The organism is Bacillus norwichensis, from assembly GCF_014836955.1.
In the GTDB taxonomy this organism is placed as follows: Bacteria; Bacillota; Bacilli; order Bacillales; family Bacillaceae_C; genus Siminovitchia; species Siminovitchia norwichensis.
On sequence record NZ_JACSPV010000031.1, the window covers coordinates 1 to 50,722 of the forward strand.

At 41.1% G+C, this 50,722-nt stretch carries 42 protein-coding genes, 1 tRNA gene and 1 pseudogene; 12 read left to right on the forward strand and 32 right to left on the reverse strand.

Annotation, left to right across the window (positions count from 1 at the left end; genetic code table 11):
* Window positions 1-126 precede the first annotated feature (126 nt).
* The 5 genes and pseudogenes from aspA to H9631_RS15410 all read right to left on the reverse strand — a co-directional run bounded on the left by aspA (window position 127) and on the right by H9631_RS15410 (window position 7,009).
* Window positions 127-1,539, reverse strand: coding sequence for an aspartate ammonia-lyase (gene aspA / locus H9631_RS15390; RefSeq protein ID WP_225221082.1), 1,413 nt, complete (start codon window positions 1,537-1,539; stop codon window positions 127-129).
* Between the two features lie 509 nt (window positions 1,540-2,048).
* Window positions 2,049-3,392: pseudogene (locus H9631_RS15395) on the reverse strand (MATE family efflux transporter).
* A gap of 313 nt (window positions 3,393-3,705) precedes the next feature.
* Window positions 3,706-5,460 carry a sensor histidine kinase gene (locus H9631_RS15400; protein ID WP_191814328.1) on the reverse strand — a complete coding sequence of 585 codons (1,755 nt, stop codon included), beginning with the start codon at window positions 5,458-5,460 and terminating at the stop codon, window positions 3,706-3,708.
* Window positions 5,457-6,170, reverse strand: coding sequence for a response regulator transcription factor (locus H9631_RS15405; protein ID WP_191814331.1), 714 nt, complete (start codon window positions 6,168-6,170; stop codon window positions 5,457-5,459). The genes H9631_RS15400 and H9631_RS15405 overlap by 4 nt, the downstream gene beginning before the upstream one ends.
* A 74-nt stretch (window positions 6,171-6,244) precedes the next feature.
* Complete coding sequence (locus H9631_RS15410; protein WP_191814333.1) at window positions 6,245-7,009, reverse strand: YqeB family protein; 765 nt, start codon at window positions 7,007-7,009, stop codon at window positions 6,245-6,247.
* 186 nt (window positions 7,010-7,195) lie between these two features.
* Between H9631_RS15410 and H9631_RS15415 the strand changes: the two genes are divergently transcribed.
* The gene (locus H9631_RS15415; protein ID WP_191814334.1) at window positions 7,196-8,392 is read left to right on the forward strand and encodes a DUF418 domain-containing protein; all 1,197 of its coding nucleotides are present in this window, start codon (window positions 7,196-7,198) and stop codon (window positions 8,390-8,392) included.
* 206 nt (window positions 8,393-8,598) lie between these two features.
* On the opposite strand, the gene H9631_RS15420 is transcribed toward H9631_RS15415, so the two are convergent.
* Entirely contained in the window at window positions 8,599-9,147 is a 549-nt protein-coding gene (locus H9631_RS15420) for a superoxide dismutase family protein (protein WP_449727656.1), read from the reverse strand.
* 195 nt (window positions 9,148-9,342) lie between these two features.
* Here H9631_RS15420 and H9631_RS15425 point away from each other — a divergent pair, with 195 nt between their 5' ends.
* Window positions 9,343-10,188, forward strand: coding sequence for a lipoate--protein ligase family protein (locus H9631_RS15425; protein WP_191814337.1), 846 nt, complete (start codon window positions 9,343-9,345; stop codon window positions 10,186-10,188).
* Window positions 10,175-11,119, forward strand: coding sequence for a lipoyl synthase (gene lipA, locus H9631_RS15430; RefSeq protein WP_191814339.1), 945 nt, complete (start codon window positions 10,175-10,177; stop codon window positions 11,117-11,119). The genes H9631_RS15425 and lipA overlap by 14 nt, the downstream gene beginning before the upstream one ends.
* A 202-nt stretch (window positions 11,120-11,321) precedes the next feature.
* Here the strand turns inward: lipA and H9631_RS15435 are convergent, their stop codons facing one another.
* The 17 genes from H9631_RS15435 to H9631_RS15515 form a co-directional block, all read right to left on the reverse strand.
* Window positions 11,322-11,927 (reverse strand): hypothetical protein, encoded by a 606-nt coding sequence (locus tag H9631_RS15435; RefSeq protein ID WP_191814341.1) that lies wholly within the window; start codon window positions 11,925-11,927, stop codon window positions 11,322-11,324.
* Window position 11,928: 1 nt separating this feature from the next.
* Window positions 11,929-12,552 carry a phosphate starvation-inducible protein PhoH gene (locus tag H9631_RS15440; protein WP_191814343.1) on the reverse strand — a complete coding sequence of 208 codons (624 nt, stop codon included), beginning with the start codon at window positions 12,550-12,552 and terminating at the stop codon, window positions 11,929-11,931.
* 6 nt (window positions 12,553-12,558) lie between these two features.
* Window positions 12,559-13,308, reverse strand: coding sequence for an ABC transporter ATP-binding protein (locus H9631_RS15445; protein ID WP_191814345.1), 750 nt, complete (start codon window positions 13,306-13,308; stop codon window positions 12,559-12,561).
* A gap of 25 nt (window positions 13,309-13,333) precedes the next feature.
* A complete protein-coding gene (locus H9631_RS15450; protein ID WP_191814347.1) occupies window positions 13,334-14,863 on the reverse strand; it encodes an ABC transporter permease subunit in 1,530 nt (509 codons plus the stop codon).
* Entirely contained in the window at window positions 14,860-15,840 is a 981-nt protein-coding gene (locus H9631_RS15455; protein WP_191814349.1) for an ABC transporter permease, read from the reverse strand. The genes H9631_RS15450 and H9631_RS15455 overlap by 4 nt, the downstream gene beginning before the upstream one ends.
* The gene (locus H9631_RS15460) at window positions 15,830-17,443 is read right to left on the reverse strand and encodes an ABC transporter substrate-binding protein (protein WP_191814351.1); all 1,614 of its coding nucleotides are present in this window, start codon (window positions 17,441-17,443) and stop codon (window positions 15,830-15,832) included. The genes H9631_RS15455 and H9631_RS15460 overlap by 11 nt, the downstream gene beginning before the upstream one ends.
* 236 nt (window positions 17,444-17,679) lie before the next feature.
* The gene (locus H9631_RS15465; protein ID WP_191814353.1) at window positions 17,680-18,573 is read right to left on the reverse strand and encodes a LysR family transcriptional regulator; all 894 of its coding nucleotides are present in this window, start codon (window positions 18,571-18,573) and stop codon (window positions 17,680-17,682) included.
* Window positions 18,574-18,893: 320 nt separating this feature from the next.
* A complete protein-coding gene (locus H9631_RS15470; protein WP_191814355.1) occupies window positions 18,894-20,099 on the reverse strand; it encodes a cytochrome P450 in 1,206 nt (401 codons plus the stop codon).
* 45 nt (window positions 20,100-20,144) lie between these two features.
* On the reverse strand, window positions 20,145-20,840 hold the full coding sequence (bioD, locus tag H9631_RS15475; RefSeq protein ID WP_191814357.1) for a dethiobiotin synthase: 696 nt from the start codon (window positions 20,838-20,840) through the stop codon (window positions 20,145-20,147).
* Window positions 20,837-21,991: an 8-amino-7-oxononanoate synthase gene (gene bioF / locus H9631_RS15480; RefSeq protein WP_191814359.1), complete on the reverse strand. Its 1,155-nt coding sequence runs from the start codon at window positions 21,989-21,991 to the stop codon at window positions 20,837-20,839. Before bioF ends, bioD begins: the two co-directional genes overlap by 4 nt.
* Window positions 21,978-23,324, reverse strand: a complete 1,347-nt coding sequence (gene bioA, locus H9631_RS15485; protein ID WP_191814361.1) for an adenosylmethionine--8-amino-7-oxononanoate transaminase — start codon at window positions 23,322-23,324, stop codon at window positions 21,978-21,980. Before bioA ends, bioF begins: the two co-directional genes overlap by 14 nt.
* A complete protein-coding gene (gene bioW, locus H9631_RS15490) occupies window positions 23,321-24,088 on the reverse strand; it encodes a 6-carboxyhexanoate--CoA ligase (RefSeq protein ID WP_318246819.1) in 768 nt (255 codons plus the stop codon). Before bioW ends, bioA begins: the two co-directional genes overlap by 4 nt.
* A 273-nt stretch (window positions 24,089-24,361) precedes the next feature.
* Window positions 24,362-24,913, reverse strand: a complete 552-nt coding sequence (locus H9631_RS15495; protein WP_191814363.1) for a GNAT family N-acetyltransferase — start codon at window positions 24,911-24,913, stop codon at window positions 24,362-24,364.
* Window positions 24,914-25,093: 180 nt separating this feature from the next.
* Window positions 25,094-26,431, reverse strand: coding sequence for an APC family permease (locus H9631_RS15500; RefSeq protein ID WP_191814365.1), 1,338 nt, complete (start codon window positions 26,429-26,431; stop codon window positions 25,094-25,096).
* A gap of 106 nt (window positions 26,432-26,537) precedes the next feature.
* Complete coding sequence (locus H9631_RS15505) at window positions 26,538-28,019, reverse strand: aldehyde dehydrogenase family protein (RefSeq protein ID WP_191814367.1); 1,482 nt, start codon at window positions 28,017-28,019, stop codon at window positions 26,538-26,540.
* A 909-nt stretch (window positions 28,020-28,928) separates the two neighbouring features.
* The gene (locus tag H9631_RS15510) at window positions 28,929-30,299 is read right to left on the reverse strand and encodes an aminotransferase family protein (RefSeq protein WP_191814368.1); all 1,371 of its coding nucleotides are present in this window, start codon (window positions 30,297-30,299) and stop codon (window positions 28,929-28,931) included.
* Window positions 30,300-30,330: 31 nt separating this feature from the next.
* Window positions 30,331-31,569, reverse strand: coding sequence for a M20 family metallo-hydrolase (locus H9631_RS15515; RefSeq protein ID WP_191814370.1), 1,239 nt, complete (start codon window positions 31,567-31,569; stop codon window positions 30,331-30,333).
* Window positions 31,570-31,740: 171 nt separating this feature from the next.
* On the opposite strand from H9631_RS15515, the gene H9631_RS15520 reads away from it, so the two are divergent.
* From H9631_RS15520 to H9631_RS15530, 3 genes are all read left to right on the forward strand, one after another.
* Window positions 31,741-33,129 (forward strand): sigma-54 interaction domain-containing protein, encoded by a 1,389-nt coding sequence (locus H9631_RS15520; protein WP_191814372.1) that lies wholly within the window; start codon window positions 31,741-31,743, stop codon window positions 33,127-33,129.
* Window positions 33,130-33,217: 88 nt separating this feature from the next.
* Window positions 33,218-34,315 carry an agmatine deiminase gene (aguA, locus tag H9631_RS15525; protein WP_191814374.1) on the forward strand — a complete coding sequence of 366 codons (1,098 nt, stop codon included), beginning with the start codon at window positions 33,218-33,220 and terminating at the stop codon, window positions 34,313-34,315.
* A 198-nt stretch (window positions 34,316-34,513) separates the two neighbouring features.
* A tRNA-Pro gene (locus H9631_RS15530) sits at window positions 34,514-34,587 on the forward strand.
* 545 nt (window positions 34,588-35,132) lie between these two features.
* On the opposite strand, the gene H9631_RS15535 is transcribed toward H9631_RS15530, so the two are convergent.
* Window positions 35,133-35,840, reverse strand: coding sequence for a ZIP family metal transporter (locus H9631_RS15535; RefSeq protein ID WP_191814376.1), 708 nt, complete (start codon window positions 35,838-35,840; stop codon window positions 35,133-35,135).
* Between the two features lie 740 nt (window positions 35,841-36,580).
* Here H9631_RS15535 and H9631_RS15540 point away from each other — a divergent pair.
* A complete protein-coding gene (locus H9631_RS15540) occupies window positions 36,581-37,213 on the forward strand; it encodes a LysE family translocator (protein WP_191814378.1) in 633 nt (210 codons plus the stop codon).
* A 157-nt stretch (window positions 37,214-37,370) separates the two neighbouring features.
* On the opposite strand, the gene pdxR (H9631_RS15545) is transcribed toward H9631_RS15540, so the two are convergent.
* A complete protein-coding gene (pdxR, locus tag H9631_RS15545; protein ID WP_191814380.1) occupies window positions 37,371-38,801 on the reverse strand; it encodes a MocR-like pyridoxine biosynthesis transcription factor PdxR in 1,431 nt (476 codons plus the stop codon).
* 558 nt (window positions 38,802-39,359) lie between these two features.
* Between pdxR (H9631_RS15545) and H9631_RS15550 the strand changes: the two genes are divergently transcribed.
* Complete coding sequence (locus tag H9631_RS15550) at window positions 39,360-40,601, forward strand: benzoate/H(+) symporter BenE family transporter (protein ID WP_191814381.1); 1,242 nt, start codon at window positions 39,360-39,362, stop codon at window positions 40,599-40,601.
* A gap of 151 nt (window positions 40,602-40,752) precedes the next feature.
* Complete coding sequence (locus tag H9631_RS15555) at window positions 40,753-41,541, forward strand: TIGR00266 family protein (protein ID WP_191814383.1); 789 nt, start codon at window positions 40,753-40,755, stop codon at window positions 41,539-41,541.
* Between the two features lie 711 nt (window positions 41,542-42,252).
* Here the strand turns inward: H9631_RS15555 and H9631_RS15560 are convergent.
* The 6 genes from H9631_RS15560 to H9631_RS22900 all read right to left on the reverse strand — a co-directional run bounded on the left by H9631_RS15560 (window position 42,253) and on the right by H9631_RS22900 (window position 47,025).
* Window positions 42,253-42,552 carry a helix-turn-helix domain-containing protein gene (locus H9631_RS15560; protein ID WP_225221084.1) on the reverse strand — a complete coding sequence of 100 codons (300 nt, stop codon included), beginning with the start codon at window positions 42,550-42,552 and terminating at the stop codon, window positions 42,253-42,255.
* 589 nt (window positions 42,553-43,141) lie between these two features.
* Window positions 43,142-43,900 carry a class I SAM-dependent methyltransferase gene (locus tag H9631_RS15565; protein WP_191814388.1) on the reverse strand — a complete coding sequence of 253 codons (759 nt, stop codon included), beginning with the start codon at window positions 43,898-43,900 and terminating at the stop codon, window positions 43,142-43,144.
* Window positions 43,901-44,270: 370 nt separating this feature from the next.
* Complete coding sequence (locus tag H9631_RS15570; protein ID WP_191814390.1) at window positions 44,271-44,915, reverse strand: TetR/AcrR family transcriptional regulator; 645 nt, start codon at window positions 44,913-44,915, stop codon at window positions 44,271-44,273.
* A gap of 13 nt (window positions 44,916-44,928) precedes the next feature.
* Window positions 44,929-45,957 (reverse strand): ABC transporter permease, encoded by a 1,029-nt coding sequence (locus H9631_RS15575; protein WP_191814392.1) that lies wholly within the window; start codon window positions 45,955-45,957, stop codon window positions 44,929-44,931.
* The gene (locus tag H9631_RS15580; RefSeq protein ID WP_191814394.1) at window positions 45,954-46,679 is read right to left on the reverse strand and encodes an ABC transporter ATP-binding protein; all 726 of its coding nucleotides are present in this window, start codon (window positions 46,677-46,679) and stop codon (window positions 45,954-45,956) included. The genes H9631_RS15575 and H9631_RS15580 overlap by 4 nt, the downstream gene beginning before the upstream one ends.
* 265 nt (window positions 46,680-46,944) lie before the next feature.
* Window positions 46,945-47,025 (reverse strand): putative holin-like toxin, encoded by an 81-nt coding sequence (locus H9631_RS22900; protein WP_225221086.1) that lies wholly within the window; start codon window positions 47,023-47,025, stop codon window positions 46,945-46,947.
* Window positions 47,026-47,158: 133 nt separating this feature from the next.
* On the opposite strand from H9631_RS22900, the gene H9631_RS15585 reads away from it, so the two are divergent.
* A complete protein-coding gene (locus H9631_RS15585; RefSeq protein WP_318246820.1) occupies window positions 47,159-47,719 on the forward strand; it encodes a short-chain dehydrogenase in 561 nt (186 codons plus the stop codon).
* Between the two features lie 31 nt (window positions 47,720-47,750).
* Here the strand turns inward: H9631_RS15585 and H9631_RS15590 are convergent, their stop codons facing one another.
* Window positions 47,751-48,194, reverse strand: a complete 444-nt coding sequence (locus tag H9631_RS15590) for a GNAT family N-acetyltransferase (protein WP_191814398.1) — start codon at window positions 48,192-48,194, stop codon at window positions 47,751-47,753.
* A 108-nt stretch (window positions 48,195-48,302) separates the two neighbouring features.
* On the opposite strand from H9631_RS15590, the gene pdxR (H9631_RS15595) reads away from it, so the two are divergent.
* Entirely contained in the window at window positions 48,303-49,739 is a 1,437-nt protein-coding gene (pdxR, locus tag H9631_RS15595) for a MocR-like pyridoxine biosynthesis transcription factor PdxR (RefSeq protein ID WP_191814399.1), read from the forward strand.
* A 28-nt stretch (window positions 49,740-49,767) separates the two neighbouring features.
* Window positions 49,768-50,544 (forward strand): MerR family transcriptional regulator, encoded by a 777-nt coding sequence (locus H9631_RS15600; RefSeq protein ID WP_191814403.1) that lies wholly within the window; start codon window positions 49,768-49,770, stop codon window positions 50,542-50,544.
* The last annotated feature ends 178 nt before the right edge of the window (window positions 50,545-50,722 follow it).

A 50,722-nucleotide genomic window follows, 5' to 3' on the forward strand; every position in this document is an offset into this window, starting at 1 on the left:
AAGTATAAAAGAATTGGATGTTTGCGTGTGTTTTTTTGTGCAAATTGTGTGGTAACCCCAACATTTAGTATAGAGCCAATAAAAAAAAGAACCTCACAGCCAAAACTGGAGGTTCCCATTTCTTCATTATTTTTTCAATAAAGCCGCACCGGCGATTCCCGGGTTGGTCATTTCAAATGGATCTAAAATTTGATCCAGCTCTTCCGCAGTCAATACACCGAGTTCAAGGCAAAGCTCTCGGACAGAACGCCCGGTTTCGATAGCTTCCCGTGCGATAGCCGCTGCAGCCTCATAGCCAATATGTGGGTTAACCGCAGTAATGATACCTACACTTGATTCTACGTAATGTTTCATTCTTTCTTCGTTGGCAGTAATGCCCGATACGCAGTATTCAGTGAACACTCTGAAACCGTTGGTCATTACCGTGATGGAGTCCATCAAATTATAGACTAGAACCGGACCCATAACATTCAATTCAAATTGACCTGCTTCTGATGCAAGGCTTACAGTTTGATCATTTCCAATGACTTGGAAAGCGATTTGATTGATAAGTTCAGCCATGACCGGATTCACTTTTCCAGGCATGATGGAAGAACCCGGTTGTCTTGCAGGAAGATTTAGTTCCGCAAGTCCCGCTCTCGGCCCTGACGCCATAAATCTGAGATCATTTGCAATTTTGGACATGTTTGTCATGCAGATTTTCAATGCTGCAGATACCTCTGTATAGGCATCTGTATTTTGCGTTGCATCGACCAGATTCTCCGCTGCCTGCATTGGCAATCCGCTAATATCTCCAAGATACTCAACAGCCAGTTTGATATACTTGGGATCAGCGTTTAAACCTGACCCAACCGCAGTTGCTCCTAGGTTCACTTCATAAAGTCCCTCTTTTGAGCGACGAATACGTTTGATATCTCTTCCTATGACCCGGCTGTATGCACCGAATTCCTGGCCAAGGCGGATAGGAACAGCATCCTGAAGATGTGTTCTTCCCATTTTTACAACATGGTCAAATTCTTTCTGTTTCGCTTCAAAGGTGGTCTGCATGTTTTCCATGACTGAAAGTAATCCGTCAAGAACATTCAGCACTGCCACATGGATAGCTGTTGGAACACTATCATTTGTTGATTGAGCCATATTCACATGAGAGTTAGGGCTGATAGAGGCATAGTCGCCTTTCTTTTTACCCAGCAATTCAAGTGCCCTGTTGGCGATTACTTCGTTGGCGTTCATATTCATCGATGTACCGGCTCCGCCTTGAATCGGATCCACAATAAATTGATCGTGCAGCTTCCCTTCAATGATCTCCTGAGAAGCCTCAACAATTACCTGCCCGATTTCACCTGACAGCAACCCTACTTCAGTATTTGCCATGGCTGCAGCTTTTTTAACGACGGCCAATGCTTTAATCAGCTCTTCATGAAGCTTGTTGCCCGTAATTGGAAAGTTTTCTACAGCCCTGAGCGTTTGAATCCCGTAATAAGCATCGACGGGTACCTCTTTTGTTCCTAAAAAGTCTTTTTCCTCTCGCGTTTCCATGACTGACGCTCCCATTCTTTTCCGTCCCCCATCTGGTATCCTTTTTTAACTGCATTAAAAGTTTACCCGGATCAGTTTTTCAAAATCCGGGCTTTCATAGAATATTTATAGTTCCATATTACATCGTTATACAGCATTTGGAAACAGTAAGTTTTCAAAATTTAATTTTCGTCTAAATTTTCTGCCATATAAACAAAAGCGCCGGCGCCGCTTCAACGACGTACAGACTGGGCTAAAATGTGGCGAGCGACAAGTGCTGGCCGCCGAGTGTTACCAGTCCTTTGCGTCGGAACCAATGTTAACTTTTCTGAAGAGGATCTGCTAGTTGATAGGCTCTGGAGCTGGACACAGCACAATCTGATAAAAAAGTTACGCGCAAACATTAAGAACGGGGGAATAAAAGCCTTTACATTCAGCTTATGAAAACAATCAACATAAATACAGGAAGGGTGACAAAATCGACGAAGTTTTAGCTCAGAATGCCTGGAACAATCGTTCCCAGAAAAAATTCATGAGGTCGTTTCGTTAAATAATTCTCTTTCTCGCCATTTACCAAATCGGTAATAGGTAAACGCAAGAATACTACTGATGACAAAGCTTGCGGCAATGCCGACGCCAATGCCTTTCTCACCTATTAATTGCGCGAAAATAAACGTAAGCGGATAACGCAGGACCCAGAAAGAAATAATATTAAGCACAAGCACCTGGAACATGGCACCTGATGCCCGAACGACTCCGTTCCATACGAAGTTAAGACCAAGGAACGGATAGAAAAAAGCGATGATTCTCACGTAATTTGTACCAAAGGCAACCGCTCCTTCATCTGAAATAAACATGCGGATACCCCATCTGGCAAAAATAAAAATGAACATTGCTGCCAAAAACATTGCCGCCAGGTTCAAAAGTAAGGCATACACTGTGATCTGCCTTACCCGATCCCATTGTTTGACGGCAATATTCTGACCTGCCATACTATTAACCGCCGTCCCAAGTGCATGTGCTGGTAGCATGATAATGCTGTCCAGACGCTGTGCTACTCCGAAACCAGCCACTGCATCAGAACCGAATGAAGTGACAACACTCATAATCGCTGCAAGTCCCGCAGAAATTACCATCATTTGAAGACCCGAAGGAATCCCCTGCTTCAAAATAATGGATGCTTCTTCTCTTTTCGGAAATTTGGGAATGGAAAAGGGGATCTGCTTGAATCGAATGCTCACGATCAAACCGTAAAAGAAAGCTACTCCCTGCGCGACAATTGTTGCATAAGCCGCTCCTTAGATTCCCCAATCAAAGACATAAATAAACAAAGGGTCGAGAACCCCATTTAAAATAACGGCTATCAAAACAAATCGGACAGGTGTTTTACTGTTTCCAAGCGCTCTGAAAACAGTTGAGATAAAGTTATAACCGAACAAAAATGCTATTCCAAGAAAGTTGATCTGCAAATAACTAACAGCCTCCGCAATCATTGAGGAAGGAGTGCCTAAGAACTCAAGAATATCCTTTGCAAAAATAATCCCTGCAATACCAAGAGCGATAGCCATACCGCTTAAAATCGCAACAAATGCATTGACAAAACTTCTCAGCCTGGCCTCGTCGTCCTTTCCTTTAAGCTGAGAAAGAACTGTCAGCGTCGCATTATTTACCCCAATGATAAAAGAAAGAACAGTAAAAATAACCGTGCTCGAAATCGCTACAGCCCCAAGAGCATTGGCTCCAAGCAAATTCCCAACCCATAGACTGTCAATAAATTGATAAGAAGTCTGAAGAAGATTAGTAATTAAAATAGGGAGCGAAAAAGCAAGGAGCTGCTTTCCAATCGGCCCGGCGGTAAAATCCTGCTGTTTCATTGTAGATATCCTTTCTATGAACAAAGGTACTCCTCACATTATATATGCAGAGTGAAAGAGAAAGCATGAATTTGACTTATTGTTTCTAATCAAACGTTTGATGGAAAAATTGTCTGGAACAAAGGGATGGAGGCCGGAAGCCATCCACTCCCATCGGGGAGCGGCTTTCCCGGAATCGGCAGGCTTTAATCAAATGATTGATGAAGGAGCAAAACACTACAGCTTATTGACACGAACAGAATTGAAAGCGTCAGATTGTAGCATTCCTACACTAGCCTCACCTTCATAAATGATCCGACAAGAGCACTGCCAGTCATGCAGTGCTCCCCTCCTTTGCCAATCCGTCATCCAAAGGGAGTACAATCGTTATGCTCGTCCCTTTCCCAACCTCGGATGCCACTGCTATATCTCCATCATGTAACTCGACAATCGCTTTGGCTATACTCATCCCTAAGCCGAGCCCATCTGTCTTTTCACTCGTATTTGTGCCGCGATAATAACGATTGAATAGGTTTTGAACAGCTTCTTCATCCATACCAATTCCGTTATCTTCAATCTGGATATTCACTGCTTCGTCCGTTCCGAGAATCCTCACGACAATGTCCGTATTCGGCGGGTTATGCTTGATGGCATTATTCATCAGATTATCCAGTACTCTCGTAAACCATTTTGTATCCAAAGTTATATAGAGAGGTTCCGCAAACCCGAAAAACTCAAAGGAATAAGCTGAAAGCGTATAGTCTTCCTTAAATTTACCTATCGCTTTCTGTACAAAGTGATTGACCTCAATAGTGTTCTTCTTCAAGGTAACGCCTCTATTCTTAAGCTGAAAAACCAAAGAAAAGTCATTGACCAGCTGCAACATGTACTCACCTTTTGTCCTGATTACTTTTCCAATTTCCTCAAGTTCTGCAGCCGAAAAATTGTATTTACTACTTTCCAGCATATGACCGTACCCTTGGATCGATGAAAGCGGTGTGCGCAAATCATGGGAAATTCCCGCCATCCACTCTGCTCGGCTTCGTTCAAGTATCTCTCTCTCCCGTTCAGCGTGATCCAATTTTTCAGCCATCAAGTAAAAGGATTGAAATACTTCTTGATATAAACGATAACGATGCCGGGTGTTCCCCTGTTTCTTAAACACTTTTTTCTTCTCTTTTTCTGTGAAAACTTCACCATAGTTCCCTTTACCCATCCGCTCTAGCCAATTGGCAAACAACAACAAAGGGCGACCGTAACGATAACCATTCCATACTGAGATGAGAACCGTAAAGAATAAGCTTGTCAGAATCGCAATCAACAGCATCTGTGTTCCCTTAGAAAAAGGCCAGGCAAGTGACCGACTTTCTTTTTTGGGCAAATAAAGCAGCCAGGAGCTGTCGGTTTCAGAATCATTATAGACTTTCACTTCGGTCGGATACTTACCCGGCTCATAAATCCGCTCGATGATATCCAGTTGTCTGACGTTTTCCTCGTGTTCTGTACCAATCGTTTGGACTAGCTCACCCTTTTTATAAATCTGGACATAGCCGTCTAGTTCCTGTAATTTTTTTTCGAGGCCAGGCAAGCGGTTTTTATCTGCAAGCCCTTGATGATGATATGACTCAAACCACTCCTTCAACATGTGAGCATCATGATCCTGAATGCCGAAAAGAAAGTAATATTTTCCGTTAAACCATGAATCATATTCAGGATAGATACGGTAATCTCCTAATTCCCTCGTTTCCTCGATCCGCAAAAGCTCATTAAGCGTATAGGATTGCTTCAACGATTTCGGCACATGTTCATTGTAAATCACATCGCCATTCTGATTGATGACTTGCATCCACATTTTATTTTCAGCCATCAATTTAGACCATTTCTTATCAAGCTCCATTTCATCATCCTCAATTACACTGACCGTTGGAATCGTTTCGACGAGGCCGGTAACCGTATTCGTATCTAATTCTTCCCGGATCAGCAAATTGGTGACAACAAAAAATAAGAAGAGAAAAAAGAAAAAGGCAAACACGAATAAAATGACCAACTGTATGAAAAAATGGAAAGTGATTCTTCTTTGTAGTTTCATGCTTGTTTGTCCTTCACCATTTTATAGCCCAGACCCCGAACAGTGCAGAGAAAAACCGGCTGCCCAGGATCAGGCTCAATTCGCTCACGGATTCGGCGTATATGGACCATTACTGTATTATCATCAGCCATATGATCATATCCCCACACTGCCGTAAACAGCTGTTCTTTTGACAGAACCTGGTTCGGATGTTTGCAAAAGTAAAGCAATAGTAAAAACACCTGGGCTGGACAAGGCACTAATGCTCCTTCAACAAACAGTTCTCCTGTTTCTTCATCCAAAACAAATCGTCCAAAGTCATACCTTTTTTTATTTTTAATGAGTGGCTTTTGCCGTTCATTACGGTTTCTTCGCAGCTGTGCTTTCAATCTCGCAACAATTTCCAACGGGTTAAAAGGTTTCGTTACATAATCATCCCCACCTTGTTCAAACCCTGTTAAAATATCAAAATCTGTTACTTTCGCTGTTAAAAATAAAATAAAGGCATCCGTATATTCACGAATCTTCTTACATAGCTCAAAGCCGTTACTGTCAGGCAGCATGACATCCAATATAATAAAATCAATCGCTTCCTGCCGAATGATTTCCATGGCCTCCCTGCCATTTTCCGCTTTAAAAATATGCAGAAATCCTTCTTTCCTCAAAACCATTTCAACCATTTGCAAAATGGCATATTCATCGTCGACCAATAAAATTTGGCATTGTTCCATAAAATCACCCTTATAAAAACAATAAAAGATTGTTCACTAGTTTCTTAATCCAATATCTATTGTATCCTCCTCTTTCAATGTGTCACAACCCTATCATTTATGCAGGCTCCAAGCCTATTTTCTGCCAGCTGTCCATCATTTCCCACGACAAAGCGCCAATATTGTTTTGTCCCTTTTGTCCGGACAATGATGTTCAAATCTGCCAGCTCTTTCCGCAGCTTCGCAGCCTCCTCCTCATCCTTATCTTCTAAAGCTTTTTTACGCACATTCAAAAGCGCATGAGCGGCTTTGGAAATATCTTTTTCACCAGGAGTCCAGAGCTGAAATTGTACCTCAAACGGATCTCCACCCTGCTCCCACGGGTATTGATGGAAAACAAAAGCATCTTCCACAATGTTTTCCTTAAGATGATGAGGCTCACGCAATAATTCATGTCCATTGCAGGCTAAGATGACCAATTCATCCCCATCCAAAAAAACATGTTGCACGTCCGCTTTTGATATTTTATACGTTCGCTTGTCTTTGTATAGAACGATTTCCTGATCGGAAATGTCGGCACATAAAACCTTATCGATTAATAGAAAAGCGATCAAAAGCCCAATGCCAGCTCCAGCCCCTGCCAATACGATGGTCATCCATTCTCCTAATAGTGGTTGGATTTTAAGGAGGTGCTTATGCAGGACTTCTAGCAAACGTTGATATGGAATCCAGGAAAGCCCCAATACCCATTCCGACATGCCAACAGCAAAATAACCACAAATAAAACCGATTAACGCAAAGCCGGAAAATAGGATCGCTTTTACTTTTTTCGTAGGCCCCAAGAAAGTAGAAGACTCCATAGGATCACTCCTTCTTTAAGCTTTATAACATTCCGATTGATATGCTTATAAGCTAACACTGTAACCTTACAGGCTGTTGAACGGAATACGCTAAGAATTAAGGTTCCCGTAAGGTTTTAATTTCAGTGACGTTAAGCTTCCCGCTCTATGCTGATTCATAAGCATAAAGTAAAGGAGTTTCCAATCATGAAAAACAGGACAAATCGTGTACATGCAATTGATGGAATAAGGGGTTTCAGCCTCTTAGGGATTTTACTGGCCAATATGCTGATTTTCCAATACGGATTATGGGGGAAAGATGAATTGGAAGCTTTCTCTGTGTCTGCAGCAGATTCTTTTTTTTACGATTTTCTTAAAATTTTTGTTGAAGAAAGTTTTATCCCCATTTTCACCTTTCTGTTCGGCTATTCTATGATAATGATGAAAGAAAGCTTAGAAGGCAAAGGTTTAAAAGTAAAACGGCATTTTGTACGCAGATCGATTTTTTTACTCGTAATCGGCTGGGTGCATAGTAGCTATTTATGGGAAGGGGATATTTTATTCTTTTACGGCCTGATGGGATTCTTTCTTTTATTTTTCTTAAAACGGAAGGCAACGACCATTCTGGTCTGGGGGGTGCTATTATCAGCACTATGGGCTTTACTTTTAATAATTGGTACCATTGTCAATACAGACAGTGCTGATTTAGTCGATCCCAAGAAGCTTGATACTTATATTGAAGAAACTAAGGTAGTTTATGGAAGCGGCACTTATCTGGACATCATGCATCACCGGAATCATGAAGATCCCTTGGAGGAAGAAGCCTACGTCCTATATGCCGGTTTATTGGTCCCCTTCTTTACAGCCCCCATGTTTTTGTTCGGTATGTATGCGGCCAAGAAAAAAGTCTTCCTCGACCCATTGCGAGAACAAAGACGCAACCGGCTGTGGGCTACATGTTTCATTCCATTAGGGCTTGGGTTCAAATCAATCGGACAAATTATACCAGCAAGTGACTGGGCGGAGGTGTTCAGCCTTTTGGGCGGTCCCCTTCTTTCACTAGGTTATATATTTGCGATGGCTTATGTCTATGGACAAACAGTAGGCAGTCCTCTGCTCAGACTGTTTGAAAATGTTGGTAAATTATCAATGACAAACTACTTATTACAGACCGTCATTTGCACAACGATCTTTTATGGTTATGGACTTGGACAATTCGGAAAGATGGGTGTAGGAGCTGGAATCATTTTAGCACTCGCCATTTATGGCCTGCAGCTGTGCCTAAGCCATTATTACTTAAAACATTACCGTTTTGGTCCAATAGAAAAATTAAATCGAATCTGGATGTACTTATCCCTAAATGGACGGCCAAAAGGAAAAAAAACGGAAGCCAAAACTGCTTGAATGAACAATGACTGAAGCAGTCAATTTTTTAGACCTCGTATCCGGCAGGTAGATAGCTACAAAAACAAGGCGGTCTATAGAGGCCGATTGAGGGAAGCTGCACAATAATTTAAAACCCAAGAATGTTAAATTCACACCATTCTTGGGTTCTAATTTACTTTTCAAGCTATGCTATTTTCGGGCAGTCTATATCAACAAAACATGGATTAATTTCCCTTTTTCACAATCTCCCCGCACACAATCCTGTCGCCCGCATTTCCCGCTGGATCTGTCACATAATCGTCCTCACCGGCGTGAATGACGAGGGCACTTCCGTCCTTGTCCAGCAGGGAGTTTGGCTTACCGCGTTCCAAGGTGACGTCAGCAGTCTTGATTACCGCATCTACCTTTCCTTCAGCCGTTACTTCCAGATTCGGCAGATCTCCAGCATGATACCCCTTAGGATTATGGAATCCATGTTCCTTGTGACCTGGGTTAAAATGCGCACCTGCAGACTGAAAGTCAGGCGGTGTACATTTTCCGATTTCATGAAGATGGATTGCCATCTTCCCCGGCTCCAGTCCTTCTGCTCTCACATGAATAGCCACACCTTTTGAGTTCTCAGAGAGCTCCGCTTCTCCAACTTTTTCACCTTCAGCATTAATCAAAGGAATATTGATCGGTGTTTCCGCGTTGACCGGTGCCGCCTCCTTCTGTTTCCCTGGTTCGACAATGTCTTTATTACTACTGCATGCACCTACAATAAACAGCAACATAATAGTTGGACCAATTAATTTCTTCAATATAGCTACCTCCATTTAAAAAGTTATTACCTGTATTTACCACCCTCCCTTGATTTATACTTTTTCCCCGTATCCTTTCTATCCTTCAAGCCTGTCGGCTTTACTTATATACCAGGGTTCGTTAAGATAAAATCAATATTTCATTGTATTCCTGTAGGAGTTGGTCAAATGATTGATACATGGGGTTTATTGCATTCAGGCCACGATGATGCCGCAGTCAATATGGCCATGGACGAAGCATTACTGAACTGGCACAGTGAAGGGAAGATTCCTCCTATTCTCCGTTTTTACGGATGGTCTACCCCAACACTTTCCATTGGACATTTTCAAAAAGTCGACCGGACGATTGACTTTGGAGGAGTAAAGAAGCATGGTTGCCAATTTGTCCGACGCCAGACAGGCGGAAGCGCTGTCTTGCATGACGATGAACTGACTTACAGTGTAATTGTTTCAGAATCCAAGTCTTATATTTCCCAATCAATACGGGAAGCGTACTTTGAATTGTCAAAAGGGATTATGGAAGGCTTCAAACAATTGGAAATTGAAGCAGACTACTCCATCCCCAAAGAGCGATTCACGGATCGGACAGCTGTCTGCTTTGAAAGGCCATCAGACTATGAGATGCTGGTAGATGGCAAGAAAATTTCAGGACATGCCCAAACAAGGAAAAAGGGTGTTCTGTTACAGCACGGCTCCATTCCTTTCACCATGAATAAACAGATGCTTTTTGACCTTTTCTTTTTCTCAGATGAAGAGACAAGGGAAAAGAAGCGTTCTGCTTTTTCAAAAAAAGCGATAACTATCAACGAGACATCCAATCAGCCTGTCACTTACGAAATGGCTGAAAAAGCTTTTCAAAAAGGGTTTGAAAAGGGTTTAAATCTTGAGCTGGTTCCATTTAAGCTGTCAGAGGAACAGTGGAACGAAGTACACGAACTGGCCGAAACAAAATACCGTTCAGATGATTGGAATTTATATTATCGAAAGAGAGTGTTAGCTGATGGCAAAAAATGATGAATACATAAGAAAACCCGATTGGCTGAAAATCAAGATTAACACGAATGAATCATACACTGGCTTGAAAAAATTGATGCGTAACAAGAGTCTAAATACGGTTTGTGAGGAAGCTCGCTGCCCGAATATCCATGAATGCTGGAGCGAGCGAAAAACAGCCACCTTCATGATCTTGGGAGATACTTGTACAAGAGGCTGTCGTTTTTGCGCTGTCAAAACGGGACTTCCAACGGAGCTGGATTGGGGAGAGCCTGCACGTGTAGCGGAATCAGTTGAAATCATGGGATTGAAGCATGTTGTGGTCACCGCTGTAGCTAGGGATGATTTAAAAGATGGGGGAGCTGCCGTTTTTGCGGAAACAGTAAGACGAATCCGCGAGGGAAATCCGGGTTGTACGATCGAAATCCTTCCATCCGATATGAAAGGTGATTACGAGAGCCTCTCTACACTAATGTCTAGTGCTCCTGATATTTTCAACCACAACATCGAAACAGTCAGGCGCCTGACCCGTCGGGTTCGCGCACGTGCCATGTACGACCGTTCTTTGACACTGCTGAAGAGGGTAAAAGAAATTTCTCCAAATACACCGACGAAATCGAGTATCATGGTTGGACTCGGGGAAACGAAAGAAGAAATCATTGAAACAATGGATGATTTGCTTGCACACGACGTAGACATCATGACAATTGGCCAGTATCTACAGCCTACGAAAAAACATTTAAAAGTTGAGCGCTATTATCACCCAGACGAGTTTGAAGAACTAAAACAAATCGCTTTGTCCAAAGGCTTCAGTCACTGTGAGGCCGGCCCCCTTGTCCGCTCATCTTATCACGCTGACGAACAGGTCAACGCCACCTCAGCCCAAAAAAGAATCAATTATATGAAGGGCTACGAAGAGCAGGAGAAAAAAGAAGTCGACTTTACCTTTTAAATCAAACCGCATTCCCATTGGTGGGAATGCGGTTTTTTCAACTATCTCTAATTTAATGCGCCTTAACGTATTTACTCCCAAATTGTATCTAGCCCTGCTCAATAAATTTCCGCTGAAAATCTGTGGCCTCTATTCAGCAGGGTTTAACCCCTAATGGCTGGAATACAAATATACATTCAGCTCACTACTAACAGAGGTAAAGTTAAATTTCCCCGAACGCTAGCCAAGGTAAGAATCCTTTTAAAAATCTTTCTGTTGCAGGCATAAAATACGATCCATAATGATAATCGGGATCCAACGTAGTCACAATGAATGTCCCTTTGGTACTTACCTTATCAATATAAAATATAGACCCGCCATCCTCCATAGAAATGAGCGTTTCCGTATTTTCAGGCGGCCAAAAGACCCCGTGCTGATGCCAAGTCGCGTCTTTCAATGTAATATAATCGAATAAACTAGCATCCGGTTTCTCCAACACTAGACCACTCTTCGCGTCTTTATCTAACCACCACCAAAAATTCGTTTCACGATATTCCCAATTTTGATTTGGTAGCCATTGTACAGGCTGTGGACCAAAAGCGACCACAATACCACCGTCATTTGCGAAATCTATGATTTTTTCTTTGTTTTTCTCCAAAAGCTTCAAATGAAGTTGAGATGGAACAAGTAAAACGTCAATCTGCTCCAATGACGCCTGATGGAATTGAGGCAAGTAAAAATAGTCTATAAAAAATTGGCTGAATTCTGATTCAATATATGTCCGGTGATGGTGTGAGCTTCCTCCATTCAATACAGCAATTCGTCTCATTTTACTTATGCCCCTCCTGAAGTGATACGTATTCCCTCTCAACCCATTCCATCAATTGAGGTTTAATTCTTCCTGTCGTACAGTCTGGATCATTGTACTTAAATAAATCATTCCCAGCATGAACTAAAATCGTTCCTTTTGTGCTCACACGATCAATATAAGTAATGGGAATATCACCGCGAAGTGTCAGAATGACTTCTGCCCCATCCGGAACAGGATGATGGCCTCTTGCAAAAAAGCCTGATACTCCTCTTTTATATGTCATATGATCCGGTTCAACTCCGGAAAAAATGGGATGTTGCAGTTTATTTTCAACCTCATAATCACGATGTGTCTGAACCTTTCTGGCAACAAAATTAGAAACTCCTGGCAGCCAAGACAAATATAGATTCCCGCTGAAAATTACAATTTTCCTTTGATTTAGAAATTGCTCAATGATGTTTCGATGCTCCATCAAATAGCGTTGATCAACAAAACTATCAATCGCCACAGACTTATATGGAGATAAATCAATATCCTTTAAATCGTATACATCAATTTCTGATACCGTATGTTGTAATTCTTCTCTCGTCAATCGATGCTCACCAAAAACAGCTCCCGATTGAATAAACAGTACAGTCTTCATACCTATTCAAACTCCCTTTTGAAAGTTCCTATAATCACACGCCTGTATTAGTTGCCTTGTATACTCTGTTTGCGGTGCAGATAAAACTTGCTTTGCTGCTCCCTGTTCGACTACTTGTCCTTTTCTGAGGACCAGTATTTTGCTTGCAAAGTCTTTGATTGTTTGAATTCGGTGCGTTATATACAAGATGGAGAACTTTGTTTCACGTTTTATTTCCTTCAATAGTTCGATCATATTTTCTTCCGTTCTCGGGTCCAAAGATGCAGTAATTTCATCCGCGATTAAAAGCTTAGGCTGTAAAGCTAATGTTCGGGCAATGGCAATACGCTGTTTCTGACCTCCAGAACATTCCCTTGTTGTACTAGATAACAAACGATCTGGTAGATAAACCAGCTCTAAATTACGCTGAACTATTTTTCTTGCTTCATCTTTCGGCACCTTTTTTATTCGCAGCGGCTCCATTAATAATTGTTCAACTGTCCACAAAGGGTTGAGAGATCGATCTGGATTTTGAAAAATATATTGGATTTGTTGGCGGTGATGTTTTGACAGCTTCTTGTCTTCCCAAAACATTTCACCGCCAGTAGCCTGCTGTAATCCAACAATCAGTTCTGCAATCGTTGATTTTCCGGAACCTGATTCTCCAATCAATGCCATAATATCGTTAGCTGGAATGATAAAGGAAACTTCATCCACTGCATGAACTTCTGACCTTTTTGAACAATATGTTTTTGATAATTTATCAACCCTTAGCATAACAACGACCTTCCTTTATGAACGATCACGCAAATACCTCATGTCTGACTATTTGTCCATCCTCTAATTCAACGAGCTCATCCGAAATGTACATAGCAATATCAACATCATGTGTAATAAATAATAAGGTACTATCATTTTCACGTGCTTTCGCCACCATCAACTCGATCATTTCCCGTTTAATGATCGGATCCAGTCCACTTGTTGATTCATCTGCAATGACCAACCTAGGCCGATGGATAAAAGCAAGAGCGATCATGACACGGTTCAACATTCCCCCGCTGCATTCATGTGGCAGTTTATGTATGATGGTCCTAGGAAGCTGTACTTCCTCCAGTGCTTTTACAACTAATTCTTTCTTTTGCTTCGTAGATAATGATGAATCCAGTACCTCAAAAAACTGATGCCCAATAGATAAAACCGGATTAAGCGCCGTGCTAGGGTCTTGATAGATAAACGCCAGATCTTTCCAATAAGTAAGCGTAGCTTGTTCTGCTGGATTATATAGCTGTATTTGTTGAACGAATGCTAATCCTGTCACCTGTTCACGATCCATTAATCCATAAATCGTTTTTCCGAGAGTCGTTTTGCCAGAACCGGACTGGCCAATAATCGTAACGATTTTGTTATAGCCCACCGATAAATCTATATCTCGTAAAATCATATTTTCACCATAATGAACTGAGAGCTGATGTAATTCAATGATATGTTGCTGGGAAGGCTGAACTGCTGCTATTACCCCACTGCCTTCCTTCTTCTTTATCCGTGCTCCAAGCGGCTTGACCTCTCCAATTAAAACCACTGCAATGGTCAAGAAAATAAGCAGGACAATTGGCGGTACGAGAACCCACTGCCAAGCATTCGTAAAAAACACTGTATTTTTGCTAAATCCTTCATGTAGCATTTTTCCCCACGTAATTACGTTGGGGTCGCCAAGCCCTAAGAAAGACAGCCCCGCTTCTGTTAAAATGGCTGATCGAAAACTAAGGATAAATTTAGTTTTAATTAACGGCTTTAAATGCGGAATGATATGTTTTCGCAAAACATATAATGAGCTTCCTCCATAAAGACGTGAAGCTTTGACAAACTCCCTTTCTTTTAATGTTAAAGTAGAGGCCCGAATAATCCGCATATATGGCGCCCAGGTTAGTAATCCTAAGACAATAATTAATTGCGGCAAACTGCTGCTAGTAAATGATGTAATAATAATGATTAATAATAATGAAGGCAAAACGATCAATATATTGCCTAGACCATTAATGAATGGATCCAAAGTACGACTGTAGCCCGCTATTACACCTAGTGAAGCACTCAAAAATGTGCTTAATAGCGCAACGGCAAAACCAATTAATAATGTCGTTCTCGCGCCGTAAATTAATTGTGTAAAAACATCTTGACCTAAATGATTCGTTCCAAGGAGATGGGTAAACGATGGTACAGCATATACCTCTTGGTCGAATGAAAAAGGTGAATACGGTAAAAATGGTGGGATCAGTAATGCGCCCAGTGAAAAAATAGCAATATATAAATAACCAATCTTTGCTGAACGCGTCATTCCTCTGCCCCACTCTTCATTCTAGGATCTAATCTGACATACATAACATCCGCGATAGCATTAAACAATAAAACGATAATCGTGAACACGAAAAATAGGCCATGCATTAAGGGATAATCTCTTGCCATGATGGCTTCTTGTAATAACCTGCCAATCCCAGGATAAGAAAAAACGGTCTCCACAAATACAGCACCGGTGAATAATGTCGAAAGGCGAATCATTATAAGCGTGAAAACCGGCAGGATAGCTGCTTTCCCTAGATGAGTCAATAAGATTCTTTTTCGGGAAATTCCTTTTACTTTAGCAAATTCAATAAAAGGCTCTCTTAATATTTCAATGGCTGAATTTCTCATCATTAGATAGACGCTCGCAATATTAACCACAACTAATGTAATAATGGGTAAAGTTGCATGATACATACGGTCTATTACCATATGCCACCAAGTAGCATCCCTTAAAAACGGTGTTTGAGCCCCGCTTAGTGGAAACCACTGAACTTGCACAGCAAGTAATAATAGTAATACCAAACCTATTAAAAATTCTGGTATAGCACTAATGGTGAGTACTGCATATAAAAGAGATTGTTCCATTTTTCTACCATTCCACCAGCCAGCTAGCAGCCCGGCAATGATTCCGATAATCGTTGAAATAACCGATGCGATACCAACGATTAAGAGAGTATTTGGTAAATAGGAGATGAGGAGATCCCGCACTGGAGCTTTATAAATAAACGAAATACCAAAGTCGAAAGTAAAAACACCTTTCACATAATGAAGAAATTGTACTGTTGTAGACTCATTTAATTGGTAATATTCCAAAATAGCATTGCGTTGCGCTTCCGTCACAATTGCCCCGCTATCACTACCCTCGATATAATCTAATGGCCCCCCAGGCAAAAGCCTGGGGAGCAAAAAGTTCAAACAAATCACAATGACTAATACTGCACCATATGTTCGTATAGAGGATTTAGTCAGCATTGATGAAAGCCGCCTTATTTTCCCAAAGCGGAATACCGTCTGCAATTCCGCCAGCTGTATTAAACCAGCCATCGAATTGCTGTGCATCATAAATGAAATAGAATGGACGGTGATATAAAACTAAAGTCGGAAGCTCGTCAGCTAAAATATCTTGCATTTGATCGATGACTACTTTTCTGTCCTTTTCATCTAAAATCCCGAGTTGCTTATCTGCTAACTTATGGAACTCTTTATTTTTAAAGCTTTTTCCTCTAGCAGCATATGCATTGCTTGCTTCACCAGTAAACCATAAACGTAAGAAATCAGGGTCACCACTTAATCCGATATGACCTGTAATAGCCATATCATAATTATTTTCCCCTAGTGCTGTTGTAAACGTTGCTTGGTCTACTTGTTGAATATTCAGCTCCACACCAATCTTTTTCAACATTTCCTGCATTAATTGAGACTCAGATGAGGTGTCAGAGACCATGACATTTAACTTCAAATCTTCACGAATTCCCTTGGAATTTTTCTTATAGCCCAGCTCATCTAACATACGTTCAGCTTTTTCAAGATTATAATCATACTGTTTTACATCTTTGTTATACCATGCAGAATCTGGAGGAACGATACCCGCACTACCGACAATTGGCTCACCGCCACCTGTCGCTTTCTCTGCCAAAGTCTCACGATCTAAAGCGTAAGCAAGTGCTTGACGTAATCGTTTATCACCTAATTGATCATGCTCCAAGTTAAAGACAATCCGAACCGCACTTCCTGTCGGTTCACTTTTAATCACATCAAAACCTTTTTCTTTCATTTCTTCTACATCAGAATACATGAATGTCATCCCCGCATTAATCTCATCGTTTTGTAATGAAAGCACACGGTTCTCAACATTTAAGTACTGGACTTCTTTGACAGCAACTGTACCTTTGAAAAAGTTCTCATTTGGTAAGAACAGATAGTTTCCGTCTTTTTCGTCATAATGGTCTAACACAAATGGCCCAGATCCAATCACCGCATCTTTTTCAGTGTACTCAAGCGGCTGATCGACTTTTTCCCAAATATGCTTTGGTAGAATCGGTAAAATACCCGCTACTTCTGTAATGAACGGCGAATATGCCTCTTTCAACGTAACTTCTACTGAGTAATCATCCAGTTTCTTTACAGACTTAACGTAACTGATATCGGCATTCCACGGAAATGGATTCTTTGCAAAATAATCAAATGTAAATACAACATCATCTGCTGTCAGTGGCTTTCCATCATGAAAAGAAACATCTTTTTCCAATTGGAACTCATATGTTAAACCATCATCAGAAACGTTCCACTCTTTCGCTAACCAGGGAATGATGCCTGTATCGTCCTTCCACGTCAATGTGTCGAATAAGAAGTTATTATGTAAGAATCCACCTGGTCCTGCTGATGAAAATGTGAAAGGTGATGGATATCCATTATTACTCCATCCAATTTTAATCGTTGGCAATTCATCGCCAGTCTCTTTCACTTCATTGCTTGCCTTCTTTTTATTTGCGCCAGCCGTTTCACTTGAATTCACCCCACATCCAGTGATAATCAGCAAAATACTTATAAATAAAAACATAAGTGTTTTTTTCATTCTTAGCTCTCCTTATCATGTTTTACATTCATTGCTGTAAAAAAGATTACCACAATTGATAATGACTTTCATTATCACCTAAATTCCCAAATTGTAAAAAATGCTTTGAACACAACACTTTTTTAAGTTTATAAAATTTATTAAGTGATCTATTCAATTTATTAATAAAAAGCTATCTCGTTTTTCCAACGATAAAAAAGCTTCTCTTTGGTGGAGAGAAGGCTTCAAACAATAGTTTAAATTGTATCTGCTGCCAGGCTGGTCATTATATTTTGGCAAAATAAATGTTCACTTTTCGTTAAATCAACGTTATTTTGAATAACAAGCCCATTTTGACGTTTAATATTGATTGAAGAAACTGGTAGTGTACAAAGTTCGCCTTTTCTGATCTCTTGAGCCACAGCGGTATAAGGTAAAAAGGCAATTCCAAGGCCTGCTTTGACCGACATTTTAATCATTTCAAAATCGCCCATTTGTGAATAACGAAGTTGAATATTCTTCTCATATAACGATTGAATAATCAATCTCTTTAAAAACAAGCTTTGTGGCACTAGTAACGTTTCACTTTGTAAATCACGAGGATATATGATTTTACGGCTGTGCCAGTCATGGCTTGGCGGAAACACTAAAACAAACTCATCTTCAAATAAATAAGATATGGAACATTGCTGAACTATTTCTTTATCTTCAGGATAAATTGGCATAATTGCAAAGTTTGCTTTTTTTTCTTGGAAAGACCGCTTCAATTCACTATAACAACAAATATTTATATTCAACTTGCTAGAAGGACTCAGATGATGCAATTGCGTATACTGATTCGAAAAATAATATCGAGCAATATAATTGCTCATATAAATAGAAAGAACATCCCCCTCTTCAAGCTGTCTAATATGATGCTCTGCCTTCTCAATCAATCCGTTCATTTCTTTGGCATACTGTAAAAGGGCTTCTCCTTGTTTCGTAAGTTTTACAGCTTTTCCTGTCCGATTGATTAAAGTTGTTTTAAAATGTTGTTCCAATTGATGTATATGATTACTGATTGTCGGCTGAGAGCAATACAACCTTTTAGCTGCTTCTGTAAAAGATTCACTCTCTGAAAGCACGACAAAGGATTTCAATTTCTCTAACATATGAGACACCTCGATCATTGCAATGATAAAGTTTTTTGATAGTGATAATCATTATCAATTATATCATATTACTACTAGAGAAACTGGTCCATTTACTTCCAAATTGGTGGTCCTCTTTCAGTTTTATTTGGGCCTTCTGACTTAAAAAGGCTTCTCCCCTGCACTTTTGACAAATAGCAGGAGAGAAGGCCTTCAATCATTTGTTTTATATTAAATTCGCCTTGGCGTATTTACGCCCTATTGAGCTTAAGCCCGATAAAATCTGTGGCATCCGGAGACTTCCACTTTATTCAGCCGGGTTTAAACCCCACTGAATGAAGTTAAAAAATAATGGGGAGTTTCTTTAATGACCTAAATCCTACAAGTTTTCGCCATTGCAACTCATCCAGAGCTATTTTAAAATCTGGGATACGCTGTATTAGTACGGAAATGGCCATTTGAGCTTCTATTCTTGCCAGTGAGGCCCCTAGACAAAAGTGAACGCCATAACCAAAGGAAAGATGCGGATTCGGATTCCGTGTAACATCCAGTACATGGGCGCGATCAAACCTGCTCGGATCCCGATTGGCAGCCCCCAGAAAGATATATACATGTTCACCCTTCTTAATCGTTGCTCCATTAATCTGCAAGTCTTCTGAAGCTATCCGTGCTGTCATCTGGGTCGGGCTTTCATAACGGAGAAATTCCTCGACCGCTGTTTCAATCAGCTCCGGATTTTCCTTCAGCATGATGAATTGCTCCGGATGGTTCTCCAAAGCCAGTATTGCATTGCTAATCAGATTTACAGTGGTTTCATGCCCCGCAATGACTAATAAAATGCAGGTGGCCAATAGTTCCTCTTCGGTCAATTTGTCTCCCTGCTGTTCTTCCTTGATTAACAGGCTAATGAGATCATTTTGAGGAAGGCTTTTCCTTTCTTTGATCAATCTCTTAAAATAAGCAAGCAGCTTGACAGTCCATTCATTACCACTTTCCAAAACACGTCTTGTTCGAGTGAAATCAATAGTTTGCAGTAAGCCAGCGGACCATTCTCTAAATTGATACCGCTCCGCAGCTGGAACTCCCAATATTTTGGCAATGATCAGGCTGGTCAAAGGAAAAGCAAAATCTGAAACGATGTCCATTTCTCTCTTTGCCTCTGCCTGAAGAATCAAATCATTGACCGTTTCAACGATAAATGGTCTATATTCTTCCATCTTTTTCGGTGTAAAGGCCTTGCCAACTATCCCCCGAATACGCCGATGGTCCACTTGATTTTTAAAAAGCAGCATATTATTTTGAATGTCTTTCAGGTGACCATATTTCTTTGTAGCAAAAGGCAACGGGATTCTGTTTTGAAATCTCGTGTCCAGAAGAATCTCTTTTGCTTCTTCATATCCAGTGACATACCATCCAGGATATTTGAAGGATTTGACCTGATAGACTGGATGAACGGAACGCATCCTATCATAAAAAGGATAAGGATCTTCCAAAAACTCGTTAGAGGTGAGTGAGATTGACATAGACTGATTTGATTGCATAACCATATTTTCCTTCCTTTTCAATATATGTTTGTTAAAGTGAAAGACCTGCTAGACTCTTAATCTGTCTAACAAAAATGTGATGTCAACATGATCCTCTACCGCTTTTTGTACACTTTCTTTCTCCACATCCTTCAGCTTGGGAACAATGCCTAAAACTGGAACACCACAATATTCCTCGATTAACTCCGGATTGGATTTTTCAGCCGTACTTGGATGATCACTGATTCCGTTGATGATGATCCCCACAATATATATTCCTTGGCTCTTTGCATATTGAACAGTTAAAAAAGTATGGTTGAAAGTGCCCAGATCAGGCCGAGCAACGATGATAGCAGGAAGATGCAGAGCTTTTATTAAGTCGCTGACCAAAAATCCTTCTCCAAGCGGGACGGAAATTCCACCAGCCCCCTCTACAATGAAATATTCATGTCTGTTTTTCACTTGATCCCAATGATCCAGTACTTCTTCCACTTTGATATTTCTGGATTCAAGCTTTCCGGCAACATAAGGGGCGAGCGGCTCTTTAAATTCAAAAGGGGTAATGTCTTCATGTGACAGAGATGTTTGAGACATTTGCTTCAACAAGCTCGTATCACTGCTTGGATCATCGCGGGAAATACCACTTAACAGCGGTTTAAACACCCCAATATTTTTCCCTCTTTCCTTTAAAACTGCTGCTAGACCACAGGATATGATCGTTTTTCCGACATCAGTATCTGTTCCTGTTACAAAAAAACCTTTCAAATCATGTTCAACTCTTTTCCGATTACATTAAATGATTCCAGCAAGTGATTTATATCTTCCGATGAATGACCAGCTGTAACAGTTAAGCGAATACGACTTTCCCCCTCCGGTACGGTCGGAGGACGGATGGCGGGAGCGTAAATGCCATTTTCCTGGAGCTTTTGTGAAAACAGTACCGCTTTTTCCGCCTCCCCAATTAGGATAGGGATAATTGATGTTGCGCCCCCTTTTACTTGGTAGCCCATATCGTTTAACGCAGACTTGACCTTCTTTACTTTTGAAAAAAGCCCTCTCCGCTTTTCTTTGCCAGCTTCAATTAATTCCAGGGCAGCATATGAAGCCGCACAGCTGGATGGGGGAATGGCTGTTTGAAATATGAATGTCCTTGCATGGTTCAAGAGAAAATCAATCAAATGATGGGATCCAGCAATAAACCCGCCTTCCGTACCAACAGCCTTACTTAATGTACCAATCACCACGTCAGGAAAGACATGAAAGTACTCGCTTGTCCCCCTGCCATTCTCACCCAAAACACCTGTTGCATGTGCGTCATCAACAATCACATAAGCCCGATATTGGCTTGCAAGCTTCATGAGCAAGTCAAGAGGAGCAATCGTTCCGTCCATACTGAATACTCCATCCGTCACAATAAAGCGGCGATGATAGGATTGAGTTTGTCTTAACTTTTCCTCCAAATCATCCATATCCACATGTTTATACACAATTGTCCTGGCCCTTGAGAGCCTGCACCCATCGATTATGCTCGCATGGTTCAATTCATCACTTAAAATAACATCCCCCTGTTCAGGTAAGGAGGACAGCACGCCGATATTAGCTAAATAACCATTTGAAAATAAAAGGGCGGCTTCCGTCTGTTTAAAAGCTGCAATTCTTTTTTCAAGCTTTTCGTGCCAGATGCTATTGCCGGTAGTTAACCGTGAGCCGCTGCTTCCCACTCCGCAATCATGCAAGACGGCTTCAGCCTGGCGAATCAACTGGATATCGTTTGCCAGACCAAGATAATCATTTGATGAAAAGACGATCTCCCTTTTCCCGCCCGCAGCGGTATCTATCGTTTTCAGCTTTCTATACAAACCAGCAGCTTTTGTCTCGTTCAAGCGTTGATTTAAATCTTTATCAAACGAGTGCATGTGTTACCTCGTGAATGGCTTCTTTTATAATCGCAGCCATTGCTTCAAGATCTTCTATTGTGCTTACAAGCGGAGGCATGAATACGATTGTATCGCCCAGTGGTCTTGTCAGCATTCCCAGCTCCCTCATTTTAAGGGAAACCTCGTATCCCACTCGTTTTTCAGCTGGAAACGGCTTTTTTGTTTCCTTTGACTCGACAAGCTCAATTCCGCACATGAAACCCAGCTGTCTAATTTCTCCAACATGGCGGAGCTTTTGCAGCTCTTCAAGGATTGACTTTAGTTCAGCTGCTTTATGGGCCACGCTGTCGACGATTTTTTCAGATTCAAAAAGACGCAGATTTTCCAGTGCTACTGCACAGCCAAGCTGGTTGCCTGTATAGGAATGTCCATGGAAAAAGGTCTTCATATGATGATAATCATCATAAAATTCTTGATAGACTGCTTCCGTTGTTAGAGTGGCGGCAATCGGCAAATATCCTCCGGTGATGCCCTTACCAACCGCCATAATATCCGGCTGCACCCCTTCATGTTCACAGGCAAACATTTTTCCTGTTCGCCCAAAACCTGTCGCCACTTCATCGACAATCATCAGTACATCATATTTCGTACAGAGCTTACGTACTCCGGACAAAAATCCTTCCGGCATCACAATCATACCCGCGGCTCCCTGAACCATGGATTCTATAGAAAGAGCCGCAATCTCCTTATGCTTTTTGGCAAGCAACTGTTCCAGTTCATTCAGGCACTCTTCACGGCATACATCAGGATCGCTGCTTTCGGACCGGTATACGTATGGAACCGGCGCCTTGAAACCTTTAAACATTAGTGGTCCGTAAACCCGGTGAAAAAGTTCAATCGCCCCGACACTAACAGCCCCAATCGTGTCACCATGATAACCATTTATCATGGAAACAAATTTTTGCTTTTCCTGCCTTCCTTTGTTCGCCCAATATTGAAAAGCCATTTTCAGAGCAATTTCCATCGCTGTTGCTCCACTATCCGAATAAAAGACCCTCGTTAAGTTTTCTGGACTTATCTCAATGAGCTTTTCAGCCAGTTTCGTAGCCGGAACATTTGTCATGCCAAGTAATGTTGAATGTGCAATTTTATCAAGCTGTTTTTTGATAGCTTCATCTAATTCCTTTTTGCGATGCCCATGCACATTGAGCCAAACGGAAGAAAATCCGTCATAATATTCCTTGCCATCAATGTCCCTGACCTTGATTCCCTCTCCACTTTCAATGATTAATGGGTCCTCCTCATAGTCTTTCATTTGTGTAAAAGGCAGCCAAAGACAGGCTTTGCTTTTTTCAATCAAGTTTTGTGTCATTCTGCTTCCTCCCATCGGATAAAAATAGGCTGTTTTTTTAAATAATGTATGTAAGATTCTATATCTTCCCTGCCATTCACAAAGAAGATGCGGCAGCCCTGTTCATCCCCAAATTTTTTTAGTTTGTTAATGCGTTGATATCCAAGGCGTTTGCTCGCCACATATCCTGTAATATAATCCGGATCGTCTGACCAGCATAACTCTGCTACTGCAGCGGGGTGACTGGTCACTTTTGTTGCAAGGACCAGCGCCTCTTTCATTCTGAGATTTCGGGGCACCCCATGATATGCCGCCCACTGTTCATAGTTATCCGGTTGCCAATCCATCCTGGACACCCGAATACCTCTTTCGTCTATTGGACGGTCTGAATGAATATCGAATAATACAGCACCACCTTGTCTCGAATAACTGGGCAAAAGTTGATCTAGGGTCTCAATGCTGCTTTTTGGAACCCCAGCCTGCCTTAATAATTGTCTCGCTAATGCTTGCCCTTTCTCGACGGACTCTATTTGATGCGATTGAACGTCCAAAGGCTTTAGCAATCGGACAGAATCGTGAATGCACTCAAATTGGATTTGCATAAAATCCGGACTTCCTTTGGAATGGGTCAGTCCTTTTTCCAATAAAAAGTTCACTGCATGCGTGATCCCTTCAAAGGTGGAAATCTGTTCTCCACCAGAAATATGCTTTCCGCCTTGTTCATGTGCTCCACCCTTGGCAGCTCTCATTCTCACGCTGTAGTATGTTTGCGATTTATTTGTCACTATCCTCCTCACCCCTATTGTTAACTATTAATTTAAAATGGTTGACAATAGAATTGTAGAACTCCCTTTTCCATCTGTCAAATGGTTGAAGTGAATATAAGACAAAAGAACGATCTCCTTTCATCATAAAAAAGAGATCGTTCACCACCACAAGGAATGTGAGCTACCTGCACAATTACCAAAAGGTTTTCGCTTCCGCTGTAGGTATGTTTTGGAAAACTAGTAATGCTCCTCAGGAGCCTTGATTCCTCATACTGTATTTTTAGCATTTATTTAAAATCTAAAGCCCTTCCATTCTCTGGAAAGCATCCCATAAACCGCATGGTCAACAAAGTGGTCATACAGCCATTCCGCCTCCCTAATGAAGCCTTCCAGTTGAAAGCCCAGTCTCTCTGCAACCGCCCTGCTTTTTACATTTTCCTTAGCTGCTCTAATTTCCACACGATTCATTTTTAGCTCGGTAAAAGCAAAGTTGGTCAGTGCCCCTGCGGAACGAACGATAATTCCTCTGCCTGTATAATGTTGATCTAGCCAATATCCAATAGATCCAGTTCGATTATTCCAGTCAAATTCATTGAACCCTGCCACCCCAACTATCTCATCTCTATAGATAATGGCCGTATTCATACTCTTGTGCTTGGCAAAGCTGTCCCGGCTTTCTTTAATATATTGCATTGTATTGTTCACACTGTTGGTATCATTAAGCCACGGCAGCCATTTCTTCAAGTGACTTCTTGAGCGGTCTGTCAGCTCAAAAAGCCGCACCGCATCATTTTGATCAACGAGCTTCAGATAAATCTCTTCATCTACTACATGAACGAACATCATGCTCACCCCCTTGAGTGACTTTGAAAAAATCTATGCATTGAGATGAAAAATATCCACAAAATTGCAATAAATAATATGTTATCATGCTTAGATTCAGCAAAACAACCAGTTTCTAATAAGTCCAAGACAAAATAATAGACAGGAATTTAAAATAACTCCTGTCTATCCATATAATCATTAAGCTTCTAATTCATCAAAGGCAATCTGCGGCGGTTCTTTTTTGAAGAAATCGGTCGAAATCGCAAGGTACACTGTTCCCAACAGGGCCCAGACAAGTCCTGCAACAATCGCAAAAACGTCAAGACTGGCCCATAAATAAACAACGAACGCCAATCCGATGGCTGGAAAAATAAAGCTCCCAACGATGAAACGAAACGAACGCGGACCCTTTTGTTTGAAAAAGTTAAAGAGCACACAAAGGTTTACGAATGAAAAAGCGGTAAACGCTCCCACATTGATAAGCGAAGTAGCTTCCTCAAGGCTTAGGAAAATAGCCGAAAGCGACAAGACACCAATTAACAGGATGTTCGCTACCGGAGAGTTATATTTCGGATGCAAATATCCAAAGAAACGTTTCGGCAACACTCCATCTCTTCCCATCGCGTATAGAAGCCTGGAAGCACTGACCTGTGCGGCCAAACCAGATGCAAAAACAGAGAATAAGGCACCCGCAAGGAAAAAGGAAAGAAATAGATTCCCACCAATAATTACTGCAATTTCCGGGGAGGCTCCTTCAATATCATTAAAGATGGACACGTCTGGAAAAAGAGATTGCATAAAATAGGTAACCCCGAAAAAGAAAACACCGCCAATTCCTGCTACGAGCAGAATAGCTCTTGGTATCGTTTTCTTTGGATTAATTGTGTCCTCTGAAAGTGTAGTAATCGCATCAAATCCAATAAACGACAGAGCCAGCAGAGCAGCTGCCCCAAACAGACTGGATACTTCGTCACCTGAAGGAATAATCTCACCAATAGTAATGAAGCTTTCAGGGCCTTTGACAATAGAACGGATAGTAAGGTAGGTAAAAATAATCCCGACTAATGCCTGGAATACAACAAGCAGCAAGTTAAGTGAAGCTGCCAATTTCACACCAAAAATGTTCAAAAAGCTGATAATCACAAGCAAGCCCGCAATCCAAACCCAGCCCGGAACCTCAGGAAACCCCGCGGAAAGATAAATATCCGCTAGTAAGGCGTTAATCATTGGAAGCGCTATATAAGCTATGAAGGTTACCCAACCGACGATGACTCCCAAGTAAGGATTGATAATATTTCTTGTATACGTATAAACAGATCCTGCCGTCGGAAATTGCCGGACAAGCTTTCCATAACTCAATGCCGTGAACAGGATAGCTATAAAAACAACTATATATGCAGCTGGCACATGGCCGGACGAAACATCTGAGGCGATACCAAAAGTATCAAACACCGCCATTGGAGACATATATGCCAACCCAACAGCAACAACGTGGATCAACTTTAGCTTTCTTTCAATATGATTGCTTTGTTCCATCAAATCAGACCTCTCAGGTTAAATCTTGAATACGTTTTCAGCATGCAGTCAACTTCCTACTTTCAACAGGGAGGTATGCCCGGCTTTTTACCGGGCTTGCCCCTTATTAATCCAAGTTAACCCATACACTTTTAACTTCTGTATAATTTTCCAAAGCATAGGAGCCCATTTCACGTCCGATTCCGGATTGTTTATATCCACCAAATGGAACTGCAGCGTTTGTTAGGTTGTAGCAGTTAACCCATACGGACCCAGCTTTTAACTTACTAGCCACAACGTGGGCGTTCTTTAGGTTCTCAGTCCAAAGTCCCGCTCCAAGTCCATAAGGACTGTTATTTGCACGATCAATCACTTCGTCGATTGTTTTATAAGACATTGCAGCAACAACCGGGCCAAAAATTTCTTCCCTCGCAATCGTCATATGATCTTCTGCGGAAAAGACAGTAGGCTGAACAAAATACCCTTTATCAAGGCTTTCTCCACCAGCTAATAGTTTTGCTCCCTCATCAATTCCTTTTTGAATATAGGAAGTGACGATGTCTTGCTGCCTCTGGGAAACAAGTGGCCCCATTTGAGTACCTTCCGCCAAACCATTGCCAAGCTTTACTTTTTTCGCGTGATCCGCAAGCCTTTCCATGACCTCATCATAAATTTGCTCAGGAATATAAGCCCTTGACCCTGCACAACATACCTCTCCCTGATTGGCCATGATGCCGTTAAATACGCCAGGAATCGCTTTATCCAAATCCGCGTCAGGCAAAATGATGTTTGGTGATTTTCCACCAAGCTCAAGCGTTACACGTTTCATCGTGTCTGCTGCTGTTTTCATGATGGACTTTCCAACAGGTGTAGAACCGGTAAATGCAATCTTGTTCACCTTTGGATGTTCAACAAGTGCGTTACCTGCTGACTTTCCAAAGCCAGGAACAATATTGACAACTCCATTCGGGAAGCCTGCTTCTTCAATTAATTTACCAAGGTAAAGCGCTGAAAGAGGTGTCTGCTCTGCCGGCTTCAAAATGATAGTGCAGCCTGTAGCAAGTGCCGGAGCAATTTTCCACAATGCCATCATAATTGGGAAGTTCCAAGGAATAATCTGTCCAACTACCCCCACAGCTTCGTGACGAGTATAGTTAAGAAATGAATTGGAGATCGGAATAGTTTGTCCAGTCATTTTTGTTGTCCAGCCAGCAAAATACCTAAGCTGTTCAATCGCACCAGGCAAATCGGCCTTTCTCATTTCTTGGATTGGCTTACCATTGTCCAATGTATCCAACTGAGCTAGGGCCTCAAAATCTCTTTCCATCAAATCAGCTAACTTGTGCATCAGCTTGGAGCGGTCAGATGCGCTAATCTTCGACCAAAGTCCTTCTTCAAAAGCTTTTGACGCAGCTTCAACCGCTTTATCAATATCATTTTCGCGAGCTTCATAAACATGAGCCAATACTTCACCCGTAGCAGGGTTGATCGTTTCAAAAGTTTGGCCATCGACAGATTCATGCCAGCCGCCATCTATGAATAATTTTTTTGGACCGTTTAAAAACTCGCTTACTTTCGGATGAAGCGCCAAAGTTTCACTAGTAGTCATCATTCCATCCCCTTTTTTAAAAAGTGAACTGGCTGAGTCGTTCAGCCAGTCATTTATGCAGGCTTCGACAAAATGGATTCTTGTGCGGTGATATGTTAGAACTGGGATTCGCACTGGAATTGCGTGTCCATAATCGATAATTGTGCGATATTCTGGATAATCGTGCGATATTTAAAATTATCGTGCGAAATCTCCATTTATTGTGCGAAAAACAGATTTATTGTGCGAAATAAGCAATTATCGTGCGAACGCCCTTTTTAAAAGTGATTCTCCCGCATCCATTTTATCGGTGTACTTCCTTTATATCGGCAGGAATTGCATAGTCTGTACTCCGTTTAACGAGCGTTTGCGCTTTTTTTGTCCAGCTCCGGTGCCTAGCCCCTCGAGGTCATAAGCCCATCGCTTTTGAAGGCAAACTACGCCTTCTTCAGCGCTTGTCTTATGCTTGTCGGGGCTAATCGAGGCACCTCCGCTTTTTTCCTGTCCAGCTCTAGGAGCCAGCGACTAGCAGACTTCGCTCCTTCTCCTACGATAAGTCAACATCGGTTCGCCTTTGGCTTCACCGTGTTTCCTTTATCTCGTCGAAGGCAACTCCAGTCTGTACGTCGCTTAACGTCGCCCTCCGCTTTTCTCCTGTCCAGTTCCGGACGGCAGGGGCTCGAGGTCGCTTCAGAAAAACTTCGAAGGCAAACTTACGCCTTCGCTGTTTTTCTTCCAGCGCTTGTCGCCCCTAGCAGCCGCCCTCCGCTTTTCTCCTGTCCAGCTCTGGGCACCAGCGACTAGCAGACTTCGCTCCTTCTCCTACGATAAGTCAACATCGGTTCGCCTTTGGCTTCACCGTGTTTCCTTTATCTCGTCGAAGGCAACTCCAGTCTGTACGTCGCTTAACGTCGCCCTCCGCTTTTCTTCTTACAACGTTTTCGCAAATGCTCCCAGTGCATCGTCCACGATTGCGATGATTTTTTCCACTTCGTCTTTTTGTACGATGAGCGGCGGGGCAATCGCTACGATGTTCATTCCTGGAGTGAAGTCAAATGGTCTGATTAGCAGTTCACGCTTATAGGATTCTTCTACAACTGTAGCGGCAGCTTTGATCGTTTCAAATGGTTTGCCCGCTGCTGGATCTTCCATCAAGTCAAATCCGGCAAGAAGTCCTCTGCTTCGAGTGTTTCCAACAAATGAATATTTGTCTTCCAAGTAATTCAAACCTTTTTGCAGCTCTTCTCCCATGGCAGCTGCGTTTTCAATTAAGCCGTCACGCTCAAGAATTTCAAGGTTCTTCAAACCGACTGCACACGCTGTTGGATGTCCGCTGTACGTAAATCCGTGTGGCAGCATGCCATCATATGTGAAGAATGTGTCTCTGATTTCTTCTCTCATGATGACGCCGCCAAGCTGAACGTATCCGCTTGTCATCCCTTTTGCTGCACAAATGAAATCAGGAACAACATCCCAATGATCCACACCGAACATTTTTCCGGTTCTGCCGAATCCGCAAATGATTTCGTCTGCAATCATATGGATGTTAAACTCATCACAAAGTGCGCGGACTGCTTTCAAATAACCTTCCGGAGGAACGTGTACCCCGCCGGCACCCTGAATCGGCTCTACGATGACAGCCGCAACTTTATCAGCACCTTCTTTTTCAATGATGCTTCTGATGGAACCTTCATACTCAGGATGGCTCTTGTCGCCAAGCTCGCATTCAGTCAAATGAGGTTTTGCGTTTACGATATTAGGATCACCTGATCCGGAAAATTCCCGGTAAGCGTCAATTCCAGTTGCCCTTTGGGTTGCAATTGTCACGCCATGATAGCCTCTTCTTAAAGAAATAATGAGTTTCTTGTCTTTTTTGCCTTTTATATCCCAGTAAGATCTGGACAATTTAAAAGCTGTATCGTTGGATTCTGATCCGCCGGATGTATAGAAGATAGCATTTAGATCTCCAGGTGTTACTTCAGCAATTTTTTCAGCCAAACGTACGGACGGTTCATTCGAATATCCATAGAAAGTAGTTGTGTAAGCCGCTTTTGCCATTTGCTCGTAAGCAGCTTCAGCCAATTCCTTCACACCATGACCAACGTTCACGTTCCAAAGCATAGAAACACCGTCGATGTATGTTTTTCCTCCCATGTCTTTTAAGTAAATGCCTTCTCCGCTTTCAAAAACCAGTTTTGGACCGATTTCAGAATGAAGTTTTGGATTAGTAGACGGATGAAGAATATGTTTTTTATCAAGTGCAGATAACTCATTGAATAATGCTTTGTTTTGTTGGCTCATTAAAAAACCTCTCCTTTTTTATAAAAAATGATTATTTGGCTTCTGCCAGCTTTTGAACAACATATAAAAGGACATTTGCCCCTTTTTCAATATCATCATCTATCGTTAATTCCTGTTCGTTATGGCTGATGCCATCAACGCTTGGAACGAAGATCATGCCAGTATCCGACACGCCTGCCATATATTTAGCATCATGGCCTGGACCGCTGAACAAATCCATTTTGGAATATCCAAATTCATCTGCCGCCTCCTGGATAGCATCTTTGACGATCGATGAGAATAAGGTTGTCTCCGAATTCCAATCAGTTGTAATCGTCAATTCCACTTCACTCATCAAAGCAATAGCACTAAGCTGTTCCTTTAACCGTTCGAACGCATGGAACCTTAGGTCATTGTCCTCGTGGCGGATATCAATTGTGAATTCCACCTCGCCTGGAATAACATTTGTCACGTTGGGTCTTACATTCATTTTTCCAACGGTTGTTTTTAATCCTTGAACTTCATCTGTAATCTCATTCACTTTTACAATCATTTTGGACGCAGCCACAAGTGCATCGCGTCTGTTTTCCATCGGTGTTGGACCTGCGTGGTTTGTCTTTCCTGTTACCTTTACCGTGTACAAATCATTACCTTGGATACCCTGGACAACACCAATTGTTATATCCTTTTCGTGTAAAATAGGTCCCTGCTCAATATGCAGTTCTATGAAATTTTTGACGTTTGTAATTCGGTTTTGAATAGATCCTAAATATTCAATTTCATTTAAAGCCTGTTCAAAGGATATTCCTTCGTCATCTTTGATGCCGTAAATGAAATCCTTTGAAAAGTTTCTTGTGATTCCTCCGGATCCGAGCATTGGAGGTGAGAAGCGGGCTCCCTCCTCATTGGTGAAATTGACAATTTCAATAGGGTATTCGGTTTCAATATCGTTTTCATTTAAAACACGGATTACTTCCAGTGCAGATAGAACACCTAAAATACCGTCATATTTTCCACCACAAGGCTGTGTATCCAAATGAGAACCGATGGCAACAGTTGGACCATCGTCCCTCTTGCCTTTTCTTCTGCCATATATGTTTCCAAAATCGTCTATTCTAACATCAAGACCTGCCTCTTTTAACCACTCGACAAATATATCGCGCATGTTTTTATCAGCATCCGATAAGGCCAGGCGGTTCATTCCACCATTTCCGGATGGGCCGATGGAAGAGCTTACTTTTAATGTTTCAAGCAAACGCTCTCTGTTCACCTTTAATAATGTATTCTCCATACGCATCCTCCTCACTTACTTTATTAATGCAAAAACCGTGCCAAAGTTGTTTTTCGTTAAAAATAAAAACCTTTTCATTTTGTAGTATAGTAATATATAATAAACCCGCACCGAAAGTGAATGATAACGATGCGAAAACGAATCATTTTTATGAAGTTGGGAGGCGCTTTTATGAAAAAGCACTTTTTTAAAGATCGACATTTTCATCAAGTGTTCAATCATTTAAAGGATGGTATATTCATAGCTGATAAAAACGGCGTCGCACTTTGGTGTAATGATACAAGTACGAAGCAGATCGGTGCTCCAAGATCCAAAATCATTGGCAGGCATGTCAATGACTTGGAGAACAACGGTTTTTTCACCCCTTCTGTCACTAAAATCGTATTGGAAAACAAAGAAGTCGTCGTGACTAAAGTCCAAACATCAAAGGACAGGCAGTTTCTGGCGACTGGACATCTTGTAAAGATTGATGAAGATGATACCGAATACATTCTCGTTCAAGTAAAAGATATTACAGAAACGGTGAAAAACTCCTTTAAGCTGGAAAAAGCAGAAGCGCTGATGCAACAGTATTGGGAAGAACTTCAGGCAATGAAGAGGGACCAGCAGAGGGACAAAAAGAGCCAGTTAATTATCGGGAACAGCAAAAGCAACGAGGAGCTGTTAGATCTTGTCAGCCGAGTGGCCACTGTTGACGCAACCATCTTATTAACAGGAGAGTCCGGCGTAGGTAAAAGCCTGATAGCTGGTGAAATCCATAAACACAGTTCAAGGAAGGGTAAGAGCTTTGTCCAAATTAACTGTGGAGCCATTCCGGAAAACCTCCTGGAATCAGAGCTTTTCGGGTATAAAAAAGGAGCCTTTACTGGGGCTAGCCAAAGCGGCAAGAAAGGACTTGTCGAGAAAGCAGATGGCGGCACATTATTCTTGGATGAAATTGCTGAGCTTCCCTTGTCCCTGCAGCCCAAATTGCTTCAATTGGTCCAGGACAAATCGTTTATTCCTGTTGGGGGAACAGAGCTTCAAGAAGTGGATATCCGGATTATCGCAGCCACTAATCAGGACTTGCCGATGATGGTTGAGGAGAAGCGGTTCCGCGAAGATTTATATTACCGTTTGAATGTAGTGTCCATCCAAATTCCGGCGCTCCGGGAACGGAACGAGGATATACCACCATTGGTTTATCATTATTTGAACCTTTTTAACGATAAATATATGAAAAAATCATCCTTGGACAAAAGGGTTCTGGAGCACCTTCAAAACTACAGTTGGCCAGGAAATATCCGCGAACTGGAAAACATGATCGAACGTTTAATTGTAACAGCAAAGGAAGATACAATTACGCCTTCCGACCTGCCGGATAAAATTTTATACGAGGAATTCATGGATCATTCCATTCGAAAACTAAATAACCAAAGTCTTCCTGAATATCTGGAGAAGATCGAAAAAAGATTAATTGAGGAAGCACAGATGAAATACTCCTCTACCAGAAAGGCAGCCCAGTCTCTGGGATTGACCCAGTCATCCTATCTAAGAAGATTAAAAAAGTATGAATTTTAGATAATACGGGGAGATTTCTACCCCGCTTCTTTTTATATGGCATAGAATTTGCATGATATTAGATTGAATATAATTGGAGGGGATTATAATGGCACGTACGATAGATAGTACACCAAGAAATGACAGCTTTAGAATGCCCGGAGAATTTGAAGAGCACGAAGGCACATGGATGCTATGGCCGATGAGAACAGATACATGGAGATCTGGAGCTAAACCTGCTCAAAGAGCTTTTGCGGAAGTCGCGAAAGCGATTTCGCAATTTGAACCGGTTACGGTGTGTGTCAATGCGGAGCAATTTGAAAATGCCCGCGCTCTTTTGGAAGATCAAATAAGAGTGGTCGAAATTTCATCCAATGATGCCTGGATGCGAGATATCGGGCCCACTTTTGTAAAAAATGACAAAGGTGAAGTACGTGGTATAGACTGGCAATTCAACGCATGGGGCGGTTTGGATGAGGGACTATACTTCCCATGGGACAAGGATCAGCTTGTCAAACAAAAAGTAATGGAGATTGAGAATATAGATAGATATGATGCAAAAGATTTCGTGTTGGAAGGCGGAGCCATCCACGTTGACGGAGAAGGAACACTCATTACAACAGAACAATGCTTGTTGAATCCAAACCGGAATCCGCACATGTCAAGAGAAGAAGTTGAGGAAAAACTAAAAGAGTACTTGAACATCGAAAAAATCATCTGGGTCAAGGATGGCCTTGTTGACGATGAAACAGACGGTCACGTAGACGAAGTATTATTTTATGTGCGTCCTGGAGAAGTTGCCATCGGCTGGACTGACGACCCTGAACATCCGCACTACGAAGTGCTTCGTGAAGCATATAAGCAATTGGAGCAGGAAACAGACGCCAAAGGGCGAAAACTGAAAATCTATAAACTCCCAATGCCTCAACAAATTGCCATCACAGAGGAAGAAAGCCAAGAAATCGACTTTGCCGCTGACGCTTTCGACCGTACGGCAGACACTGAATTCATCGCTACCTATGCCAACTGCTACATTTGCAATGGTGGTGTCATCATTCCATCATTCGGCGACCCGAAGGATGAAGAAGCGGTTGAAATCTTCAAGGAGATGTTCCCTGATCGGGAAATTGTAGCTGTGAATACACGCGAAGTTTCCCTTGGCGGAGGAAACATCCATTGCATTACCCAGCAGCAGCCAAAGGCTTAAGGTGAAACGACGAGGCTGAGACATAAGTAGTTTTTTAAGCAAAATAAAAAAGCGCGAGAAATCAACGTTTCTAAAATTGATTCTCGCGCTTTTTAAGTGCGACTAGTTTTGTCCCATCCTCGTTTCTTACGGAAAAGGCAGCGTTTTGCCATTGTCTTATAAGTGTGCATTTCGTATAATGAAAGTGTCGTTCATTTCCGGGATGTAGCTCAGCTTGGTAGAGCACTAGCATGGGGTGCTAGGAGTCGCAGGTTCAAATCCTGTCATCCCGATATAACAGCTAAGCTCCTAACCCTTTTTTATCAAGGGGTTAGGAGCTTTTTAAATTGTACGGCTCGAATGTTTCTTGAATAATACAGGCTTTTTGGGGTTTATTCTTTTCTTATTGTAACGTTTCCCATGTAACCTAATTTCTTTACCATACTTTCTTGATAAAATATTTTCGAAAATAGACGTTAGATTACGAAGTTTTCTTCAGTCAACTCTACTTTCATGCTGATCACCTCTTGATAAAGTTTTTTATTGTATTAACTCTTTTTGATGTCAATCATTTTTGACTGACTTTAACTTTAATAATTTAGAAGAGAAGAAATTAATAACGGGATAATGCATCTTTGCGGCTTTTTCTACCCTTTCGTTTTTTAAGTAAAAATCTAATTTTATTGGCTAAAAAGGTTTCTCTCAACTCCGTATCAGGCGGGATAAAACTGCAAAATGCTTTGTCACACAAGGAAAAAGGGATACGGGTAGCATTAGAGTTCGCTTTTCCTTTACGCTAAAACCCAACATTGAAAATAAGTTATAGAAAGCTGGCTTATTAATCTGTCAGCAAAGATATATAAACTTTTATCATTATTGCACCAAAAGTTACCATAAGGAGCAACGGTATCCATCCAAATTGTTTTTTCGACTTTCCTATTATTTCATTAAGTGTTACAAACAAAAGGGTGCCAATAGTAGTTCCTGTCAACAATGTGTCTACTGTCCTCGCTGAACCCTTAACCGTTTCCCCTAAAAAAGCACTTACTCCGAAGACAACCGATAATATGGTTATTATATAAAGAAAAGTGACTCCTTTTATTCTTGTTACTAATAGGGTAGTCATAATGGCTATACCTTCCGGAATTTGATGAAGTATCATTGCGGTAAGAAAGGAATGACTATTAAATAATGTAACAGCACCGTATGAAAACCCCATAATAATGTGATGAAAGAATACAGCTGCAACTAAAAATCCTAAAGTTCTTTCGGAAACATTAATCCCGTCTTCATGATGAAAAAAATGACCAATTATTAACATCATGATGTACCCTGTTAAAGTACCTAAAAGTACACCTCTGAACTCAAAATCTATTAGGGTATGAGGGATTAAGTCAAATGTAATAATACCAATTAAGATCCCTCCACAAATGACATATACATAAGGTAGCTTTTTCGGGAAAAATCGGTTAATTGAACTTGATAATAATCCTCCGATACCTAACCCCATAACAGAAATTCCTGATAAAAGCAAAGGCATCCACACGGATTCCAAATCCTTTCAATAATAAATTTGGTTTGTACAATCTTATGACGCAGTCTTAATGAAAATTATTCTGTTATTGGAATCCTTTTGTTAGATTATTAGCAACTGCAACTTCATAAAAAATGAGTCCTCTTTTAAAAGGACTCATTACTAAAATTATTCGATATTTATCAAATGCGCCTTGGCGTATTTGCGCCCAGATTTTATCAAGCTCCGCTCGATAAATTTCCTCTAAAAATCTGTGGCATCCGCCGGAGGCTTTAACTTTATTCAGCCGGGGTTTGAACCCCCGCTGAATGGAATACCTACATGCATTCATCTCACCACTTACAGAAGTGGGAGACTTCTGCTGAATGAAGTTAAAATGAACTGGAGCTAACGTAGGGAGCAAATACCCGCCATTTTGACTTAAAAGCGGCTCTACATAGCTTTACGTTAAAGGTGTTTTCAGCTAATGCAATATCTTCACTTGTTAATGGATCTAATACAATGTCAGGACTATAAGAGTTTTTCCATACATTCATACATTTTCCATCCTTAACAATATTTTTATGATACATCTTTTCTAATAGCCGTCTGGAGCGTCCTAAACCAGAATCAAAGTTTAGGATTTTTATTTGATAAGTAAGTCTTTGAAATGATCTCGATGTTAATAATTATAAATTTAATATCATAAACATACATATTTAAAATTTTTATGATATTATAGGATTTATTTTACTATAAAGGTGTGTGGTTTTATGGCACTATTTTTTACATATGTTATTGCAGGTCTTTCTATTGCAATGCCAGTAGGGGCTATTACAGTAGAGATGACGAAGCAAGGTCTCAAAAATGGATTTATGCATGGCTGGGTTGTTGGATTAGGTGGAATGACTATTGATTTTGCTTTAATCGTAGCACTTTATTTTGGATTAGCTTCTTTTCTGCAGTTTCCTTTTATTCAAATACCAATGTGGCTAGTGGGTGCCATATTTTTGTTTTTAATCGGCTATGATTCTATTAAAAATGCGGATAAAGATATAACATTATCAGGTGAAAAAACTACAAAATCACTATGGTTAACTTATCGTAACGGCTTTCTCGTTGCAATATCTCCCGGGAATATTATTTTTTGGTTAAGTGTGTTTGGAGCAGTACTATCTAATTCATATAGTTCAGCTAAGCCAACAAGTTTTTTAATTATTGCCGCAGGTGTTTTAACGGGAATTTTATTGCATGACCTAGGTTTATTAACCATTGTGGCAACTACTAGAAAAGCAATGAATCGATCAATGATTAAAAGATTTTCTATCATCGCAGGATTTGTGTTAATTGGTTTTTCTGGATATTTTGTTTATAAATTCTTCATTGCCATGACAGGCGTGCTGTAGGTAGAAGCTTCCTTTTTAGAAGGCCCTCTAGTAGGCCCGGTTCATGACATCACGTAGAATACCAGTCTTTGGCAACCAGCATATTTTTACTCTAGCAGTAACTTCCGTTTTGTGATAAACCTATGGCCCCAGTTTTACACTAGGGTCATAGGTTTAATCATTTAAATATGTTAGATAATTGCTTTATACCACGCTGAATTGTCTCCTCATTCACTTTGGAGTAACCCAATACCCATCCCTTTCGCTTGCTTTCAAGACAATAGGGACTTAATGGATATACTCGTATTCCATTCTCTAAAGCCTTATTAGTCATTTCTTCTTCCATAAAATCCTCATCTGCTTCCAGCAACATGTGCAAACCTGTCTCCACACCTTTTATAGAAAACAATTCATCTAATTGTGTTGAAGCAATCGCCCTTACCATCGCCTCATGCCTTCGTCTATAGACGTTTTTGACTCGCCTCATATGTCGCATGAAGTGACCCTGCTCAATAAAATGAGTAAGGGTTAACTGCTCCATGATGGGAAGATGCCGGGAAGTGAGTTTATGTACACGGGCTATTTGTGCAATTGCCTCAACAGATCCTATAATGGCTGAAATCCGAATTCCTGGAGCAATCATTTTGGAAAAGCTCATCAAATAGAGTGTACATTCAGGCTCTTGACTAAATAATGTCGGAAGTGGGTCACCTTTATGGCGAAACTCACCGTCATAGTCATCTTCTATAATCCAAGATTGGTTGGAAATAGCTCGCTTAAATAATTCCCCTCTCCGCTTTACAGACATAATCACACCGGTTGCAGACTGATGAGCAGGTGTAACAAAAATAAGCTTGGATTGTGTAGGTATGCGATCCACCACTATTCCTTGTTCATCGACTGGAACAGGCATAACGTTCATATTTCGATACATTAAAGTCAGTCCAGCTGGAGGAAATCCCGGATCCTCGACAGCTACTGTGTCCCCTTCTTTCAGTAAGGCTTGTGAGATCAGATCTATGCTTTGCTGAGCACCGGATGTTAGTAATATCTGATCTATATCAACATGAATTCCTCTTCCAACTGATAAGTAATTTTGAATTTGATAGCGCAATGGTTCATAGCCAAAAGGATTTCCGTACAGCCAGCTGGACAAATCAGCTTTGTCCGATGCATGAAGAAATGATTGCCTCCATTTTTTCAAGAATAAAGAATCTAAGTAAGGCTCATGGGGAGAAAAATCAATATCGACTTCGCTAAGCTCTTTTCCCCAAGACCAATCATGTAATCTCTCTACGGCATCTTCTAAAACCGGCAAAGATGGTGGGGACAAGTGTTGTGCCGACCTTTCCTCCTTTGAGATGTTAAGCTGACTCCAGTCACTTACACGTGTTCCTCCACGCCGTGAAGTAACAGTATAGCCTCTGCTATATAGCTCTTCATACACGGTTTGTACAGTTGAGCGAGCGACACCTAATTGTTGAGCCAGTTCACGTGTTGGAGGAAGCTGGTAGCCAGCTTTCCATTTTCCACTCGTAATATTATGAACAGCTTGATCAAGGAGCTGTTTCCAAATTGGATTTTGAGCTTGTCGATCTATTTTTATCACTGCGCAACTCACTCCTTTATGGACTGATTAAAATTGCTATTTTTGGATATATCATACCATTCCAATCGTTGTTATACTACGGTTGCACCATAAATCACATTATGAATGGAGAGAAACAACATGAAGCATATGAAATGTAAAATTCAAAATAACGGGAGTATTTTACACTTGAATGAGTCGGCAGGAAGGAAAAATTGAAAAATAGCCGTTGAAAACTTTGTATCAGATATCCCAAAAATCTGGTCGTCATAGACAATGAAAGAAGCCCCCAATATGGAAAAAACATGCTCATGAACAACAGGCGTCGCTTATGTAAAGCCGGTTCTTAATGACTGATAACAAAGTGAAGCATGAACTTATCTTATGAGATACCTCTCATTTGCTGGATTAATAGCGTCATCTTTATTCATACCCAAATCTATTTGCTCACTTTATCACAAAGAGTTAAGCAACAACCAAAGTAATCCGTTTTCTGATTATACCAATAATGAACATCATTAAAGGCATTCTCATACTTGGTGGGATTTTAACAAAATGCTTTCGGAAGGAGACACCAAAATGAAATCTAAATCAAATCCACTGCAGCTAGATGATTTATTTTTTCCTTCGGTAGCTGCCTTAGTATCTGTACTTATTAATTATGGTGGAACGTTTGCCATTGTATTCCAAGCCGCCAAAGTAGCTAATCTAAGCCCCGAATTAACCGCTTCATGGGTATTTTCTCTTTCTATAGGTATTGGGATAACTGGGGTATGGTTAAGTTACAAATACAAAGAGCCTATTATCACGGCTTGGTCAACTCCAGGGGTTGCCTTTTTAGCATCGGCTTTAGTGTTTACACCCTATAGTGAAGCAATTGGTGCCTATATGATATCTGCCATCGGTTTTATTATATTGGGTCTGTCCGGGATGTTTGACCGTCTGATTCAATATATTCCTCCCGGGATTTCAGCTGGTTTATTGGCCGGTATATTGCTTCAATTTGGAATAGCGGCCTTTGGTGGAGCTGAAATAGACCCAGCTTTCGTTATTATGTTATTTTTTACATATATAGTTTTAAAACGGCTTTTCCCGCGATTTGCTATAGTAGGTATCTTAGTTGTTGGATCTTTGTCCCTCATTCTATTCAATAAAGTCGATTTTACAGGGGTAGGGCTGGACTTTGCACTTCCGGTGTTTACCATGCCAGAGTTTTCTATATCTTCATTATTAGGTGTTGCATTACCATTATTTATCATTACATTAACCGGACAATACATCCCTGGTATGTTGATTTTAAGAAGTGATGGATTTAAAACGAGTGCGAATCCTATACTGACTGTTACAGGCATCGGTTCACTCATTATGGCTCCCTTTGGCTCACATGCTTTTAACATAGCCGCGATATCTTCCGCTATTTGTACAGGACCGGATGCTCATGAAGATCAATCAAAACGTTATATTGCCGGTATCATTTGCGGAGCGCTATATATATTTGTCGGTATTTTTGGCGTTACACTTGTCACACTGTTTTTAATACTGCCCTCAACCTTTATAGCAACTCTAGCAGGTTTAGCTTTATTGGGGACGATTGGAAGTAGTCTTGCAGATGCAATGAAAGATCCCGCAGGTCAAGAAGTGGCATTAATTACTTTCTTGGCCACTGCAGCAAATGTAACGCTTTTGGGAGTAGGCGGTGCATTTTGGGGGTTGGTAGCAGGTATGTTAGCCCATCTCGTGATAAACTTCCGAACATTCAAGAAGCCAGCAAGCTACAAATTAACCGTAAAGAATAAAAATGAGAAAAGAGTCGCACCATAAGTTTAATGAAGCTTTTTTGGAAAAAGCTAGGTCAAATTCGGACCGCACTTGTTATAAAGATTACTGAAAAAACTAAACCATAAACTTTTAATATTTTCTTGAATCCAATAGCCATGCCTATCCGTAGTTCTGTTAAAGGGACGGTGGAAACATGAATAATCATGAGATTGACTATCAAATTATTGGCGATGACATGCAATTTGTAGAAGTAGAGCTGGATCCAGGTGAAACGGTTGTAGCAGAAGCCGGAAGTCTGATGATGATGGATGACCACATTCATATGGAGACAGTTTTCGGAGACGGCTCTTCTCAAAGCGGAGGGCTAATGGACAAGCTTCTCGGCGCCGGCAAACGGGTGTTGACAGGAGAAAGCCTGTTCATGACGATGTTTACAAATGAAGGTAGCGGAAAAAAGCACGTTTCGTTCGCCTCCCCTTACCCAGGAAAAATTATCCCGATGAATTTGAAGGAGCTGGATGGAAAAATCATCTGTCAAAAAGATGCATTTTTATGCGCAGCAAAAGGCGTATCTGTAGGAATCGAGTTCCAACGCAAAATAGGGACTGGATTCTTCGGGGGAGAAGGATTCATCATGCAAAAGCTTGAAGGTGACGGAATGGCGTTTGTTCATGCCGGAGGAACGATCCACCAAAAGACATTGGGACCAGGTGAGACATTGAAAATTGACACGGGTTGTCTAGTGGCCATAACCCGTGATGTGGATTACGATATTGAATTTGTCCGCGGCGTGAAAACGGCATTGTTTGGAGGAGAAGGGCTCTTTTTTGCCACCTTACGTGGGCCGGGTACTGTTTGGGTGCAGTCACTGCCATTCAGCCGGCTGGCTAGCCGAGTATTTGCAGCCATGCCAGCGACCGGTGGTTCAAAGGATGAAGGCGGGATTGGCGGACTATTTAATATGTTCAGTGACAGATCATAGAAGGTGCCTGCTAAGCAGGCCCTTTCTCATGATAGTTGAGGTTTACTGATGCTTTTGATACCTATTTGCCTCTGTACGGTTTTCTTTCACTTTACCTGCTAACTGATACGCAAACCTTTCAACTGGGCATAAATAATAAGCTTCATCTGCTTTAAAAGGAGACCCTTTTACTGGGCAGATTCAGATAGGTAGATAACAGGCTTTTTATCAATATTATTCTTCTTAATCGGAAAACGGTTTTAACTATATAGCTTGAACAAAAGAGTTGCGCTTTATAGAGGATGATTTTGAAACAGGTGCAGTAGGATTTTCTGGCTTCAGACAGTATTTTTGAACCCTGGATAGTATTCTCCAGCTTTGGACAGTATGTGCCTAAAATTCAGACAGTATTTTTATATCTTTTTCATAACAGCATAACTGTTATTCTATAAATCTAAAAGCCCCCTTAACATAGAGCTTTTAGATTATTCAGTGACCAGCTTTTACATTATTTCCCGTATCCGTATTCTACAATTTGGCCTGTTTGTTCATTATCATATTGTTTTTGCGATAAAACAGTATGATTTTCTTAATGAGGAAGAGCATTGTTAAAAATAGTTAAAAAGTCCAATTACATAAAAATTTATTGCTCCTCCATCATCGTCTTTTTATTTTTTAGCCAGGATACTTGAAACTGTAGATAATCCTCAATTTTAATGTATGAAGCAACTTTTACATGCTTTCCTCATTCTTCAAGAGGATCTCTTTGATTTTGGCTCTATCCCTCTCATTTAAACCTTTAAATTCTTTGATCATAGCCATAAAAATAATTTTATCTTCTCCACTGAAGCCTTCAAAATTAATTTTCAGTGTATTTTGTGATTCTTGAACAGCTTGATTTAATTCAGCTAGCTCCAAAGCATTTAATGAGTAGGATATAGCAATCTTATCAATCCATTCTTGAGGAACGTTTCTTTTTCCATTTTCAACAGCTGATAAGTAAGAAGAGGCGACCCCTATTTTATCAGCCATATCTTTTAATAGCTCATCGTTATCTACTCTTAGCTTTCTACAAAACTTTCCAAAAGAGGTTAGCACAGCATGTCCTTCCTTTCTAACTAAACTATTTAATTGATTCCGTTCTAATCATACTGTACTTAAATATACAATTTCTTTTTCAATCTATTAAAGGTTTTTAAGCTGCCAATTATACAAATATTTTATTTGAGGAAAAATGCTACATCGTGCAGGCCAAGAGACTTAGGGTGCGTCCTCCTGTATGTTAAATCCAGATACAACGCACTAGAGCAAAATTTATTTTCAACTCAGAAGCTGATGTTGACGCTATATAACCAAAAAAGCGACCCGTCCAAAGGATAGGTCGCCCTCTTTGACAATCATCTTGCCTAAATATGTTCAGCGCATTGTCCTTTATGATTTTCAACACCTGAAAGTTAAATGTACCTTGATTCATTTGCGCCCTGAATTTATCTAGCTCCACTCGACAAAATCTGTGGCTTTAGCTTGATTCAGCCGGGGTTTGAACCATCACTGAATAGAATACCAATATACATTCATCTCACCACTTACGAAAGTGGGAGACGCTAAATAAAGTTAAACCTTATTTCCGTACAGCTTCAAATGTCAACAATTGCGTTTCCTTCGTTGGATCTTTCTTATAAGAATAACTAGCAGAACATGTTATTTCAAGGAAACCTATGCTTTCCAATATAAGTTTGAACTCCTCGACTCCATACCAACGCATGGCAAACCGTTGCAGCTCGGTGTCCATTAGCTTCCCTTTTTTCCATTTCTCATATTTTAGATAGGTTAGGGTAGATTGATCTACCCAGTCCATTTCTATTGATTTACTTTCCAATAAAATGCCTTCTTCATGAGAAAAAGGAAAAGTTGAAGTGGAAATTTCGCCTGTTTGCCAATCACTGGGGATTAGAAGATCAATGATCACACGTCCTCCAGGTAATAAATGATGATAAAAACACTTCAAAGCAGCTTTAGCATCTTCTAACTTCTCAATTAAACAAAAGGAACCCGTCGGTATAATGATCACTTCATACTTTGAAGGTAATTTAAAATGACGTAAATCGCCTTCATATAGATTCGGGGTCAAACCTCTTTCATTACAGCGTTTTCGACAAGAATCAAGCATTGCAGGAGAATAGTCAATCCCGTCAACGGTATACCCCTTCTCGATTAAGGGTATTAGAACTCGTCCTGATCCCACTGCAGCTTCAAGTATCTTTCCGTTCGTGCCTTTTAATCTTTCAAGATAATACTCAATGTCACCACCTACTGAATATCCAATAGGCTTTGTAAAATCATAAAGCTCTGTACTGAGCTCACCATAATAGCTAAACAATTCCTGTCCTCCTATTATGATACGGAAGAAATAGTTCGATTGTAAATGCTTCCGCACCTAGTAACTGAATATAAAGAAAAGACTATCATAGTAAGCTACTCAATTTCTAATCAAATGCGCCTTGGCGTATTCGCACCCAGATTTATCAAGCTATTTCCTCTGAAAATCTGCGGCATCCACCAGAGGCTTTAACTTGATTCAACTGGGGTTTGAAAACTCCACTGAATGGAATACCAATAGGCATTCCATCTCACCACTTACGAATGTGGGGACTTTTGCTGAATAAAGTTAAATTGAATAGCTAGGAGACGTCTTTTCGAGATCGGCCGACTTCAGCGAAAGGTCATAGAAGACGCCGGCATGTTCATTCTTATTCACTTAATCCTTTCACCAAAAATTGAATGGTTCTTTCCATTTCCTCTTCGTCCTCCCACTCTTCAGAAGATACTATGAAAAAACGGGCGATTAAATGGCCGAAAATCGTCGAAAGAAACAAGCGAATGACGGTTTTTGACGGCATAACCATGATTTCACCTTTTTCTTGGTAATGCATGACGACCTTCTCCATGCGAATATAGATTTTAGCGGCGATATGTTCTAAAAATTGCTCCTGCAGTTCCTTTTGAAAAGGAAGCTCCTGCACAAGAATTCTAAAAAGGAGTATGTTCTTCTCCACAAACGCTTCTCTGTTTTTAATCATTGCTCTGAGGAAGTCCTCCAGAGTATCGTAATCCTTATCCAATACACGATTAATATCCTTTATAACAAGAGGGGCGATCATTTTGGCCATCATCGGTGCAACAATGGATAAGAGCAACTCTTTTTTTGTTTTATAATGGCGGAAAATCGTTCCTTCCGCTACTCCAGCTTTCTTTGCAATTTCACTTGTTGAGGTCGCAGCATAGCCTTTTTCAGCAAAGATTTCGATGGCTGCCGCTATGATTTTCTTCTGTTTCGGTGTGAACTCTTCCTTATCCAAAGACAATTGATCCCAAATCTGATTTTGTTCCAACATAATAGACTCCTCGTTAGATTTTCCTATATTTTCTAAGAGCTCCGATATTCAGTACCATAAATAGAACCGCAAACCCCAGCAGAGCCAACAAATTCAAAGCAATTTCTTCCACTCCATAGCCCCTAACCATGACATCTCTTAACGCATCCGCAGCATAATAAAGTGGCGTAAGCGGACCTACCCAGCTCAACCAGTCTGAAATAGTTTCAAGATTGAACAGCCCTGAGAAAAATATTTGTGGTACGATGACAATCGGAATAAACTGAATCATCTGCAGCTCATTATTGGCAAACGAGGATAATAAAATTCCGAGAGTCAAGGCTGTCAATGACAGAAGCACAATGATCAATAATACATACCAGAAGGAACCTTCCATTAACATACCCAGGACATAAATGCTGTAGGCAGCTATGATGGTTGCTTGAAACAGTGTAAAAACGCCAAACCCAACTACATATCCAACGACAATTTCCCATTTGCGGAGCGGTGTTGATAATAGTCGCTCCAATGTTCCCGATGTCCTCTCTCTTATAAAAGAAACGCCTGCAATGATGAACACAAAGAAGAAAACGAAAAAGCCGAGGAGAACAGGCCCGAAGTAATCGAATTGGCTCATATCAGCCGAACCATGCAAATAGTGGATCTCTATGTCGGTCACTCCACTTTCTCCCTGCAAGGGCTTAAACGCTTTTTGTATCCATTTCATCGCAGAACCATTGACAAGCGGATCACTGCCTTCCAGATAAACAGATGGCGGCATCTGATCGAAAACAAGATAACCATCCAATTCGCGGGAAGAAAGAAGCTTTTTAGCCTTATCCTCTTCTTTTACATCCATGATCTTTGCACCTTTAAGGTCCATTTTATCCTTGATTTGTTCTGGCGCATTCACTAGCCCTATTTTAGGTGTGTAATCATCTCCATTAAAAACAAGATGGAGCATCGTGAGAACGAGAATAGGAGCAAATACTAAGAGGCCGAGAGTTCTCTTATCTCTTCCAATCTGCTGTAAAATCCTTTTAACCAAGGCCATGACTCTCATGAAGATACACCTCCAAATGCCAGAAAAGCTTCTTCTATTGAATTTGAACCCGTTTCTTGCTTCAGTTCCTCCGGCGTGCCAACGGCAATGAGCCGGCCCTCACGCATCAGCCCCAACCGGTCGCATTTTTCTGCTTCATCCATGACATGGGTTGTGACAATCAGCGTCTTTCCTTCCTTTTTCAATTGATGGAAAGCTTCCCAAACACTTCTTCGGAGTACAGGGTCAATACCAACAGTCGGCTCATCTAAAATTAATAGCTCGGGCTTATGCAGGAGAGCGATAGCTAAGGAAAGTCTCCTTTTCATCCCGCCGGAATAATTGGACACCTGCTTGTCAAGATGATCAGTCAGTTGGACAAGTTCCATCACTTCCACAAGCCTTTGTTTACGTTCTCTTTTCCTTAAACCATACAATGCAGCAAAAAACTCAAGATTTTCACGGGCGGTCAGTTCCAGATAAAGTGCATCTGACTGGGCCATATATCCCAGCTTTTCAATCAGATGCAAGGAGGGCATTTCCTCCTGAAAAACATTGATTTCACCTGAAGTTGGCACTTCAAGTCCCGCAAGCTCCTTGACCAAGGTTGTTTTCCCTGCCCCTGAAGGTCCCAGGAGGCCGAAAATTTCCCCTTTCTGAATATCAAGATCAATATCTTTTAAAACCTCCACTGATCCAAATGTTTTGAAGACACTTCGAATGGAAACACAGGAATCGTTCAATTTATTCACTCCTTTTCTTAGTGAGTGATTACTCACTTTTTATTATAAACCAATTCAAGAAAAATAGAAGTGATAAATCGGATTCCACCCTTTTGAGGTATTCTCACATAAGAAATCTTGGAGTATAATGAGAAGAGAAACACCATACAATCAGAATGATCGTCCCGGCGCTGAGAACACCGGAACGATCCAACAATAGCAGGTCCCGCCGGGGATCAGCACGAACTATACTGAAGCCGCCTGGAGGGTCATCTCAAAGGCGGCTTTAGTCTTTTGTAAATGACAGAATAGCCACAATCAAAACAGCAAAACCAATCATAGACGAGATAGTTTCAAATACTGTCATGGCACCACCTCCCTCCTTGCGAGAAGTGTGCACGGACCGCCCTTGAGAAACCTGTTCTATTGTTCTTATATTATACCATTTTTTTCATAAATGCGAACATACGTTTTTATTTTTGTTACTTTAGAACGAGGAGGTGAATAAGTTGGAGCATGCTCTTGTCATTGGTGGAACAGGAATGCTGTCAGGTACCACCCACTGGCTTGTCCAGCAAAATTACCAAGTATCCGTTATAGCAAGAAATCGGAGGCGGATGAAAACATTGATTGACCAATCAGAAAAGCCTTCTTCCATTACACCTGTGCTCGTCGATTACTGTAACGAAACAGATCTTCACAGCGAGATAAAGAGGATTATTCACGAAAATGGGGAGATAAGATTGGTTGTGGCCTGGATTCATTCCATAGGAAAAAATGCTTTAACCATTGTCGCAGAGGTTATTTCAAAAAACAGTAAAAACAAGTGGAAGCTCTTTCATGTATTGGGCAGCAGTACAGATCTAAAAAAGACAGTTCAAGATGTAGACATACCGTCTGGATGCCATTATCGCCAAGTTCAGCTAGGATTTATCATTGAAAATGGCTATTCTCGGTGGCTGACCCATAAAGAAATATCACACGGCATCATCGACTGCATTCAAAAAGATGCCCGGCTTCATGTTGTTGGCACTGTAGAACCATGGGAATTCCGTCCATGAAAAGAAGTCTGCCGGCCGCAGACTTCTTTGCTTATATCGTATAGTTGAGCCAATCGGCCCGGCTTCCGCCCATCTTTTCATAAAATCGTTGTGCACGGTAATTATCAGGAGCGGTCACCCAAGACATATGGAAATAACCATTCTCCTTGGTATAGTCCTCGCAGGCTTTAAACAGTTCCTGTGCTACGCCTGCTCCTCTCTCCTCTTCAACAACATACAAATCATTCATAACAGTTATTTTATCCGCCCTTGTTGTACTGTACGTGAAGTATAGAGTGGCAAAGCCTGCCAGCTTTCCACCTTCTTCGGCTACGAATTGGATTCCTTCCTCTTTTTCAAGGAGCAGTTCAATGATATGGTGCATTTTTTCAACTTCAGGTCTTGGCCTTTGGTAAAAATCGACAACATACTCATACATAAGCTTTGTTAGCTCATCTCTATCTTTCTTCTCAGCAGCCCTTACATTGATTGACATAGATCATTCCCCCATTCCACTTTGTTAAATAAAAGGTTATAGTAAATCTGTATACTATGAAAGATACAGTTAATTAAAATTCAACCAGTACAGATATGAGGTGGTTTTATGAAAATATGTCCTCGATTGGAAAATCGATCAAGTGAACCATTGTATCTACAACTCTATCAATATCTGAAAGAGGAAATTCAGACAGGTGGAATTCCCTCCCTTAAACGTCTCCCATCCATCCGCGGGCTTGCTGATGATTTACACATTAGTAAAACAACAGTTCAAATGGCTTATCAGCAGCTTTTAGCAGAAGGATATGTCGAGAGCAAGGAGCGAAGCGGATATTTTGTTGTTGAAATGGAAAAAGAGCCCTTTGGGGATCTGCCTCCTTTTTCCAAAACGACACGGGAAAAGAAGTCCACAGCCGTACGAAAACACATCCAATTTGATTTTTATATGTCCCATATTGATGTGGAGCATTTTCCTTTCCGAAAATGGAGAGCATGCGTCAATCAAAATCTGAACCCACACTTCCTTTCATATGGCGACAAACAGGGAGAGCCTGGACTTCGTGCCTCCATCAGCCGGTATCTTCGTCAAGCCCGTGCGGTAAACTGCACAGAAGAACAGATTGTTATTGGATCAGGCACTCAAACCGTCATGAGGCTTTTATGTCAGTTAATTGAATTAGATGGAAAAAAGATTGCTATGGAAGAACCCGGATATGACGGAGTACGGCATGTTTTTCAAGGAATGGGATTCGAAATGTCACCAGTCAAGCTCGAGGCGGATGGAATCAATCTGGATGCATTAGAGCAAAGCGGTGCGAAAATCGTTTACATTACACCATCTCACCAATTTCCTTTGGGAATGGTCATGCCTATTACAAAGCGGATCAGGCTGCTGCAATGGGCGGAGGAGAACGATGGCTTGATTATTGAAGACGACTATGACGGCGAATTCCGGTATCATGGAAAACCCATTCCCTCTTTGCAGGGATTGGATGCCCACGGGAATGTCATTTATGCCGGGACTTTTTCAAAATCTCTCATGCCGGCTATTCGAATGAGCTATATCGTTCTCCCAGAAAAGCTCTTACACATATATCAAGCATTTAAATATGATCAAACCGTTTCGCGACTGCATCAAAAAACAATGCAGACGTTTATGGAAAGTGGCGAATGGGAGCGACATATCCGCAGAATGAGAAAGATTTATCAGAAAAAGCATGATCTCCTTATCCAAACGATTAAGAACACCATGGGTGACTATGTGAACATTACAGGACAAAACGCAGGCCTGCATATTGTCACTCAAATAAAAAGCAGCAAAACTGCTGATGAACTTGTAGAAATTGCTGAAAGAGTAGGAGTGAAAGTTTACAGCACAACCGCCAATTGGAGCATTGAACAAGAGAAGGGATATCCACTCATTTTGCTGGGGTTTGGAGGCTTATCAGAAAAACAGATTGTCGAAGGAATTGACCTTCTCCATGATGCCTGGCTGCCTTTTTATGTGGATAAACAAAAACCTATTGACTCTCACGTAACGTGATCCTTTATATTGTGATGGAAGGGAGGAGATTTCGATGAAAGTCAAGGAAGTGGCAAAGCTGACAGGAATCAGCGTCCGGACGCTGCACCATTATGATGAAATCGGCTTGCTCTCGCCTAAGCGCATAGCCGAATCAGGTTATCGAGAATATACAGATGAAGATTTGGAAACCCTGCAGCAAATCCTTTTTTTCAGAGAGCTCGGCTTCCCTTTAAAGAAAATAAAAGACGTGTTGAATAGCCCGTCCTTCGATCGTCAGGAAGCCTTGTTATTGCAGCAAAAAATGCTGCTGGAAAAGCGTTCCCGGCTAGATCAAATGATCCTTCTGATTGAAAGAACGATTCAACACGCCGAAGGAGAGATTCAAATGACGAACAAAGAGAAGTTCGAAGGGTTTGATTTCAGTCACAATCCCTATGAACAAGAGGCGCGCGAACGCTGGGGAAACGAGGCTGTGGAACGATCCAATGCGAAGCTTGCGGGTATGTCGGAAGAGGAGCAAAAGGCAATGACCAAAAAGATGAACACTATTTATAGAAAGTTGGCCGCCCTTCGTAAAGGAGCTCCGGATTCTGATAAGGCCCAGTCCGCAATCAAGGAGTGGTATGACTTTTTAAACAATAACTTCGGGAGCTATTCATTTGAAGCATTTAAAGGATTAGGACAAATGTATATCAGTGACGAGCGCTTCACCAAAAACATCGATCAATTTGGAGATGGCCTAGCGAAGTTCATGTGCGAGGCGATGGCTGCATTTGCTGATAAAAAAGAAAATGAAAGGCGAAAATCAGACTTAGGCAACTAGGGAGACAGCGCTTCAGCCGACTATGACTTTGAGGTGATAGTCGGGACGGAAATTTTCTACTTTTTTAAATTAAATGAGGGGCCAGCTTTTGCTGAGCCCTCGGGAGTGTAAACTTAACCGTGTAAGTGAGAGAGCGTACGGCTCTTGCTTCGCGGTTAAGTTTTTTTATTGGTAGAAT

Bases quoted from the DNA above. Each gene is read 5' to 3' on its own strand.
- aspA (WP_225221082.1), bottom strand. From the start codon at position 1,539: ATGGAAACGCGAGAGGAAAAAGACTTTTTAGGAACAAAAGAGGTACCC.
- H9631_RS15400 (WP_191814328.1), bottom strand. From the start codon at position 5,460: ATGAAACTACAAAGAAGAATCACTTTCCATTTTTTCATACAGTTGGTC.
- H9631_RS15405 (WP_191814331.1), bottom strand. From the start codon at position 6,170: ATGGAACAATGCCAAATTTTATTGGTCGACGATGAATATGCCATTTTG.
- H9631_RS15410 (WP_191814333.1), bottom strand. From the start codon at position 7,009: ATGGAGTCTTCTACTTTCTTGGGGCCTACGAAAAAAGTAAAAGCGATC.
- H9631_RS15415 (WP_191814334.1), top strand. From the start codon at position 7,196: ATGAAAAACAGGACAAATCGTGTACATGCAATTGATGGAATAAGGGGT.
- H9631_RS15420 (WP_449727656.1), bottom strand. From the start codon at position 9,147: ATGTTGCTGTTTATTGTAGGTGCATGCAGTAGTAATAAAGACATTGTC.
- H9631_RS15425 (WP_191814337.1), top strand. From the start codon at position 9,343: ATGATTGATACATGGGGTTTATTGCATTCAGGCCACGATGATGCCGCA.
- lipA (WP_191814339.1), top strand. From the start codon at position 10,175: ATGGCAAAAAATGATGAATACATAAGAAAACCCGATTGGCTGAAAATC.
- H9631_RS15435 (WP_191814341.1), bottom strand. From the start codon at position 11,927: ATGAGACGAATTGCTGTATTGAATGGAGGAAGCTCACACCATCACCGG.
- H9631_RS15440 (WP_191814343.1), bottom strand. From the start codon at position 12,552: ATGAAGACTGTACTGTTTATTCAATCGGGAGCTGTTTTTGGTGAGCAT.
- H9631_RS15445 (WP_191814345.1), bottom strand. From the start codon at position 13,308: ATGCTAAGGGTTGATAAATTATCAAAAACATATTGTTCAAAAAGGTCA.
- H9631_RS15450 (WP_191814347.1), bottom strand. From the start codon at position 14,863: ATGACGCGTTCAGCAAAGATTGGTTATTTATATATTGCTATTTTTTCA.
- H9631_RS15455 (WP_191814349.1), bottom strand. From the start codon at position 15,840: ATGCTGACTAAATCCTCTATACGAACATATGGTGCAGTATTAGTCATT.
- H9631_RS15460 (WP_191814351.1), bottom strand. From the start codon at position 17,443: ATGAAAAAAACACTTATGTTTTTATTTATAAGTATTTTGCTGATTATC.
- H9631_RS15465 (WP_191814353.1), bottom strand. From the start codon at position 18,573: ATGTTAGAGAAATTGAAATCCTTTGTCGTGCTTTCAGAGAGTGAATCT.
- H9631_RS15470 (WP_191814355.1), bottom strand. From the start codon at position 20,099: ATGGTTATGCAATCAAATCAGTCTATGTCAATCTCACTCACCTCTAAC.
- bioF (WP_191814359.1), bottom strand. From the start codon at position 21,991: ATGCACTCGTTTGATAAAGATTTAAATCAACGCTTGAACGAGACAAAA.
- bioA (WP_191814361.1), bottom strand. From the start codon at position 23,324: ATGACACAAAACTTGATTGAAAAAAGCAAAGCCTGTCTTTGGCTGCCT.
- H9631_RS15495 (WP_191814363.1), bottom strand. From the start codon at position 24,913: ATGTTCGTTCATGTAGTAGATGAAGAGATTTATCTGAAGCTCGTTGAT.
- H9631_RS15500 (WP_191814365.1), bottom strand. From the start codon at position 26,431: ATGGAACAAAGCAATCATATTGAAAGAAAGCTAAAGTTGATCCACGTT.
- H9631_RS15505 (WP_191814367.1), bottom strand. From the start codon at position 28,019: ATGACTACTAGTGAAACTTTGGCGCTTCATCCGAAAGTAAGCGAGTTT.
- H9631_RS15510 (WP_191814368.1), bottom strand. From the start codon at position 30,299: ATGAGCCAACAAAACAAAGCATTATTCAATGAGTTATCTGCACTTGAT.
- H9631_RS15515 (WP_191814370.1), bottom strand. From the start codon at position 31,569: ATGGAGAATACATTATTAAAGGTGAACAGAGAGCGTTTGCTTGAAACA.
- H9631_RS15520 (WP_191814372.1), top strand. From the start codon at position 31,741: ATGAAAAAGCACTTTTTTAAAGATCGACATTTTCATCAAGTGTTCAAT.
- aguA (WP_191814374.1), top strand. From the start codon at position 33,218: ATGGCACGTACGATAGATAGTACACCAAGAAATGACAGCTTTAGAATG.
- H9631_RS15540 (WP_191814378.1), top strand. From the start codon at position 36,581: ATGGCACTATTTTTTACATATGTTATTGCAGGTCTTTCTATTGCAATG.
- H9631_RS15550 (WP_191814381.1), top strand. From the start codon at position 39,360: ATGAAATCTAAATCAAATCCACTGCAGCTAGATGATTTATTTTTTCCT.
- H9631_RS15555 (WP_191814383.1), top strand. From the start codon at position 40,753: ATGAATAATCATGAGATTGACTATCAAATTATTGGCGATGACATGCAA.
- H9631_RS15560 (WP_225221084.1), bottom strand. From the start codon at position 42,552: ATGGCTGATAAAATAGGGGTCGCCTCTTCTTACTTATCAGCTGTTGAA.
- H9631_RS15570 (WP_191814390.1), bottom strand. From the start codon at position 44,915: ATGTTGGAACAAAATCAGATTTGGGATCAATTGTCTTTGGATAAGGAA.
- H9631_RS15575 (WP_191814392.1), bottom strand. From the start codon at position 45,957: ATGAGAGTCATGGCCTTGGTTAAAAGGATTTTACAGCAGATTGGAAGA.
- H9631_RS22900 (WP_225221086.1), bottom strand. From the start codon at position 47,025: ATGACAGTATTTGAAACTATCTCGTCTATGATTGGTTTTGCTGTTTTG.
- H9631_RS15590 (WP_191814398.1), bottom strand. From the start codon at position 48,194: ATGTCAATCAATGTAAGGGCTGCTGAGAAGAAAGATAGAGATGAGCTA.
- pdxR (WP_191814399.1), top strand. From the start codon at position 48,303: ATGAAAATATGTCCTCGATTGGAAAATCGATCAAGTGAACCATTGTAT.